Below are 47,900 nucleotides of genomic sequence, written 5' to 3'. Positions count from 1 at the left end.
ATGGTACTGCACTCGACAGGGTGTGGGAGAGTAGGTCACCGCCGGAACATCATTCGGGAAGACCCCCAGCGAAAGCTGGGGGTCTTTCTCGTTTCCGGACACGAAAGCTAGAGCAGGGTCAGCTGATCCGGGCTGACACTCGCCGGCATCCGCGGATGCCAGGTCCCCAGCACTTCGAACTGTCTGCGTCGCCCCGCGTGATTCCCGATGAAGAAGTAGAGATCCCTTCCGGGATCACACATCTCGCGCTCCCACTTCGCGCGCAGCCGGCGCCCGGCCTCCTCGGCCCCGTAGTCGCGTATCAACGCCCTGCCGTCCTGGCCGAGCTCCCAGTCCAGGCACAGCTGTTCATGCCCGCGGCACGCACCGTCGGTACATCGATACCGGTAGCTGAGCCGGAAGGGCATCGGCTCCATCAACGCGATCTCGTCCCCGAAAAGGCTCGGCGTACTGACCGCCTCGATCTTCGCCAGATGTCGTGAAGCCCAAGGTGATCCGTGCTCGACCACCACCCTGTCGACATACGGTTTGACGAGTCCCATCGACGGCGCGGCCTCCCCGCCCGTCCGCCCCAGCGAGTTCGGCCGCAGCAGCTGACAGGCACTGGTGGCCCCGATCAACGGCCCGATGATCTCCCGCCGCTTGCTCCATTGCCGCCCATCCGCTTTCACGGACCCGGCAACGGTCAACGACAGCGCGTCCGGCCGATACGACTCCGGCCGCGGATCCCGCTCGCTGTCCCTGCGAATATCGACGTCGACGATGTCGTACTTCTGGAACCGCGAGTACTCCTCGGCCGTCCGAAACCGCATGGGATACAGCCGAATCCACGATGGCGCCCCCCGATCCAGCCGAACCCCCGCGACGGCGGTGACCTCCCCGTCCGCCTCCGAAGTAGCCGGATACGTCTTGACGGTGATCAACACCCGCGCCCGCTCCACCCCTGACGCCATCACCTTCACCTCCCCACGGTCGAGCCCCGCGTCCGCGGTCCGAATTTCCGTTCCCCGAACCATTCACGCTGGGCATTGCCCAAGTAATACCCCACCGGTACGACACCACCCGCGCCCCGAATACCTGAGAATCTGCCCACCAACCTGCGACCGCCCCACTCACGGATCCCGTTCTCTTGACATGATGTCGGTGTGCGCATTCTTCTCGCGGTCCTCATAGTCTTCGCCGGGCTCGCCGTGGCAGCCGATTTCGGCGCCGCCGCCTACGCCGAGAAGGCCGCCGCCGAGACGATGCGCAACACCGCGAACCTCGGCTCCGACCCCCACGTGGACATCCAGGGCTTCCCCGTCCTCCTCCACGCGGCCACCGGCAAATACAGCAAGATCGTCGTCAAGGCGGATCAGGTGGGCAACGAGAAGTTCGGCTTGGTCGACGTAGAGGCCACCCTGGAAGGCGTGGAGATCCCGCTCTCCGACCTCGCCGACCGCGTCCTCCACAAACTCCCCGTTGACCACCTCGAAACAACGGCCCGCTTCAGTGCCCTCCGCCCCCTGGCCCTGGTGGACGTAGCCGGCCTCCTCCCCTTCGGCGTGATACCGACCAGCGTCCGGATGGACGGCACGACGATCGTCGTGACCGGCAGCGGCGACAATGTCCTCGTGGACATCGACGCGCTGAAGGGTAAGAAGTGACGGTCCTCTCGACGTGAGGGTCCAGCTCGCATGACAGTCAGCGTCCGGACGGGCACGGCCACTTCTGCCGTGCGATCGGGCTCTACGGTGCGATCGAAGCGCGCAGTACGCGCGAGGGCGTCGGGCCGAAAGCCTCGCCGATCCGCGTGAGGTCGATCGGGGGTGCGACGAGATCCGCCCACGGATAACGTTCGCGGGTGCGTTCGAGAAATTCGACGGCCCGCACCAGGTGTCGCGACTCGTAGTTGTGCACCCCGGTGATGGTGAGCCACTGTCGCACAATCGATTCGGGATCCACGGCCACCATCGGACCGGGTTTGACCGTCCCGGCGAGCACGAAGACGCCGCCGATCGCGAGCCGGGGCAGGGTTTCGCTCACCGCGTCGGTGGATCCGGTGAAGTCCAACGCGATGTCGACCTCACCCCCGTCGTCCGGCCGCGCGCCGAAGAGGGCGGCGTGGCGCAGGCGGTTCGGATCGATATCGATGATCCGCACTGCGGCCCCTGCCTCGTGGCACGCGGCTGCGGCACTGATTCCGAGCATTCCCGCCCCACACACCAGTACTCGGCGGCCGGCGAGCGGACCGGCGGCCTCCAGCGTCGCCATGACGGTGGCGGTCGCGCAGGCGGCCGGGGCGGCGACGGCGTCCGGCATCGCGTCCGGGACGCGAGCGAGAGTCGTGCCGACCGGGAGCACGATGTGTTCGGCGTAGGAACCCGACAGCGGCCAATCCCCGTCGAAGGGTTCGTGACCCACCTTGCGGACCAACTCGCACTTCGCGCTGAGCCCGGATTCGCAGCGGGGACAATGACCGCAGGTGACGGTGACCGACCACACGACTCGGTCGCCGACGGTCCACGGGGAATCGTGGCCGACCCCGACGATCTCGCCGACGGCCTCGTGTCCGAGTATCGACGGGCAGGGCCCGGGGCGTCGCCCGGCGACCGTGTGCAGGTCACTGCCGCAGACCGTGGCGAGCCGGACGCGCACCAGGCATTCGCCCGGTCGCAGCTCGGGGATGGGGACCTGCCGCACTCGGATCCCGTCCACGCTCCAGACGGCCGCGCGGGTCACACGAGTTGGGAGCGAATCCATCCCGAGAGCCTTTCGATGGCGTAGACGATGACGAAGATGACGAGCACGATCGCGCCGGCGACCTCGAAGTTCAGGGTCCGGATGGACTCGAACAGCAGGAAGCCGATGCCGCCCGCGCCCACGATGCCCAGGACGGTCGAGGTGCGTACATTGACATCGAGGAGATAGAGACTCGCTCCCACCGCGGCGGGCAGTGCCTGCGGAATCACCGCGGCGAACAGGGTTTTCCACCAACCGCCACCGACCGACCGGATCGCTTCCAACGGTCCCGGATCGATTTCCTCGACCGCGTCCGCGACCAGTTTCGCCAGGAATCCGATCGAGCCGATGGCCAGCGCACACGCACCCGCGATGGGCCCGAGTCCCAGCGCGGCCACGAACACCACGGCCAGAATCAGTTCCGGCACCGAGCGCACCACCAGAATCCAGGTGCGAGACACCCAGTACACGACCGTGTTCGGTGCGATATTGCGAGCCGCGAGCACTCCGACGGGTATCGAGAGCACCACGCCGATCGCGGTGGCCACCACCGCTATGGCGACGGTTTCCGCGGCGGCAGTGAACAATTCGGTGCCGAGCGCGTCGAAATCGGGTGGCACGAGCCTGGTGAAGACCTCGAGCGACGGTCCGACCCAGGTGAACAATCCGCGGGGGTCGATCTCGAGCACGATCAATGCTGTGCCGCAGGTCGCGAGCAGGAGCAGCGCGAACCCCGTCCGGATCATCCGATCCCGCCGTGGCACCGAGCGCGCGGGGTGCAGCAGTACTCGCCGAATCGCGATGGCCAGCAGCTCCATCGCCGTGATGAGGACCAGAATGACGCCGACGATGCCCAGGGCATCGGGGTAGAGGAGCCCGCGCAGCGCGTCCTGCAGAGCGAATCCGATGCCGCCGGCGCCGACGAACCCGAGTACCACCGACATCCGCAGGTTGATGTCGATTCGATACACGAATGTCCCTATCCAGGAGGGAACGACTTGTGGCACAACCGCATTGAGCATTTCGCGGAAGTAGCCCGCGCCCGTGGCCCGCACCGCCTCTCGGGGTCCCTCGTCGGTCTGCTCGATCGCGTCGGCGAACAGCTTGCCCAGCATCCCGATCGAATGCAGTGCGAGCGCGAGGATTCCGGGCAGTACGCCGATTCCGAGCGCACGCACGAACAGCACCGCGAACAGCAAATCCGGCATGGCGCGGCAGAAGGTGATGAATCCACGCGCCACCGCGTACACCGCCGGATGGGGCGAGGTGTTGCGGGCCGCCAGAAATGCCAGCGGTGCAGAGGCGATGGCTGCCAGCACCGTGCCGAGCACCGCCATCAACAGTGTCTCCAGCCCCAATGTCGCGATGCGGGCCGGCTCGTCCAGTCGCGGGGGCAGCATTCGATTCAGCAGCGCCCCAACCTCGTCGGCGCCTTCGATCAGGGCGGCCGGGGCGAAGTCGATGAACGATGCGGAGGCGACGGTGGCGAGCACGGCCCCGACCGCGAGCACCGGCAGCCGGTACCGCGCCACACCCCGGCGGCGACCGGGGGTGGCGGTCGCCGCGGGCGGGCCGGTGAGCAGGGCTTTCACGACGGTTCCGCGGGCACAGCCGCGGCGGGATCCACCCGCTGATAGATGGCCATCACGTCGTCGCGGCTCATTCCCACTGCGGCCCGGTCCAGGACTTTGCGGCCGTTGCGCAGCCCGACCAGCCGGTGCGCCCAGCCCAGCGCCACGTCGACCTGATGCAGTGTGCACACCACGGTCAGCTTCTCCTCGATGCAGACCCGGAACAGCAATTCCATGACGATCCCGGCGTTCTCCGGGTCGAGGGAGGCAACCGGTTCGTCGGCCAGGACCAGCGTCGGCTTCTGCATGAGGGTGCGGGCGATCGCGACCCGCTGCTGCTGACCGCCCGAGAGCGTGTCCGCGCGGCGCTCGGCCAGGTCGGCCAACCCCACCCGGTCCAGATGCGTGAGGGCTTCGGCACGCATGCGCCTGGGATAGGTCAGTGCCCCGTAGCGCGGCAGGGTCAGCTGCCCGAGACCGCCGATCAGGACGTTCTCCAGGCAGCTGAGCCTGCCGACGAGATTGAAGTGCTGGAAGACGAACCCGATATCGCGGCGCATCTCGCGCAACCGGCGCGGTGTCGCGGTGTCGACCCGGACTCCGCCCACCTCGATCGCTCCCGAGGTGACGGGATGCAGCCCGTTTACACAACGCAGCAGCGTCGACTTCCCGGAACCGGAAAGTCCGAGCAGCACGAGCAATTCGCTCTGGCGCACGTCCAGTGAGACGCCATCGAGCGCGACGGTGTCGCCGAATCGTTTGGTGACATCGCGGATGGAGACGGCCACTTGGTCGCCCGCCACGGCCGGATGTTTGAGATCGCGCTGGGACATGGCTCAGCCCTTGCACTTCTTGGAGCCGGTGACCTGGCAGACATGGCGCACGCCGTTGTAGGCGGAATCGTCGATGGAGACCACGCCCCAGGCGCGCTCGTCGGTGATCCGGCAGTCCTTGCCCGTGCAGTATCCGGCGGCCTGCAGCTTGTCGGCATCGACCTTAGTGGTGAAGATTTCGGTGAGCTTCGCGATGGTCTCGGCGCCGAGGGCGTCGTTGGCGGCGAAGAGCGATCCGGCGATCATCTCCGACTTCCAGACGGTCTTGAGCTGACCGGGCTGCAGGTCACCCTTTTCGATCATCGTCTTTTCGACCATGGTGTCGAAGGCGAACCCGGCGTCGCAGTCACCCTTGGCGATGGCCAGGGCGGAGGCATCGTGACCGCCGGCATAGATGGGTGTCATCGCGGCCGAGATATCGCTCTCCGCACCGGATTTGATGACTCCGGCCTCCATCAGCCCGGCGGTCGGGTAAAGGAATCCGGAGGTGGAGCTGGGATCGACGAAGCACACCTTCTTGCCGGCGAAGTCCTTCAGCCCGTTGATGTTCGCCGCATCCGAGCGAGCCAGTCCGTAGGACTGGTAACCGGGCGGCGTGCCCTGGTTCTTGATCACCGCACCGAGCGGGGTGATGGCGGCGCCGTTGGTGCGGGCCACGACGTAGGCGAACGGGCCGAAGAAGGCCAGATCGACGTTCTTCGCGATCATGCCCTCCACCACGCCCGCGTAGTCCGAGGCCTGTTTGAACTCGACCTTCGCGCCGGTTTCCCGTTCGAGCAGCTTGATCAGCGGCTCGTAGCTGGCGCGCATGTCGGTCGAGTTCTCGGCCGGAACCGCTGCCAGCGTGATGGTTTCGGGGAAGCCCTGCGCGGTGCGAGCGTTCTCGGAGTTCGAGGTCGAACACGCGGACATGAGCAGCGTGAGTGAGGCGGCGAGCCCGACGACGGTGAGGGCGCGGCGGCGGAGTGTGGTCTTCATGGCGGGGTCGTTCCTTTGTTCCGAGCTGAATCGCGTACCGGGGAGGCGGTGCCTAGAACGATGAGCCTTGGTATAGACCAAGGCGTGCCCTGTGGTTGATCGGCAGGTGAACAGCGGTTTACCTCTTGGTCTATACCACTGGTATGTACCACCAAGTGATAGCCTTGGTTCATGACCGCGACCGAAGCTCCTCGCGTCCTCAAGCATCAGGTGATCCGTGCTCGCCTGGACGAATTGCTCGACGGCATGACCCCCGGCGAATCGTTTCCCGCAGAGCGTGAGATCGCCGAACGCTTCGACGCCGCCCGGGAGACCGTGCGCCAGGCCATGCGAGAACTGTTGGTGGCCGGTCGAATCGAGCGCCGAGGCCGCACCACGATCGTCGCGCGCCCCAAGGTCTCGCTGCCGTTGGCCATGGGCTCCTACACCGAGGCGGCAAAGGCGAACGGGCTCAGCACCTATCGGCTGCTCGTCGCCTGGACCCCGCTCGAGGCCGACGCCCACTTGGCGGAGCGGCTCGAGATCCCCGAGGGCGGGCCGGTGATCCAGTTGGAGCGCGTGTTCATCACCGACGGCGTCCGCGTCGGCCTGGAGACCACGAAACTCCCTGCCCACCGCTATCCCGGTCTGGTGGAGACCTTCGATACCGAAACCTCGCTGTACGCCGAAATCCGCAGTCGCGGAATCGAATTCGAGAAGACCGTGGACAGCATCGAGACCACCAACCCCGACGCCCGCGAATCAGCCCTGCTCGTGGTCGATGCCCGCACGCCGATGTTTCTGCTCAACCGTGTGTCCTATGACCAGCACGGTGTGCCCATCGAACAGCGCCGCTCGCTGTACCGCGGCGACCGCATGACGTTCACGGCGGTCATGCACGCGAATTGAGGGGTTGGCGGAGGATGTTCGACGGGCTTCCTTTCGCTCTCCTGCCTGGGGATTGCGTGGCCGTCGGCGCCCGTCTGCAATCATTCAGGCTGTTCGCTGGCTTTTGAGTGGTTCACGGGGAGGTTGTGTCAGTGGTTGATGGCTTGGGCAGAGTGCGGGGGGCCATCGCTGTCGCGATGCTCGCGGTAGCGGTCGTCTCCTGTGGGACAGGCGAAACCGACTCCCCGGCCGCGCCGGTCGACGAACGAATGGCCGTGTACAACGACCCGTGCACAATGCCGAGCGCGGCGCTGACACCCGCGGGCCTGCTCGACGCGGACAAGCGGCCGGGAACCACGGGCGTCGAGTTCAACGGGTGGAAGGGCTGCGCCTGGCAGTCCACCACCGAGGGGCGCACCTTCTCGATGTATACCGGACCGCGCAAACTCGGCGATTTCCAATCGGATCCGATGTTCGCGCAGTCGTACACCCCCGCCGAGGACACCACGCTCGGTGGCCGTCCGGCCAAGCTGTTCACCATGTCGTTCGATCCGGACCGGCGCGCGGTGTGCGCGGTCGGCGCCGAGACGTCGACGGGCATGGCGGTGTTCCAGACGTTCGGCCTCCCGGCCACGGGCGATGAGCCGTCGGGGGACATGTGCGCCGAAGTTGTCAGGGTCGGCACGGCGCTCATCGATCAACTGCCCGACGCCGATTCGGCCCCGGCGCCCGTGGAAACGACCGCGGCGGTCCGCTCCGAGTCCGATGTCCTCGCGATCTTCGGCAACGTGGACCCGTGCACCCTGGTGACCCCGGCCGAGGTGGAACAGATGACCGGCACCCCCGGCCTGTCCACGAATCGCACCTTCGACATCCCGAGCAAGACCGTCAGCTGCGACTGGGGCGGCGAACGTCCCGTGCTCCAGATCGACTTCCACGGCCTGATCAAAGACGACTACACCATCACCCCGCCGAACGACCGCAGTAGGGAAGTGGGTGCGAGGATCGGCCGCGCCGTCGACCTCTCCGGCTACGACGCGACCGATTGCATGGCGATGACCCTGTACCAGGACCCCCGCCGGATGGTGTTCATCCTCATCGACCCGCTGGGCGACGAGAAGGTGGAGGGCGGCGTCTGCGGGCGCGCCCTGCCGACGATAGAAAGCGTTCTCGGCGAACGTATTTCCTGGCCGTAGCGGCCGGATCGGTCCCAGCGTGCGGCGGTGTGCCGGGCTCCCCGGATCGACCGAACTCACTCGGCGATTGACCTGACGATGATGCATTGAGAAGCTTCAGGTTCCATTTGCTCAATCCGAGGGAGATCGACAATGACCATCGACGACGGCAACCCGGGTGATCCGGCCACCTACTCCACGATCACCTACGCCGTCGCGGATGCGATCGCGACGATTACCCTGAACCGCCCGCACGCCCGCAACGGCTTCACCCTGACCATGGCCGACGAGCTCGGCGCCGCCCTGACCGCGGCCGACTTGGACGACTCCGTCCGGGTCATCCTGCTCGCCGCCGCCGGCGACTACTTCTGCGTGGGAATGGATTTCGCGGAGCCCTCGCTCGGCGATGTCACCGACCCGGACTGGGACGAGCCCTCGACCCGCGTCGCCCGCCCGATGGTGAACTCGAACAAGCCGGTGATCGTGGCGATCCAGGGCGCGGCGGTCGGCGTCGGCATCTCGATGACCCTGGCCGCCGACTTCCGCCTCGCGAGCGAGGACGCCCGCTTCGGCTTCGTGTTCGCCCGCCGCGGCCTGTACCCGGAAGGCGGCTCGACCTGGTTCCTGCCCCAATTGGTCGGCCTGGCGAAGGCGAAGGAGTGGATGCTGACCGGCCGCCTCTTCGATGCCAGGGAGGCGTTGTCGGCGGGCCTGATCACCAGCACCCACCCCACCGCCGATCTCCTTCCCGCGGCCTACGCCCTGGCCCGCGATCTGGCGGTGAACGTCGCCCCGACGTCCGCGGCCCTGATCCGCCGTGCGCTGGTGGCCATGACCGCGGACGGCGATCCGGAGGCGGCGTTCGCCCTCGATAAGAAGTCGATCCCGCACGCGACGACCAGCCCCGATCTGGCGGAAGGCATCTCGTCGTTCCTGGAGAAGCGCCCGCCGCGGTTCACGGGCGTGGCGCGCCTTGATCTGCCGCAGCTGGGCGACTGGTTGGGGGAGTAGCTCGGGGCAATGTGTGCGCTGGATCGGCATCACGACGGTTCCGGTTGCCGCCGTGGTCGACATCCCCTGGCCGTGGTGAGATGCCCGTTCGACTACTTACCCGGCACCGGGCTGGGTGGCTGCTGTACGAAGGGCTCAGGCATGAACGGCAGGCAGGTTTCGTCGTCGTTGGGCTGCGGTCGTGGACGTGGAGAGCCGTTGTGGTTCGCAGATACGACCAGTAGGCGCGGAGTGTCGGCGGTCTCGCCGGTACCTGACTTTTCTTGTGTCAGTGCGACATTCGACTGGCGTGCGGAGTACCGCCGTTCCGGTGTGCTCAGTTCCAAAGCGCCGTCGGCGCCCCGGCTGTACGCGCCGGGGGTGTCGTAGTCGCAGTAGGTGACGACCCAGTGATTTCCGCCGAGGTCATCGACTGCGACCGCGCGAGTCAGAGTGCCACCGGTTTCGGGTAGCGGCGGCGAGGAAGGAGGGAACGGCCGGTTGTCGTAGGAGACTCGGGGCAGCACCTGTGGCAGCAACGAGTCGTACTCGCCGATGAGCATCCTGCTTTCGAGGACTTCGGTCTCGAGTACGAATCGTGCCGCGGCGGTTTCAGCCTCGTCCAGCGGTACCGCGATGTCCCACCTGAATTGCAGGCCTGGGTAAGGGAACGAGGCAACTGTCGCCGCGGTGGTCGGGGCAGGCGCACCGTTATCGTTCTCGATGCCTGACGAGCACCCCGCAACCGTAGGGAAAGCGGCCGCGATGAAGATCGCGGCGAGGGCAGTCGGAGCCAGGCGTTTTTGCGTCATCATTTGACGCGCCTTTGTTGTCGATCAGGTCGTCTTCGTGAGCCAAGGCTACTGACGGTTTGTGCTCCAACCGCGCAGGTTTCGTTCGGCACGGCTACTTGCTCGTTGGTACGGCAGCGGGCGGCTGCTGGATGAACGGTTCGGGCATGAACGGTCGACAGGTGGCGTCGTCGTCCGGCTCTGTGCGTGAACGCGGAAAGTCCGCACGGGCCGCATCCACGACGAGCAGACGCGGGGTGTCCGATGTCTCGCCGGATCCCGACTTCTCCTTCGTGAGAGCGACATTCGACTGATACGTCGAGTAGCGCAGGTCCGGATTGCTCAAAGTCAGCGAACCGTCATCGCCCTCGGTGTAGGCGCCGGGCGTGTTGTAGTTGCAGTACGTGACCACCCATCGGTCGTCCGCGACCTTGTCGACGGCGACCGCCCGGGTCAATGTCCCACCCGTTTCGGGCAACGGAGGCATCGAGTAGGGCGGTAGTGGCCGGTTGTCGTAGGAGACCCGAGCATTCATCTCGTTCAGCAGTGCGTCGTACTCGCCCAGGTTCATCCTGCGCTCCAGCATGAGCGTTTCGAGTGCGAACCGTGCTGCGGCAGTGGACTGTTCGTCCAAAGATTGTGCGATATCCCAACGCGACTGCAGTGCGGGGTAGGGAAGAGCAAACCGTCCCGTGGGTGTGGTAGCGGGCGTTGCCGACGCACCGTCGGGTCCGGATCGCGAGCACGATAGGACGGAAGCTGAAACGACTGCGACGCAGATCGTGGTCGCCAGCGCTGGAGATAGCCTGCGGAGTCTCACTTTCTTGTCCTGCTCCTTTTCTTGTCCTACTTGCCGGCGAGGATCGGTGCCGGCGGCTGCTGGATGAACGGCTCGGGCATGAACGGTTGGCAGGTCTCGCGATCGTCCAGGCGAGTCAAGGGCGACGGGAAGCCATCGCGGGTTTTGCTGACCACGAGCAGTCGTGGGGTTGCCGAGGTTTCGCCGGACCCGGACTTCTCTTCTGTCAGTGCGACATTCGATCGATAGGCGGAATAGAGCCAGTCCGGGAGGCTGAGTTTCAGCGAACCGGCATCGTCTTTCGTGTAAGCGCCCGGCGTGTTGTAAACGCAGTAGGTGACAACCCACCGGCCGTCGCCAACGCCGTCGACAGCCACCGCTCGGGTCAGCGAACCGCCGGTCTCCGGCAACACCCTGAGCCCGTCCGGGAATGGCCGGTTGTCCCACGAAACGCGGGCATTCATCTGAGGCAGCAGCGAGTTGTAGTCCCCAACTCGCATCCTGCTCTCGAGCGCTTCGGTTTCCAGTGCGAATGTAGCTGCCGCACTTGCATTTTCGTCCAGCGGCACCGCGATGTCCCACCTGAATTGCAGGCCGGGGTAGGGGAACGAGGCATCCGTCGCTGCAGTGGTCGGGGCAGGCGCACCGTTGTCGTTCTCGGTGCCCGACGAGCACCCCGCGACCGAGGCGGAAGTGACGATGCAGGTTGCGGCAATAACGGCCCGAGTCAAACCACGTTGCTTCATTACTTGATTCGCCCCTTGTCGTCGATCATGTCCTCTCGGCCGGCCAGGATGACCGACAGGCTTGTGCCGTCCCTGCCCACGCCCTGCAGAACCTCGATGCCATATGTCTGGTTGTAGTCGGTGGCGGTCTGGGTGAACCCTTGATCGTCGAGATAAGCCCGTAGTGCATCACGTCGTGCATCCGGCTGGGATTCGTTCAAGTTCAGCGGTCGGCCGGTATCGCTGTCTATCAGTGCAGGATCGAGCTTTCCGGAGGCGAATGCCGAATTGATGATTTCCTGCTGGAAGTTCCGGTATCCCTGTGCGTTGATCTCGGTCACGTTCGGATATAGCGGTGTCCCCAACGTATCGGGTTCGGGTATGAATCGCTCGATCAACCCGCCTGCGACGCGCTCCGCGAGCATCTCGGCGGCCACACCGCCCGCGTCTCCGCCGGGAACCGGCGCGAGCTCGATAGAACCGACTGTGACCTCCGAGATGAGTTCCGCGGCGGCCATTTTCTTTTCGAAGATCTCCCGCAGGTTCGCGTTATAGTCGTGGATCTTGTTCCCGTCCTGGTAGGTCAGGGCATTCTGCGCCGCGTTGGTGACTCGGGCACCCAGACTCGCCAACTGCTGCATACTGTCGCTCGCGTAGTCGCCGGGAAGCTTGCCGCTTTGGCTGAACGCTTGTGTCAGAACTTCGGATTCGTAGGCTTGCCGCGCGACTTCGAGGGTCAAACGCCCTTGTTCCGACTGGCTGGATAGGAAGAGCAAGCGATTCGCGTCTGTTACTTGAAGTTGTGCTTCGCCTGCGGCGGCGAGATACGCAGTGTTGGGTACCGTGCCGTCGATATAGGAATCGATGTTCGATCCCATGACGTGCGCGAGCGAGCGGGCCAACTCGGGGTTGCGCGAGAATCCCTTCGCGGTGGCGTCGAAGGCGTCGACGTCCAGTCCGCCGCTGCGGTGGAGTTCCGGCTTCCCGCCGAGCTTCGCGGGATCCTGTGCGTCCTCGGACGACGCGAAGAAGTCGGGTAGTCGAGTCAGGGCCTCGCGTGCGTGCAGGGCCTGAACCGTCGGCTTCCCGTCGGAGTCGACATCGTGCGATGTGCTGCCGATCCACTCCAGCGTCGACCCGGCCGCCTTCCCGCCGTCTTTCCAATCATGTTGGAACACAGAGGAATAGAGCTTCGGATCGTACTTCTCATAGCTTTGCCCGGGAACGTCCTTGCCGAACAATTCCTCGGACCCGTTGCCGGTCAGCAGCGCGTAACTGGACTCGGTGTTCCGCGCGCCGACGCCGAGCAGGTCCTGTGCGCTGCGCTCGGTATCGCGCAGCCAGTCCGGCTCGTTGATCCCGATCGACCCGTACCCGGCATACCCGCCGTGATCGAGAATCCAGGCCTGGTGCGCGGCCTGACGCTGCAGCTCGACGCCGAATCGCTCTCCGGGCGCGTAGGCGGGGTCCGCACCGTTGATGAAGCCGGCGAACGTGGCCATGTCCCGGGTGTAGTCGAACAGCCCGTGCCGGTCGTCGATCGGCGCGCCGAACAGCTTGCCGCGGTAGTCATCCGGGACCAGGCGGGTGTTGGCGTCGGGCGCGTCGGCGATGTTCGGGCGGGTGCCGATGAACTCGCGGACCTCCGGGTCGAGTCTGTCCCAGCCGCCGCGGCCGTCGACCTGTCCGTCGGAGCCCCGGGTGACAACCTTCTCCGTCGACAGCGTCAGCAGCCCCTGAGCCAGTTCCCGGCGGAGCTGCAGCGCCTCGGGGGACCCGTTCGCCTGTAGTCCGCTCGCGAGTTGGATGAGGCCGTCACGCCCGGCCCTGTCGTAGAGGCCCGACAGGTAGTCCATGGTCGACTGCGGGACGGTGATCTCCCCGCCGTCCGCGAGCGCCGACAGCTGTTCGGGGGTGAGTCCGGCCTGTTCGAGCCGACCGGAGATCCGGGCGATCTCCGCGCGCGAGAGCTTGCCGTCGGCGACGGTGTCACCGTCCTGGCGGCCCAGTGCGGCCGGGTCGACGGGGGTGGGCCCGGGCGCGTCGATGCCGTCGCCGAGTTGGTTGCCGCGCACCCGGACCTCGTCCACGGCGGCATTGATCCCCGTGACCAGCTCACCGACAGCGGTGACCAGCCCGGTGTGAGCGGCGTTGATCAGGCCACGGTGGTGATCGATCCGGTCCTGGATCTTCCGCTCGTCCGCCGCCGAGAATTCCCCGGCGGCGAACGGCCGGGCCCGCACCGTCCAGTCGTCACCGACCGTCAGTCCGACGGGACACTCGGGGTCGTGTTCGGTGTCGGCCACCCGCGTGAGCAGCACCCGTCGTTCGTTGGCGAGTCGGTTATCGGCGGCACGCAGCGCGGTCGCGACGTCTCGGATCTCCTGCGAGAGCTTGCGACCCTGCTCGTGCTCCTCGGTGAAACGGTCGTATGCCGCCAGGTACGCGTTTCCCGACCACGTGGTTCCCCGGAAATGAGTGAGCGTCGAGCCGAGCTGTCCCTCGTAGGCGGTCGTATCGTCCTCGAGCTCCTGCGCCCACGCCGACAGCTTCTCCGGTTTCCAAGCCTCGACATCCCCGCGACCCGGCACTACGCGCCATCCCCGGTGCGAAAGAAGTCCATGGCGTCGAGCCTGTTCTTGAACTGCGCGTCGGTCACCCGCACGTCATCGGCGCACTGATCGACGATGCCGGCCAGCCTGCGCAGTCGTTCGGCCACCCGCAACCACGCGCCTTCGGTGTACTCGCCCGCCCGCGCGCACGCGGCCCCGATCTCGATGCCGGGAAGAGCCGCTCCGATCAGGTCCCCGTTCGTGCGCACGTCGATCTTGTCGATCTCGTCGCCCACGGAGGTGACCGTCGTCGCGAGCGCTTTCAGCTCGTCGATGTCGACTTGGAACATGCGGGTCCCCCGAGGTGTATCTCGCCCGGCAAACTGCGAGCGCTGGTAATCGTGGTTCAGGTTTAGCCTGGTAGCGCGATTATGTCAGAGCATTAGGTAGGCGAAATGTCTGGGTATCAGTGCCTAGAATGCGTGCCGGTATCCGATTGGCTATCTGCTGACATCGTTCTCTGGGCGGATGAACCTCCGCGGATGCCTCCGGTGCCGTCTGGTTCCGGGTGAATGCGGACATGGTGAATCGTCGGGTCGTTCACCGTGTCGGTGGCTCGAGATACCTTGCGATGCATGGTGTTCAGCGCGCAAGACCATGTCGCGGTAGACACGCTCGCGGGGAGCGACGCGCCCGATGGGGTCGTGATCCGGTCCGATCTGCTACCTCCCCACACCCATGGTTCGAACATTCGCGGAATCGTCGACCGTGAGATCTGGGACGCGCTCCGGATCCCGATATGCACGGCGGCGGGTGACCGCTGCGAGATCTGTGGCGACCAGGCGGTGCGTTACGGGCGTGCGAGTCGCCCTGACTGCCATGAGAAATGGGTGTTCGAGTTCGGTTCGGGTCGGCCGGTCCAACGGCTACAACGGCTGGTCGCGGTCTGCCCCGGCTGCCATCAGGTGCAGCATTCCGGCCTCGCCCGGGTGAAGGGCCTCGAACACGAGGTGGTCGAGCGCCTGTGCCGACTGAACCGATGGACCCGAGCCCGCGCCGAGGAAGACCTCGACCGCTCCAGCGAACGGTGCGGGTACCTGAACCAGTTCGATTGGGATCTCGACCTTTCGGCGCTTCGTGGCCGCCTGGTCCTACGCGAGTATCCGGACCTGTACGTCCCCGCGGGCGATCGGGCGCGCCTGGGCAACTCGTTCTTCGAGCTGCCGCCACGGGGGAGTGCTCGGCTACGCTGACGCCGGTTCTGATCGGCGTCGACTGAGCGGGCGCGGTCGTTGCGGTGGTACCCGCCTCGCGAACTACCACTGCTGGCGCGATTGCCGACCGAGGCAGACTCCGGTCGATGTTCCTCTTTCCGTGCCTCTTTATCCGCTGTTGTAGCTCGGCCCCCCCGTGCGTGTGGGGCGCGTTCCAGAGGAATCAGCCGAAAGCACCCGGTCGAACGTTCAACCCCGCGCGTGCGGGGAGCATGGCTTCTTCGACCGTTCCACGATGAAGACCTGGGGCTCATCCCCGCGCGTGCGGGGAGCATCAGCGTTTGACGCCGTTCCACGAGTAGTAGTAGGGCTCATCCCCGCGCGTGCGGGGAGCATGAGGTGTTGAACGCCTGCTCTCCGCCGTGGTAGGGCTCATCCCCGCGCGTGCGGGGAGCATATCGGGGCCGTCTCGCGGATTCCGGCCAGAATGGGCTCATCCCCGCGCGTGCGGGGAGCATTGACCTCAGGTCAGTGCCACGGTGAGGAGCGGGGGCTCATCCCCGCGCGTGCGGGGAGCATACTTTTTGACCTGCATGTTTCCGCGCCATCCGGTCGTTTTTCATTCACTTTCGTTGTGCCTCGGCGCTTCTCTCCCGAAACGCTAAATCGGGTCCACGAACGCACGATTCAGCCTATCGCCCGCAGCCGCGCCTCAACGTACCCCGGCTCGAACCGGCGTCCGGTGCCCCAAACCTCATGGGCCATATCCAGCTTCGTCGTCAGGTTCGAGACCAGCGCCCGCTCCTGTTCTGCCGTCCGGCTACCTTCGGAGAGGAGCTTCGAGTACCGCACCGAATCCACGATCACGGACTTGACCCGTTCGTGGTCGAGGTACGTCTGGAGATCGTCCTCCCAGCGGCCGATCGCTGCTTCCGGCTCGGCGGCTGCCCACTGCGCCAGCAGAGACGCACGCTCGTTCGGTTGGTAGCCCATCTTGTGGAGGTGCGAGGCGACGTCGTACAGCGGATCGCCGTACAGAGCCAGTTCCCAGTCCAGGAACATCACCCTGTTCCGGTTCTGCACGATCATATTTCTGCGGTGCACGTCGGCGTGGACCAGGCGGAACGGGCGGGGTTCGAGCGTGCGCCACGCGGAAACCACTGCGGCGAGCGGAGTTTCGGGTACACCCAGGCTGCGGTAGAGCGCGCCGAAGCGCGAGTGGTTCTCGTCGTAGACGCGCCGGGTCACATCCGACAGCTGGTGTGCGAAACGCGCGGCGTCATCACTGAGAGTGGCGGGCGCCGCCGGGAGCAGTTCGGTCGGAATTCGGCGGAGGCCCGCGAACAGCGCTGCCACGTCCCGAGGTACGCAATCGGGGACGGCGTGCCCGCGTGGTGCGAGGTCGTTGAGCAGTTCGCCTTCGATGAAATCCTGAATCTGATAGGCGGGCCGGGCCGATTCCCAGCGCAGTCGAGGCGCCGCGGCGACGTAGGGCTCGATCGCCCGCAGCACCTGGACCTCGGGCCACAGACGCAGATCCATGACATCGGCGCCATGAACCGGAATGCGAACATTGACCACCCCGGCATCGGTCACCACGCGCACATTGTGGTTGTAATACCCTGCGGCGGCGTCGGTTCGGCCTATCGCCTCACGGTAGTAGGCATCCGGATCGAGCCCGAGCACGCGCGCAATCAACCGTTGGGCATCGAGACCGAGGTCTCGGTCCGGTGCGGGAACCTGGATGCGGCGGTGCGCCCGCGCGGCAGCCACCGACACTTCGGGATCCGCCCAGCCGTATGCCGCCAGCACCGCACGTGCGACGAGAACGAGACCCGGATAGACATTCGCGGATTCGAGCTCGCGAACCGCCCACCGGGCTCCGTCGACAGCCTCCGTGCGCCGCCCCCGTCGCGCGTGCAACCCGGCTCGGAACAGCTCCGCCCGCGCTCGGCCCGATCGGTACCCGGCGCGTTCCAGGGTTTCGCAGGCGTCGGCGAATGCCCGCTCGGCCGCGTCGAGATTTCCGAGCGCCAGCTGTGCGATACCGAGCGCGGTGTGGACCTTGCCGAGCTCGTGCAATGCCCCGAGCTCGCGCTGAACGACCATGGCCGCGGATGCCGCCGCGATGGCCCGGGATGGGTCGACGAGCGCGAGCAATTCCGCTCTATTGGTCGCGATATTCGCCTGTCCGACAATGCTTCCCGCAGTCGAATAACTGCGCTCGGCTTCGTCGAGGTAGCGGGCTGCCCCGTCGGTGTCGAAGGACGTCCGGCACGCGAGATACCGCAGTCGCGCGATGTCGCCGAGCAACTCGTGATCCCCGGCGTCGGTGAGCTCGACCAGTCGATCGCACAGGGCGAAAGCCTCTGCGAATCGGCCCTGGCACATGTGCAGGTCCGCGGCCCACAGGCCTGCGCTGAGCCGCACCCGTCCGAGCGCGTTCGCCCAGAGTGACCGGTAGATCACCAGCGCTGCATCGGTAGCCCCGAGGATGCGCCGGGCGTTGGCGGCAGCCAAGGCGAGTCGCTGGGGTACCGGCCCGGTTCGGCTCTCGTCGATAGACCGGGTCAGCAGATCGGCTTGTTTCGCGTCCCCGAGCAGCAGCGCGGCTTCGACCTCCAAACACACTGTCAGCTCGCGCAATTCGGCGACATCGGCCCGCGTCACGCCATCCTCGGCGAGATATCGGTTCAGATCGATCAGTAGCGCGTCGAGCCCCTGTTTGCCGCCCGCCGCGGCGAGTCGATCGGCGTACTCGAGCAGTCCGGCCGCGGTGAGGGTGCCGGCCCGCAGTCCGTGATAGCTCGCCTCGCGCAGCGCCACGACGCGACCCGTCACGGACTCCCCACGCGAACGCCACAGTCGGTGCAGCACATCGTGCAGCGTAGCCGCGACCTCGGCGTCCAGCCGCTGACGCAACGCCGCAACCATGAGCTGATGCAACTGGTACCGTCCGCTGCCGCCCTCCTCGTCCGCCGAGTAGACGAACGAGTAGGCGATCAGCGATTTCCACGCGATCAGATGAACGGGCAGGCCGAACGCGTTCCCCACGGCCTGAAATATCTCGAAGTCGAAAGTTCTGGGCAGGCCGAGCAATTCGAGCGTTCGCACTTCATCGGGCCGCACATGCAGGAGAAATCGTTCGAGGATCCGGCCCGGGGAGACCAGGTCGCCGGGAGCGACCACACCGCCGCGCAGCCGGGCGTCGATGGCCAGATGCAGATAGAACGGCACCCCCGCGCTCGCCGTGGAGATGGCGTCGCGCTCCACGGGATCGCTGACACCGGAGGCGTCGAGCAGCCGATGTCGATCCACCGTGTGCAGGTCGTCGATCCGGATCGTCTCGATGCGCTCCCGCCATTCCGGATCGTGCCGCTCCCACCCCAGCGGCTCCCGGCTGGCGATGACCACCAGCCCCCTGTCCAGCTGCGCCACCAGGTCTCGCAGCCAGGCGTCGGAGTTGGCCGCCCGGCCGATTCGATCGACGCCGCCGACCAGAGCCTCATAGGCGTCGAGGAAGACCGCGTAGGGCTTCCCCTCGGCGCCGGCGGCAAGGTCCGCCGCGAACAGATACGACACCGCGCTCTCCAGCTGCGACAGCGTCAACTGATCGAGTTCCCGCAGCACCGGGTCGTGCCGGATCCGGTAGGCCCGCGTCGTCCGCCGCGCCCCGATTTCGATGAGCCGGGCCGCCGTCCCGAATACCGGGATCCCGGTCGCCTCACTAAGAATCTCGGTCAGCACCTCACTGTTCTCCGCGAACGCGAAGGACTCGACACTGACCGGCAGATGCGGGTGCAACCGCTGCCACAACACGGTGTAAGCGATGTCGAACCGGTGAAACTTGATCTTCCGCGCCCCGAACTGCGCCCGCAGCACGGCCAGGGCCTCGATCGACTGCCGCTGGCTGGGGATCTGAAAGTCGACCATCGCGGTCGGGTGCCGCTTCCCGGCCCGATCCCGCAGTTCTGCCAGCAGCCGCGACTTCCCGATCCCGCCGACTCCGGTGAGCAGCAACACTTTCGGGTCGGTCGCGGCCCCGGCAAGGAGTTCGTCGAACCGCCGAATCACCCCGTCCCGGTTGACGAACGGACGCCGTGTCGCGCCCGGCTGATAACGCGCCGCCAGCACCATCGAGATCCCCCTCACGACTGGTTCGGGGTCGATTCTCCCATGATCGGTTGGACGCGGGGGTGCTTCGGCGGGCGATATTTGGTGAGAAGGCCGCACGGTTGAGACTGACGGCGGAGCGAAAAATACTTAAGGGCAGCATATTTCGCATCCGCGATGTGGTCTCGCGAAGCGACACCTGGTCGCCTGCTCACCCATCCCCGCGCATGTAGGGAGCATAGAAGCACCTCGCCCCAAGCCAGCTCGATACGGGGCTCATCCCCGCGCGTGCGGGGAGCATCTCGGGGGTCGCGTCCATCTGGGCGGCGAGCACGGGCTCATCCCCGCGCGTGCGGGGAGCATCCTCGACCATTCTCCCTGGTGACAGTGTGACTGGGCTCATCCCCGCGCGTGCGGGGAGCATACTTTTTGACCTGCACGTTTCCTCGCCGACCGGTCGATTTTCATTCACTTTCGATCGGTCGGAAGCCATGGTTCGCGCCGACCTCCATAGCTTCCTGAGGTGACCGTACGGGAGGGATGGGACGCCCTCAACAACGAGTCTTCCATCCGGTCGCGAGTGGTGCCACCGTCTGGCGCGGACGCGATGAGCTCGGTGCCGCGTGGCAGCCTGTGGATCGGGGGAGTGGACGCAACCGCCTGCCGTTTCACCACGCGGCTTCACCTGTCTGTCGGAATCGGCGTGCGGACAGAGACTTTCAGTCGGGCGCGCGAGGGAGCGGTGACATATCGCACCGATCGGGACCGCACCTCCGGTCAGGGGTCCGGACGCTCCGGAAAGCGCAGTATGGTCGCGGGTTTCGGGCCGAAGTCGTCGTTCAATCGTTCGGCTGCGGCGCGCGCCCGTGCGCAGGGCGGGTCGCAGTCACGGTGGTACACCCTGGCTTCGATCGCCTCGGTTTGGGTCATTCGGCTCTCTGTTGCGCCGACGGCGTGTTCTTCCAACATCTTCAGGCGTGGGCCGTAGCGTTCGGGGGTGTCCCCGCCCGGCTGGGTGGAGGCGATCATCGCTGTCGCCCAACGCCATCCGTTGCGTTCTGCGATCTCGAGCAGTTGGCGCAGCCGGCCGCAGCTGGTGGCGCTGTGTCCGGGGCCGGGGGTGCAGTGGCGATGTGGGTGCAGTAGGGCCCGAACGCCGTGTGGGTAGCGGAGATCGACCCGGTACGCCGGTACGGGGTGATGATCGAGTCGTGAGGAAGTGCCGGTCACGGGCGTCGCCTCCGATCGGAGCGGACCGCGCGGTGCTTCCCGCACGGATCGCGCGAGACCATGGGATAGCTGCTGCCGGTGGACAATTCGAGAACGAGTGCGGCTGATTGTTCATGACGAGCTTGGCTGTGGCGTAGGTCGGCCACCATCGCTGCGATCACGGTGAGCAGGCCGCCGAGCAGCAGAACGAGCAAAACCCAGCTGTCCCAAAGCATTTGAGAGTCTCCTTTGCCGGTATTCGCTTTGGTTGTCGAACGACGACGTGGCCGGGGTCGCCGTGGGTGTATGGGTCAAGTAAACATCTGGATTTGCGTTCTGGACCATACAATTCGGTCCAGCGATAGAATTTGCTGGAGGTCCAGTCCGGGCCGGTCCAATTTGTGTCAACCCGGATAGCGAGGCTAACGAAATGAGTACCGTTTCCCGCAGGGCATTTGGCAAGTACCTTCGTGAGATCCGTGAGAGTGCGAAGGTGAGTGGACTGTCGGCCGGGCTGCATATCGAGACCTCGAAGCAGTCTCTGCTGCGTCTCGAGGACGGGATTCCTACCAAGATCGTAACGTCGCAGATAGCTCAGCTGCTAGATCTGTACCGCGCTGCACCCGAGGTGCGGGATGAGGCGCTCAGATTGTGGAGCGAGGTCAAGGAACAGGCGAAACGCGATAAGCTGCAGGGTAATTCGAAGGGCTTTTGGCAGCCGTACGCGGATCAACTCGATGCCCATTTCCCGCATTATCTGAGGCTGGAGGCGACGGCGTCCAGCATCTTCTCGCATCAGCTCGTATTGGTCCCTGGACTGCTTCAAACACCCGACTACAAGCGGGCGGTCATCCGAATCAACGAGCCGGATTTATCTGCTGTGAATCTGGAGCGGCGGGTGGAACTCATGGAGCGTCGTCAGGCAAGGTTGGCGGAGCCTGGTTTTCAGATGAGCGCGATGATTTCGGAGGCTGTCTTGCGGCACAGGACGGGCACCCCTGCGGTCATGGCAGGGCAGTTGCGCTGGCTGGCCGAAGTGGGAGCGAGGGGCAACGTCGGCATTCGTCTGATCCCCTTCGAGTCAATGCCGCATCGGGGGTTGACGATTCAGTCCTTCACGTTGCTCGAGTTCTCGCACCCGAGTCACGGCCTGGTCGAGCCGCCCGTCGTATATCTCGAAGGTGCTATTGGAGCGCTGTATCACGAGCGCCCGGATGTTCTCGAGACGTATCGTCAAGCGATCTCGGCGTTGGAAGTTGTAGCGTTGCCCGAAGACGACACTCGAGACGCAGTGTTGCGAATCGCGAAGGAGCTCGCGGCGTGAACAGTCAACCGCCACACCGACAGTGGTTCAAGTCCTCCAGATCCGAGGGAGCGAAGGCATGCGTTGAGATCAGTCTGGGAATCCATGCGGTCGGCGTGCGAGACTCCAAGAACCCCGGCGGCCCCGAACTGTGGTTCCCTGCCGATGCATGGGATGCCTTCCTGGAGAGCGAGATCTGGCAAGCGTGACTTGAGAGCTGAGCGCCGCCGGCTGCGACCCATCTCGTGAGAGCGCTCGTCCGTCGCTCGCCGGTCACGACGGCGAGTTGATCGCCGAGCCGAGCAACCGCGATTTCGCCCCGCGCCGGCTGGGTATGGACCCCGAGAACTCCATGACCTGGATCGTGCATGGTGAGTACCTGGCCAAGCCGGGGCTGGTGGAATGCCGATGAGTGTTGAAGGGGCACACCGTGGTACGTCCTGGCGTCACAAGCCTAGCGGCCCCGGGTCAGCGGAGCAGAGCGAGTAGATATCGAAAGGCGGTCCGTAGTCACGCGAGGAATGTTGCGAATGAAAGTGAATGAAAACCAGCCCATGCTCGCGAATACCTGCTGGTCAGGAAGTGTGCTCCCCGCACGCGCGGGGATGAGCCCCCGGTGTCGAGCCACTGCGAATGCGTGGGGCCGTGCTCCCCGCACGCGCGGGGATGAGCCCTCGACGAAGTCGGCGAGCCGGACGAACGCGGAGTGCTCCCCGCACACGCGGGGATGAGCCCGGTCGAATCGGTCGTGTTGCCGGTCACCAGCGGTGCTCTCCGCACGTGCGGGGATTCGTATCGACATCGGTGAGATGGCCGGACCGCGGTTCGTGGCGGGTGATGGTCCGCCGCGGTAACGCGGCCCGGTCAGCCGTGATCCCGGTAATGTTCCCCAGCGAAGCATCAGGTGAGGGTGAGGGTGGAATGAAGGCGTCGGAGACCACGCTGGCGGCATTGGTCCAGGGGGAGAAGCAGTTTCAGATCCCGCTGTATCAGCGGACGTATTCGTGGACCGACAAGCAGTTGGCGCAGCTGTGGAGTGACATCTGTGAGCAGGCGGATTTGCTTGCGGCGGGGGAAGAGGGGACCACGCATTTCTGCGGGTCGGTCGTGCTGGCTCCTTCGCCGTTGAACGACGCGAGTTTCGCGCGGTGGCTGGTCGTCGACGGCCAGCAGCGGCTGACGACATTGAGTTTGGCGCTCGCGGCGATCCGGGATCACTACACCGATCCGCGGCAGCGCGAGCGGATCAACGAGCAATACCTGATCAACAAGTTCCAGGAGGACGACGGCTACTTTCGGATTCTGCCGACGCAGGCCGACCGGCCCGCCTACAGCGAGCACGTCCGAAATACGCACGCCGGCACCGGCGGTGACCGGATCGGGTCGGCGTACCGGTACTTCCGGCAGGTGTTGATCGCCCTGGACGATCCCGCTGAGCCGCGCGAGGTCTCGCACATCGAGAAGGCGATCACCACGCGGCTGACGCTGGTCCAGGTCGTCGCCGATAGGGACGACAACGTCCACCGAATCTTCGAGTCGCTCAACAACACCGGGCTCAAGCTCTCGCAGGCGGACCTGGTGCGCAACTACCTGTTCATGCGCCTGCCCAAGCGCGGCGAGCAGGTTTACCAGACTTATTGGCTGCCTATGCAACGCAGCCTGAGCAACGAGCAGCTCGAACAGCTGATGTGGTTGCAGTTGGTGCTCGACGGCGGGGTACGGGTCCGCCGGCAGGACATGTACTCGGCGCAGCAGCGCAGATTCCTCCGCGACGGTGAATCCGAGGAGGATATCGAGGCATACGTGCGCGAATTGCACCGCAAGGCAATGCATTTCCGGCGCATCATCGATCCGGAGCACGAGGCGAACCTCGAGGTGCGGCGGTACCTGCGGCGGATCGACCAGTGGCAGGCCGCGACGACGCATCCGGTTCTGATGATGCTGCTCGACAAGCGGGACACCGGCGTCATCTCGTCGGACGAGCTGGTCATGGCCCTGTCCTACATCGAATCGTTCCTGGTGCGCCGCATGATCTGCCAGCGCCCGACCCAGAGCCTGAGCGGCATCTTCCAGGAGCTGCCCGGTCAGCTGCCCGACGGGATGACGGTGGTCGAAGGCCTGCGCCACGTCTTGTCCGCCCCGCGACGCTACTGGGCCACCGATGACGAGCTGCGCGAGGCTATCGCGACGAAACCCTTCTACTGGTACGGGAAGTGGGAACAGCGCCGACTGGTGCTGCAACGGCTCGAGGAGAGCTACGAGCATCCCGAGCCGGTCGATTTCGTCAACGCCAAGTTGACCATCGAACACGTGCTGCCGCAGGAACCGGGTCCGGAGTGGCTGGCGGCTTTGGAAGTCGGTGCGGCGGACGGCGAATCGCCCCGCGACCGGCACGGGAGGCTCGTGCACACGCTGGGCAACCTGACCCTCACCGCTGAGAACTCACGCCTGTCGAATCACCCGTTCGAGCGCAAGCAGGACCTGCTGGCGAACAGCCATCTGGAGATGAACCGCCGCATCGCCGCCACCGCAACCTGGGGCGCCGCCGAAATCGCCGCGCGGGCAGCCGAACTCGCCGACCGTGCGATCACCCTGTGGCCGAGCCCGATCGGCGGTGTGGAACGCGTGGAGAAGACCCGCGACTGGAGTCTGCTCCGCCGCGCGCTGTCGGTCCTGCCGCCGGGCACCTGGACCTCCTACGGTGACCTGGCCGCGCTGGTCGGCTCGAGCCCCATCGCGATCGGCCAGCAGATGACCCGCGTGTACCCGAACGCCCACCGGGTACTCGACCACGCGGGCCGCGTCGCGGAGGGCTTCAACTGGGGCGACGGACCGGACCGCGGTGATGTGGTGGATGTGCTTCGCACAGAAGGCATTACGGTCAACGACCGCAACGTGGCCGCGCCCGGCCAGCGGTTGAACGTCCGCGACCTCGCGGACCTGCTCGGCATGACCGAAGCCGACGCGAGCGCTGCCGTGCGGCCCGGCACGGCGAGCGAGGTCGACCGCCGCGCCCGCTTCTTCGCCCAGTTCGCCGACAAGAACCCGGCTCCGGTTGCCGAGGCGGTGACCAAGGTTCTGGCCTTCTGGGAATCCCAGGGCGGACACCTCGAATACGGCACGGGCGCGAAGTCCACCAGCTGCATCCTGATGCTCAATCGCGATTCGGCAGGCCCGATCTGGCCCGGCGCCTTCTATCCGGGAGACGGTGGTCCCGGCAAGCTGGAGATCGTCTTTCAGCACCTTGTCGTACGAGAACCCTTCACCGGCAACGAACTTCGGAACGAGTTCCGCCTGCGCCTCAACGAGATCGCCGGCGTGGACATCCCGGAGGGCAAACTCGCCCTGCGCCCGACCTTCTCGATCAAATCGCTCAAGGATCCCGCCGAGTACCGGCGGCTGTGTGACGCGCTGCTGTGGTTCCGGAACACGGCACTGGGTGGCGAGACCGCCGGGGGCGGGGGCTGGGATGCCGAGACCCAGCCCGTCTCGCCCGCGGTGCGCGCGCTGCTGGCCGCGCTGAGCGAACACGGCGCCCCCGAACCGGAGATGTGCGTCGAACTCGGCAGGCACAACTGGCCGGTCGAGGCAGTGTGGCCGGAATGGCGGCTGGCGCTGGTCGAGGGTGAGGACGACGACCGGGACAGCGGGTTGGCCGAGGGTGGATACCGGGTTGTCGGGGTCGAGAACACGAAGCCGGACGACTTGGCGGCCTTGCTGATCGGACCCCGAAGTGCCTGATTCGGACGTCGAACTCCGTCGGCGACATTGCCGCGGTTCCGCGCCGCGGGGTCGGGTGTACGGGGTATCTGCCGGTAGCAAGGGACCGGCGCCGGCGATTGGTCCTCGGTCAGACCGGCCGGTCAGACCGTGAGCCGGTAGAACCGCCAGAAGCCGAAGTCCTCGATCGGTAGTACATCCACGGCGCTGAAACCGGCCTTCTCGGCGTACTCGCGCAGCTTCGCGGCCCGCATGACCGTGCCGGTGCCGGCCGAGTCCGGATGCGCCATGCCGTCGGGCAGGCAGACCAGCAGGCTGAACCCGTACATCAGGCGGTCGACCTCGCCGCCGGGTCCGGTGAACTCCGGCTCGACCGCCTCGTCCATCACGATCACCGCGCCGCCCGGGAGCAGGGCCTTGCGCATGCCGGTGAGGACGTCGACGGGGTGCGGCATGTCGTGGACGCATTCGAACGCGAACAGCGCGTCGTACGTGGCTTCGGGCAGATCGACGGTCGCGTCCGCGTGCCGGAAGCTGACGCGGCCGGCCAGGTCCGCGGCGTTCTCGGTAGCCATCGCGACCGAGGGCTCGTCGATGTCGTATCCGTCGACCGTCAGCTCCGGGTATGCCCGTGCGAGCGTGATCGACGACCAGCCGCCGCCGGACCCGATATCGGCGACCCTGGCGCCGGGCCGCGCGAGGAGAGCGTGCAGATCTTCGACGCCCGCGAGGTCGGCGGCCAGGCGCCGCTCGAACCAGGGCCGGTTCATATCGGACTGTGATTCGCGCATGTCGACGCCGAATTCGGACCAGCCGACCCCGCCGCCTTCGCTGTACGCGCGTACCAGTCCGGGCATCTGAACGCCGGCTCCCGCGATCATCCGGGCAAGGGGTGCAAGGTAATTGAGGCTGGTGCGATCGGTGAGCACCTCGGCCGCACCGCTCGGCAAGGCGAACCGCCCGTCCGAATCGACCGTCAGGACCCCGGTGCACGCCTGCTGCTCGAGCCACTCCCGCGCGTACCGGCGATCCCCGCCTGCCCGTGCGGTCAACTCCGCCGCATCCGCGGGCCCGCCCTCGGCCAGCGCCCGATACCAGCCGAGCCGATCGCCGAGGTGCGCCGCCAGGATGTCGATGGCCCCGAGCGCGGCCCCGAACATGCGCTCGGCGAACTGCTCGGCCGTCTGCTCAACGTGGCTCACTGCGCCCTCCGATGTGATCGTTTCCGCGGTCGTTCGCGACCCTCTCGGAAGGGGATACGGGACGTCGTGCGCGGGGGTTCTCGCTGCCAACGATTAGGTCTCTGTTTGCTCCGTTGCTGTCCGATAGCTGGAGAATGATCTAGATCAGTTTCGAATGATCGGAAGTAATCATGAAGGCACTGTCATACCTCGGCTCGGCCGCCGGTGCGGTCGCTGCCATCGCAATCATCTGGCCGGCGCAAGCCGGCGCTGCTCCGCTCGGCGCGGTGGAAAGCTCGACGTCCGAGGCGGTATTCGCCCAGCCCAGTAACAACTGCCACCCTTCCTACGACCCGTGCGTGCCGAACACCGGCGACGTCGACTGCGCGGACCTCCGTGGCCCGGTGCGCGTGCACGGATCGGATGTGTATCGCCTGGACAGGGATGGAAACGGAATCGGATGTGAAGAATCCTGACCCGTCCGCGAAATAGCCGGAATTGATCGAGGGGATCTCGAAGATCGGAAGCAGCGATGAGCTCGGCTTCATTCCTCGGATCAGCGGCGTGCGCGGCGGTGGCCTTCGCCATCGTCTGGCCGATCCAGGCCGCCGCTGATCCGCTCACCGACTTTCTGTGCAACAGCGGGTCGACCCAGTTCTGCCCGCCACCGCCTCCACTGGCCGGCAACTGTCACCCGTCCTACGACCCGTGCGTGGAGAGGAACAGCGACGTCGACTGCCTCGGTGGCGGCGGTAATGGACCCGGCTTCACGGGCCCGGTCCGCGTGATCGGACCGGACGAGTACGACCTGGACAGGGACAGCGACGGAAGAGGATGCGAAAACAGCTGATACGTAGCCTATTTCGGATCGCGCCCGTACCCGAACTGCCTCACCAGTCCATAGTTGATCTCTTCGATGACGAACGGCGTGGGCTCCGAGTCCTCGGTCTGCGTCGTGATGTCTTCCGGCGTGAGGTAGTTGAAGGCCGCGAAGCCGTTCTCGTCGTGGGGATTGGCGCGGGCGGACCAATACTCGTACCGCTGTATTCCGCCCGGCACATCGGCCGGACAGTCTCGCCGTCCGTCGGTGCAGACGGCACGGGGAGTCTTGGCGGTGCGGGGCTCGAAGCCGTCGAGGATCAGGTGATGGGGCCAGAGGTCGGTGAAGTCGTACAGGTAGTAGAGGGAATCGCCCGGGGTGCGCAGGATCTCGTCGAGGCGGACTCCCGATTCGGGGATTGCGGCGTCACCCCGGGCGACCGCCGCGGCTGAGACATAGCGCTCCGCGTCGGCGGCGTCGAAGGTTGTGCCGCAACGAAATTCGTGGTCGGCGCGCCCGACCCAGCCGAAGCACCACCCCAGGACCTCGTGTAGGTCGTTGAGGAATAGCTCGGACGAGACTTCGAGCGCCCGCGTCAGCGCCGGCTCGGTGCCGATGACCGTCGCGCGCACGCGGAGGGTGGTGGCCCGCTTGCGGCGCGGTCCACGATGGGAAGGGGAGGGCGGCTGTATCTCGGCCACGGTTGGACATTAACCGACATGAAGGCGAGATCCGTGGCGGTTTCAGGGATTCGCACCGCAAAGTCACGCGGTTTGTACGGTATGACCGGCTGCCGCGGGGTGTTGCAGGCGTCCGGGCGGGGCGACCCTGCCCCGAGGACTTCATCGGTTCCGGCGCACGGCACCAATATTCTTCGCTGCCGACCACGCTGGAATGCCGATAGCCGATAGCGCAATCGACCGGGTTCTCGTCGCCGCGGGGTCGAGATGGACTAGATTCCCGCCGATGACCGTCCCATGGACCGAAAGCCCGCTCGCCGGAATAGATCTCGAGACGACCTCGCCGGATCCGATGACCGCGCGCATCGTCACCGCCGCCCTGGTGTTCCCGGATGCGGCGCTCGATCGAGGCTGGCTACTCGATCCCGGGGTGTCGATTCCGGCCGAGGCGACCGCGGTGCACCACATCACGACGGAACGGGCACGCGCGGAGGGTGTGGACTACGCGCTCGGCTACGCGGAGTTACGTGCGGAACTCGAAAGGGTCTGGGCGCTCGGCTATGTCGTGGTGGCGTTCAACGCCAGCTACGACTTCACCGTGCTGGACAGGCAGGGACAGCGGCTCGGCTACCCGCCGTTGGTCCACGGGCCGATCGCGGATCCGTTCGTGATGGATCGGGAACTGGATCGCTACCGCCCGGGAAAGCGGACGCTGTCCGCGCTGTGCGAACACTACGGAGCCGTCCTCGGTTCCGCACACGACGCCGGCAATGACGCGAAAGCCGCTGTGGCACTGGTGGAGATCCTCGCCGCCCGCTACGTCGTTGATCTCGGCACCCTGACGCCGACGGAGTTGACGGCCGTGCAGACCGGTTGGCACCACGATCGGCAGGAGGACTTCGCGGCGTGGCTGCGGCGGAAGGGGCGGGACGCGGGGGATATCGACGGGCAGTGGCCGATTCGAACGGCGTGACGGCTCGGGCGTCCGATATCGCGGTGGGCGCGGTCGCAGGTTTTCCGATGCTGGCGTGCGCTGCCGCCTGAGGCCGGCGCTGTCGAACTCGGCGGCGCTGCCGGTCGATGGGCTGGACCTGGCCGATCCAGGCGCTGGGACGATGGTTCGTCGCAGTGCTCCCCGCGCGTGCGGGGAGCATTTCGTCAGTACGGCCTCAGCCGCGCCCGACATGGGCTCATCCCCGCGCGTGCGGGGAGCATTCGTTGAAAAGTGCTACGCTGCCTGCGATTTGGGGCTCATCCCCGCGCGTGCGGGGAGCATGGCCAAGGGATTTCGATGGGCTGGAGCCAGGCGGGCTCATCCCCGCGCGTGCGGGGAGCATACCCAGTGGCTCGAAAACCACACCTTGCCCGCAGGCTCATCCCCGCGCGTGCGGGGAGCATCGGGTGTTGTTGGTGGCGGGCGGAACCTCTGTGGGCTCATCCCCGCGCGTGCGGGGAGCATACTTTTTGACCTGCGCGTTGTCTCGCCGATCGGTCGTTTTCATTCACTTTCGATCGGCTGGACGTCAGGGTTCGTGCCAACTCCAAACCTTCCTGGCGCGACCGGTACGGGTGCTGCGGGACGCCCCACGAGAGCAAGTCTTCCATCCGGCCGCAGGTGTTGCCACCGCTCTGGAGCCCGCGTGAACAGCGCACGTTCGGGACTGGCTAAACTGTCTCTGCTCGGCCCGATGCCGGAGTGGCTCGGGGCCAACACCCCGACTACTTCGCCGCACTGGCACACACCGGTCACGGGCACTGGGCTCCGCGAGGTGACGCGCTCCTGTGGCTGTCGTTCAACCTGCGAGCTCACCATATGCAGGCGCAGAGCGTGGCTCGGCGATTCGTAGACGCGAATGCCATTTGGGTGGGCTTGGATCGGCTCGTCGCGGATCACTCTTTGCCGGAGCGGGCGATTAGCGCGATTTTCGACGCTGTGATCGGCTACCGAATGCGTCGTGCCGTCTATATGAAACGTGCTGGGGTTGAGGGACATACGGCCAGTCGGGATTTGACGCAGTTGGTCGATACGGGCGTTTTGCAGGCGCATGGCACCGGCCGTGGCCGATTCTACACCGCCGGTGGGCCGTTGGCTGATCTGTGGGCCGAGGTTCGCTCGAAGCGGGAGCCGCTCACTGATCCGCATCCCTGGATGCGCTCGCAACTTGCCGCGCCTGACCGGTAGGGCGAACCGATGCTCCGCGCTTGCAGTGGGTCTCAGACCTTGTCAACGGACCACGATCGGGTTATCACGCGCTGCCGTTCCCGTCGTCTGCCCTCAGGTCGCCCGGATCGCGCTCAGCGTGATCCCCTTGCCGCGCAACATGACTCTCGAGAGGTGGCAGACCCGTACTGGATGCAAGACTCGTCCCTGCCACCGCACCCGCAAGGAGCACGAAAGCCGCCATCCTCTGAACAAGGGAGCAGCATCAACCATGGCCTCAACCGCGATCGAAAGTGAATGAAAAACGCCCAACTGTCGAGAAAACACGCAGGTCAAAAAGTGCGCTCCCCGCACGCGCGGGGATGAGCCCGGCTAGAGCAGGGCCCGGACGGGGTCGCAGGCGATGCTCCCCGCACGCGCGGGGATGAGCCCGCGTGGCCTACCTGTACGACCTCGACAAATCGATGCTCCCCACACGCGCGGGGATGAGCCCGCGTGGACCATCGCGTGGTCGACGGCCAGCAGGTGCTCCCCGCACGTGGCGGACTCCTGGGCCAGGTTCAAGTGGGTAGGAATGATCATGAGGGACTCCGTGCCTGCTGACGATGACTATCGGTGGCAGGGGTGGGGCATTCGTTGTTGCTTTGGATGTCGGGGCCAGTCGAATCGGCCGAGGTACGCGCAGCTACACCACTCTGCTGGACGCGACAGCTCCAGCTTTGCTTGCGTCGAGTGCGCGTAGCCCGAAGGTGTCACCGGGCCTCGGTCGGCTGCTGATCGCGACTGGCGTAGGGCGAGACGCCGGATTGATCCGCATTTCTGGCTGATGTCGATGGGAAGTCGTACGCTGCAAGCGATTTGATGAGAAGCTGGTCGCGTCAGGGGGTGCTTGTGCTCGGGATCGAGCCGGTTGGGTTTGGTGTTGTTCGTTCGGGCGGGGCGGCCATCGGGTGTCACTACCCTCGCAACTGCGAGCGGCGGTCCGGTGCTTTCGACTTTCTTCTGCGACGTGGTCGGACCGAGAGGATCACGGGTGTCTCTGGCCGAAAATGACTGTGGTGTGGTCAGCTACGACCTGCTGTCACAACCCTGCCTACCTGTTCTCACGACCGGTGAGCTCCGCCGAGATGACGACATCGCCCGCGATTCGCATGTCGAGCGCGGTCGCTCTGGGCCTAGCCTGGCCTGGCGCAGTCTGCGGGAGGTATTCGCCTCGGCGGACGAGGACGCGCTTGCGATCACGCACCCGTCTCCCGGTACCGAGATAGCCTGCTACGAACTTCTTCTTGCCGTTTGTCATGCCGCAGGATTCACTCCGCGGTCGCCCGATGAGTGGTCCGAGTGGGTCGACGACGAGCGGCCACTCGACGACGTTGTGGACTGGTTGTCCAGCAGTGACAGTGCGGGGCGTTTCGACCTCTTCGACCCCATCCGCCCGTTCGGGCAGAACCCGCTGCTGGCGGGGGTCCTCGGGACGTGCGGCTACAGCCCTGTCCAGTTGATGCTCGAACGTGCCAAGAACTACAACCAGTTCGCCGATCATGTGCATCTGTGCGATCCCGAGCCCGTCAGCGCGCGAGACGCATTCCTGGCGATGGTCACCCAGCATTGCTACGGACTCGGTGGTCGCGTGAAGACCGAAGGGGTGGTGAAGGAACTCGCGAGCACGGTCGGCTACGGGGACTCCTTCACCCGTGGCGCCGTGGGTCGGCTCGGGACCCGTGTCAGAGTCCTGGCTGTCGGCGAGACGCTCGGGGACACGCTCCGACTCAACCTCAGCATCGGTCCTTCCGGTGGAACCTTCAACGCGACCTGGTCCGACCGGCCACGACGGTTGTTCAAATCCCTCAGGGAAGTCCGGACTTTGGACGGTCCCGCCGACTGGCACAGCACCGTCGGCCGGGGAGTTCTCCTGCGCGGAGTGCCAGCGGGCGAAGGTGGGCCGGTGGTGGATCGTGTGCTCCTGGGTATGGGTGAAACGGTCACCGCCGAACACGACAGCGACGGTTACACCGCGTACGACACGGTGTTCGTGAAGGGAAAGCCCTTACAGGCCAGCGTGGATCGCGCTCTGTGGCGCGACGTGCACGCCATCTATTCGGCCAGTCTCGCGCCCGGCCGCGGGGACGGTCTTTTCAACCTGCTCGGGAGCGAGCTACGCCGGCCCGTTCGACTGCTCGTCGTCGGATTGGATGCGAAGAACAACGATGTCCGTGGCTGGGTCAGGGACACCTTCCCCTTCGACCCCGAGCCTGATCGGAAGAGCGCGATGAAGCTCGTGTCCGAGGTGGGCGTGCAGATCACCGAGGACGCGGTCAAGGCGTTGAAAGACGCCGCGTCCGCGGCATTCGTCCACGCCTATCCGTCCTGCCCACCGAAGCAACGCAAGAACCTCATGGAGCGGTTCGATGCCACCACGTACCTGTGGGCGAGGGCCGACGCTTCGTTCCATCGCGCGTTGGAGGGTGCTGCTGTCGGACATGACCCGCAGTCCGAGCTCCACAGCCACGCCGACGCCATCCGGGCCATCGCGATCGACGCGCTCGACGAAAAGCTGAGGTCATTGACACCGAACGCACAGGGCTGGCAGGCAAGGGTCCGGGCCCGCGACAAGCTGCAGAGCGGGCTACGGGCCCGCTCCTTCAAGGAGTGGGGATCACGATGACCGAGACTGACAGCCCGCCGAAACGGACGATCGGCGAGCAAGCAGCCGCGTCCCTGTCCGGATGGCTCGGTGGCCTGATGGAAGCGCGAAACACCGGGTACCTGGCCGAGCTGCGGCGGCCCCGGGCCGAAACGGTGGCGCGGCTACTCGCGGGAAACTTCGCCGCTCCCAGGGGCACTCCGCTCAGCTCGAATGCGGTCGAGGTGTTCGAGACGGTCGCATTCTTGTTCGCGCGATTCCACGCGGGGGAGTCGCAGCTTCATCGCGGCTCGGGGTCTGTGGCATTCGCGCTGACGAAGGTTGGCGCGCAAGGGCACCGAGGCACCGATAATCCCGGATGCGTTCGGTTGATAAGTCAGATCCTGGTATCCAGGGAAGCCCCGTTTCGCCGCGTCCAGCACGGAATCGACCTCATTCGCGCGGACGCCGCCACGCCTCCGAACTGGTATCAGCTCACCATCGATCTACTCCGCTGGACGGATCCGGCGCGCACTGTTCAGCACAGCTGGGCCCGCGACTTCTACCTTCCTCAGTCCAACTCGAGAAAGCTGCGCTGACCGTGGACAACCAATACCTCTCGCTCCACTCGATCATCACGTTCTCGGGTGTTCTCCTGAATCGCGATGAGAACAACTTGCCCAAATCGCTTGTCTACGGGGAAGTTACGCGCACCAGGGTATCGGCGCAGAGTTGGCGGCGTGCTGAGCGGATGTACATGCGGACGCAGGCCAACAACGGCCGAGGCCCACTCGCGAACCACAGCTTCGGGATCAGGACACGCGAGTGGGCGATCGCGACCTCCGAGGAGCTGGTGAAGCTGGGCTGGACCAAGGACAGGGCCAATTCGATTGCACGGCTGGCACTGTCGCACTTGAAGCTCAATTTCGAGGAGGACACGCGGAAGGATTTGATGAAGACCAAGGTGGCCGTCTTCGCTCCCGCGGATTCCGGTGCTGCGTTGGCGGCTATCCTGCACAGTCCTCCTGCCCCGCTCGAAGAGTGGTTCGACGCGGAAATGACCCGCTTGCGGGTGGAAGCCGAACGCCTGGAAGTCGAGAAGAAGAATGGGAAGAAGCGGACCGCCAAGTCCGCGGAGTCGGACGAGGACGACGCGCAGAAGCCGGCGGTGACTCCCCTTCCGGGAGAAGTACGCAGGGCGCTCGTGGCGGCCCTTGCTCCAGCCGATGCGATCGACATCGCGCTCTTCGGCCGGATGCTCGCGGAGATCGCCGAAGCGGACGGTGTCGACGGCGCCATCCAGTCGATGCACTCCTTCACGGTGGACGCGGCACAGGTCGACGACGACTTCTTCACGGCGGTGGACGACCGGAAGAACGACCGGAGGAACGCGGAAATCAGAACTGGATTCGACGCGATCGAGGGGTGGTCGGGTGACGACAGCGGCGCGGCGATGACCGGCTACCAAAGCCTGACCTCAGGCACCTTCTATCGCAACGCCGTCCTCGATCGGGCGCAGCTTCGTCGAAATCTTCAGCGCGCCGGCGTACCGGCGGAGCGGCTCGCGGAGCTGGCGGACGCTGCCGAACACGCCTTCGTCGACGCGTTCTGTCACGCGGTGCCGATGGCGAAGAAGAACAACACCGGAGCCCAAGGAACGCTGCCGAAAATTATTCTGGCAGTGAGTGGTTCGCGTCCGGTCAACTACGCGTCAACCTTCGAGCGGCCGCTGGTCGCGAATGGTCAGGCGGTGAGTACGCAAGCCGTGGCGCGACTCCTGACCCAGCATCGGTTCGCCGCCGCGAAACTTCCCGGCCTGTCCGCGGGCAAGGCACTGACCTACGACATCGACATCGACGGATTCCGGACCGATGATCAGGCCGGAGCTTCCGCGGGCGAGTTCGATGGCGCGTCCATAGCTTTCGTCGACTCCTTCGAGGGCCTGGCGCACGGGGAAATTCGGTGATATCGACGCTGCTGATCCGCTTGGCGGGTCCGTTGCAGGCGTGGGGGAGGCTCTCCAAGTTTCAGCACCGCGACACGGATCCGGATCGGCCCACCAAGAGCGGGGTGATCGGGTTGCTGGCGGCGGCGGATGGGCACGAGCGCGACGAGAGTGGTCGAGACTATTCGGATGCGTTGCCGCTCGAGCGGCTCGCGGGCCTGCGATTCGGGGTTCGGGCTGATCGGCCCGGTGTACTGATCAGCGACTACCACACGGTCGGTGGCGGCACATTTCCGATCCGGCCGCGTGATCTGCTGCTGGATGAGCGGCGTATCCCGCCGGCTCGACTTCCGGGCGAGTCCGATCAACCGGCTCCATTCGGGTCATTCGATGTCGCGGACTGGTACGGCGCCCCGAAGGAGATCGCAGCCACCCCGACCGGCACGCTCAGGGCCAAATCGGCCCTGGGTCGTTCCGGGCTCATCACCACGCGGTGGTACCTCTCCGATGCCGCGTTCGTGGCGGCGGTCTCGTGCGAGGACCGGGAGTTGCTGGTCCGGCTCGGCGACCGGCTGGATCATCCGCGGCGAATGCTCTGGTTGGGGCGAAAGAACTGTCCACCCGCCGAGCGGCTCAACCATGGCGTCCACGCCGGTGACATCGCCGCGGTCTTGCAGCGCACCGCACTGCTACCCAACGCCACCGTCTCCCAGCCGTACGCGTGGTTGGAGGTTGGTCCCAACGAGCCGAATTCGACCGCGACGCAGGACCAGCCGATGAGTTTCTCCTCCCGCGGCCGGGTCCACACGCAGCGGTGGGAACGCAGACAGTCCATGGTCATCACTGAACCGGCGATCACCTGGGAGGCTTCGTGAGCACCCCGTTGGTCACCTGCCACAGCATCCTTCAGCTGAATGCGCGACATCCGGAATCCCAGCGGGCACTGCTCGACGCGCAGGCGATGCATCGACTCGTGATGGTGGGGTTCCTCGGGTGGGTCGAGGAAGGAGAGCGGGACGCTCGTGCCCAGATGGGCGTCCTGCACACGTCGAACATCGATCTCAGAAGGCACATCCTCACCGTTGTCGTGCAGTCGCGGGTTCCGCCGGACTGGTCCCGCCTCGACACACGGCAGCTGATCGATAAACCGGCGATCCTCAACATCGACCAGAAGGTGGAAACAGGCCAGCGATACCGCTTCCGCGTGGTGGTCAACCCGGTGCGGATGAGCGGCCGGCATGTTCCGCGTGGCGAGTCCGCCGCACCCCGCGGCGAACTGAAGAGGTTGGCCGACAACACACCTGCCCACGCTCGGCGGTGGTTCGTGGACCGTCTCCAGCCCGTGGGCGAGTCCCCGGTCGATGAGCGTGGAGTTCGTCGAATCGGTGCGATCGCCGTCCCCGACCGCCTCGATGTCCGGATTCTCCCCAAGCTGAGTCATGTTGGGGGCAAGCCCGGCTTGCGGATCGGTAGGGCGGAGGTGCGGGGTGAACTGGAAGTCACCGATCCGGAGGTTCTCGTCGACGCCATCATCGGCGGGATCGGTCGTGCCAAAGCCTATGGGTGCGGGCTGTTGCTGATGAAACCGATCGGCGCGGACGAGAGCTGATCGTGGCTTCGGACTCCGCGGGATCAGTCGTGACTCGGCGTCGGGCCATGAAGTGACAGGATGGCCAGCCGCCCCGATCTGTCGCCGTAGGCCACTGTGCTGGAATCGCTCGGGTGGGTGGCGCATGCGGTGATCGCCGCCGTGTCGGTAATCCAGCGCGCCAGTTCACTTCCGGTCGCGATACTCCAGAGCCGCAGGGTGCGGTCGTCGCCGCCGGAGAGGATGTACCGGTTGTCTGCGGTGACCGCTACCGTGCGGATGCGATCCGTGTGGCCGACGAGGGGACGTGGGGTTTTCGGTTCTTCGCGATCCCACACCCACACCCTGTGGTCTTTGCCGCCGGCCACGATGAACCGTCCGTCGGAGGTAACCGCCAGCGTTGTCACCTCCTCATCGGGGCCGTGCAGGAGGCAGAGCTCCCGGCCGCTGTCCAGGTCCGAGACGAGGACGAAGCGGTCGAAGCCGGCGGAGATGATCTGCCGGCTGTCAGGTGTGACCACGACCGCGTAGACCTCATGGCGGTGAGCGGTCAGGGTGCGTTCGAGTTGGCCGCCGGGTAGACCCCAGACCTTCACCGTTCGGTCGCTGCTCGCGGTGACGAAATGCCGGCCATCGGCGGTTGGGTGCACTGCTGTGATCCGTTGTGTATGAGCGTCTGTCGTGGGTATCAGTCGCTTTTCCACTAGATCCCAAACCTGCACCTTCCCGTCGCTGCCGCCGAGGATGAGGTGCCGTTCGGTGGAGCCGACGACCGTCGCTGCACTGTCGCCGAGCTGCTCGTGCAGCGGATGGTCGATGCCGGCGCTCTGCCAATCCCACACGCTGAAAGTGCTTCCGCGGCCGGAGAAATGCGCACGGTGGCCGTCGCCTGTGAAAGCGATCATCTCGATTTCTCGGGAGTGATCGAGCGTCGAGGTTCCGGGGCGTTGATCCTGCGAAAATCTCCACACGCAAACAGAATTGTCTCTGTCGCCGGAGACAATGTGCTGCTCACTCGGAGAGATAGCGACGGCCTGAACGGAGTCGGTGTGACCTGGCATCTCGCGCACGCGCAGACTTTGCCGATCCCATACCCGGACGATCTTGTCGCGCCCCGCGGTGACTATGTGTGCGCCATCCGCGCTGATGGCTACGGAATGCACTCCGCGGCCGGGCAATTCGAGCTCGGATGTGGCGCCGCCGTGCGTATCCCAGACCATGGTTCGATCGCGACTACAGGACACGACGTATCGGCCGTCGGCCGAGATTGCCACAGCCTCGATCTCGCGCTTGTCCCAGCCCAGCTCACGTCCGCTGCGACTGTCCGTACTCCACACTCGGACTGTCTTGTCGTAACTGCCGGACACGATGATCCGGCCGTCGGAGGACACCGCCACGGCGGTCACACGCCCGTTATGGCCCGGCAGGTCGTACTCCATGCGTTGGTCGGCCACGTTCCACACCTGCACGTTCCGATCGCTGCACCCGACCACGACGTACTTGCTGTCGGGAGTGACCGCCACCGCGAAGACCTGCTCCGATACCGGTAGAACGGTTTCCTGGCGTCCCGTGGCCAGGGCCGACACTCGAACCGTTCCGTCCAGACTGCCCGACACGATCTGATGACCGTCCGACGTCGCGGCCAGAGCGGTCACGTGCTGCCGATGGTGATCGATCGTGTCGATGAATCGGCCGGTCGCCGCTTCCCATACGCGTACGGTGTTGCCGTCGCCGGACACGATGAATCGGCCGTCGGGCGTGAACGTCACGGCTTTGGCGGGCGATCCCTGACCGGGCAGGCGACGTTCGAGCGGCCCGCCATGTTGGGTGAGACTGCCGGGAGTCCGGGGCCGCATCCACCACTGTCCGTTCGGTGGGCGCGCGGAGTCCACGAGTGCGCGAAGCCCCGGATCCTCGTCGCCGAGCAGTCGACCGATGAGCTGACCCGGGAGCAGACCAGGTTCGGTGGCCAGTACATGTGATGAGAGCTGGAGTACTTCGTGAACGATCGCCACCGGCGCCAGCAAGGGCTTTTGATGTGAGTAGTCGGTCAGCAGTAGAGCGATGTCCGTGTCCGTGAGCTTGCGTGTCATCCAGGCATAACTGGTCAGCAGCTCGGAGAGCAGCTCAAAGTGGTTCGCGTTGGTCAGGTGAAACGCGAGGTTCTGGAGCAGGTAGCCGTCATTGGGCCCGGCAGCCCACTGTTTCGCGAGTGCGCCGCCGGTGACTTCGACTCGCTCGTCCCGCTGTATCCACGAGTAGTAGCCGCCGATGAGGCGGCGATGCGCGGACTCGACATCGCGGGCCTTGGTCAACTCATGGTGGACCACCTTGAATTCGAGGTCGTGCAAGGTGAACGAAACGTCGTCGGAAGCATCGGTTCCTTCTCGCTGTACGAGGCATCTGTTGACGAGGCGGGTGAGCAGCAAATCAGCGTCTGCGGCACCAATGTCCGAGGAAGCCCACAGCGCGTTGATAGCTGAGCGTGGAACCAGGCCGCGGTCGCGGAAGACGGCAAGTTCCTGATATCGGTTCCGGTCGTCATCGGGCAACTCGTCGATGCTCAGTGCGATACAGGCCAGAACGTTGGAATGGTCGTACTCGTCGGGGTTGACTTCGTTCGCGATCGCCTGAACATCGGTAGATCGCAGCACATCCCAGACGCCTTGCCAGTCCCGTATGTGACCCCCTCTCGCGGTGATCATTCCGCCGATGAGGGCGACTCCGAACGCCAGCTGCCCGACCCACCTGCACAACTCGTCCGCGACGGGCGGGCGTCGTCTGTTGCCCAGTCCGGCTCGCTTGTCCAGGAGAGCGAGAGCCTCGTCGAGACCCAATTCGGCCACCTCGTGCTCGGCGGCGCCGATGGCCTGCGCGATGCCGCGATCGCGCGTGGTGAACAGCAGCACTCCATGATCACGAACGACGCCCAGCGCCGGTATCGTGTCGATGCTCCACACGTTGTCGACAACCAACAGCACGGCTCGGGCACCGAGCAAACGTGCCAGATGATGTTTGCCTTCTTCGGTGCTGGAGAACAGCTCGGCCGACCCCAGTTGTTTGGCGAATTGTTGCTGTAGGTCGACTGCAGTCATGCCCTGCTCGGCTTTGAGCCAGTAGACGTCATTGGCGAAGGCGGGTTTGCAATCCCGCGCGATCGCGGCTGCGAGAGTCGACTTTCCAGCGCCACCCATACCGACCAGCGCCACGGCCGAGGTGGACGTCGTCTTGGCTCTCGCGTCCTCGATCGCCGTGCGTACCTCGTCGATTATGCGATCACGGGTCACATACCCATGAGGGTTGGAGGGGAGGTAGCCGCCAGTCGGCGGTGCGATGGGATCGGCGACGCTCGGGGGGTAAAAATGGTTGTGTTGGGCGTTGTTATTGCCGATTTGCGAGACGTGATTCGATCGTGCGTAGTGGGTCGCTGCCTGGTCGGGCTTTTTGGCCAAACGCTGTTCGGCACCGTGCGCCGCCATCTCGAGATCCGTTCTGGTTCAGGGCGATCAATGCGAACACGCCGTCCCGCACGTCAGCCTGAGGCGATGCGGGTTCGCGATCCGCTCGGTGGGCCCGACCAGCTACCCAAAGTTGTTGTGCTGGACGTTGTTGTCGCCGATCTGGACGCCTTGTGCTCGTCGGAGATCGATCTGTGCTCGTGCCTGCTCGACGTGACTGGATGGCAGTTGTGCCAGTAGGGCTTTCGCCGCCGCCTCCGCCTCGGAATCCGGGGTGTTGTTGCGACGATCGAGCAGGGCTGCGATCTCGTCCACGTTGCTGCCGGGCGCTTTCTCGTTGGCCTCGATTGCCGCAACGGCCTCGGGATCGCCGCCACGGTTGATGCGGTTGCGAAGCGCGGTGTACAGGTCGCGGACGACCGCTGAAGCGGCATCCTGGCCGCCCGCTGCGGCGCCTGCGATGAGAGCTGTGACGATGATAGTGATCGGGTCCATGCCCATCCTTCCCTGGCGCGCGCTGACTACGCGGTAATCAGGCTACACATGTGGCGGTGGTAGGTTCTCGGATCGGTTGGAACGTGGTGGTGGCGAGAGTTGATGAATTGTCCGGTACGCCAACGCTATCCGGTTCGTAGTTCTCGCTGATCTCGTGCAGTCCGTCTTGTGGTGCGGTCGGGGCCGGCGGAGTCTGTCGGCATCGTCCGGATGGGTGGCGATGAGTTGCTGTAAAGACGTCCACGAACTGCTGATGCCTGGCGATCCGGGCGCGGGTCAGGAGTGGGACACCGACATCGTCGAACTATGGGACAGGACCGGCAATGTCGCCGGCGGCGTAGCCTACGACGATGAGGAAGTCCCGTGGTAGTCCTTGTCCTCAGTGCCTGCCCAGCAGGTCTGCGTGGGCATCTGACCCGCTGGCTACTCGAGGTCAGTCGCTGAGTTTTCGTCGGAATCATCGGTGCGCGGGTGCGGGACCTGATGTGGGAGCGCGTTACGGAACTGTCCAAGGACGGCCGCGCGATCATGATCTACTCCACGCGCTCTGAACAACGCCTGGCTTTCAAGGTCCATCGACATGAATGGGAGCCGGTCGACGTCGACGGCGTCTTCCTGATGCGTCGTCCACATCCGGGCGATCACAAGCCCAGCAGGCCCCGGGCAGGGTGGAGCAAGGCCAGCAGATATCGAAAGGCGGTCCGTAGTCGTACGAAGAAGGCCACGAATGAAAGTGAATGAAAATCGGCCTGTTGGCGCGAAGACCTGCTGGTCAGGAAGTGTGCTCCCCGCACGCGTGGGGATGAGCCCCGATGAACAGCGCCGCGGCGCCAGAGATAGAGGTGCTCCCCGCACGCGTGGGGATGAGCCGGTGATGACCGTGGAGAACACGGCACTGGCGAAGTGCTCCCCGCACGCGTGGGGATGAGCCCTCGGGGCTCAGTTCCGTCCGCCACATCTTCTCGTGCTCCCCGCACGCGTGGGGATGAGCCCTGGATGGGCACCAAACCCGAAGTGCCGTGGGTGTGCTCCCCGCACGCGTGGGGATGAGCCCTGGGCGTCGACCACGACACCGGAGTCGTCGAGGTGCTCCCTGCCGCGCGGGGATGAGCCTTGGTTCCGCGCCACGCGCGGGCTGGGCGAGTTCGCGGTCGCGTGGGATCGTCGGGGGAAGGAATGGCCCAGCCATCCGGACAACAAGGTCGGCTTCCTGGTGCCGGTGCTCCATGCCTTCCAGGCGTGGCGTAGCGGGCGGTCGTCGCGGGACGTTGCTCCCGAGGTGGTCGAGGAGATCATTCTGGAGTGGTACCTGGATGCCATCCCCAGAACCGGGGGACCGCGTTTCACCGCATCGAGCGGGCTATCACAGGGCGTTGATCGGTGACTGGCGGCCTGGCGCCGTCCGTGAGCAAGCGTTGGTGCTGCTGCCGGAGTGGGTGCGATTCCTGAGGGAGCGTGGCGGGCTGGCGACGCCGCTGCTCGAGTTGTCGGTGAGCGCTGCGGGAGAACCCGCCCCGGACAATCCGAGATGTCCGGTGCTGTAAGTCGAACACGCCAGACCATCGTGGCAGCGGGGCGAATGTCACTGTTCCACTGCTGGGTTCGACGCCGGGGGTGGTGTGTTGAACGTGATCCATTTGGCGACAACGGGTAACGGCGTAGCCCCCTACGTCAGTCACACGGCTCGGGTGACGGCGAGCGCTGGCTCGGTCTGGCACCGAGCCCCGCACGCCGGACCCTGCGTCGACGGGCGAACCGTTTCGGCCACGGTTGTCGTGGGCTTATCCCCCGCGCGTGCGGGGAGCATGCCACCGACGACACCAGCGCGCCGACCGATCCCGGCTCATCCCCGCGCGTGCGGGGAGCATGACGTCATGACCTTCACGCTCATCGCCGCGTAGGGTTCATCCCCGCGCGTGCGGGGAGCATCCGGATTCGCCAGTCGGCGTAGAAGGGAGTCAGGGTTCATCCCCGCGCGTGCGGGGAGCATACTTTTTGACCTGCATGTTTTCTCGATGGTTGGGCAGTTTTCATTCACTTTCGATCGGGGACCCGGGGCCATCATCGGTGTTGCTCCTCTGTTCAGAGGGTGGACTGCGTGCTTCGGCCGGCACGGTGGTGATAGCAAGTCTTACGCTTACAGTATCGGTCTCTGTCATGTCGTGTGCGTCATGTAGTGCGGCAAGGAGATTCGGCATGGAGGTGTGATCTTTGGGCTTCCGCCATCCATCACGATTGACTTGCGACGCGTAGTGTCTTCAGGCCGGGAACACGAAGGATTGGTCGAATCTCGGACCGTTCGGGTTCTGTGCCTTTGATCAAAGGTCCAGGCGATGCGGAAAGCGCAGTACGGTCGCGGGTTTCGGGCCGAAGTCGTCGTTCAATCGTTCGGCTGCGGCGCGAGCCCGGGCGCAGGGTGGATCGCAGTCGCGGTGGTAGACCCTGGCTTCGATCGCTTCGGTTTGGGTCATTCGGCTCTCTGACGTGCCGACCGTGTGTTCTTCCAGCATTTTCAGGCGTGGGCCGTAGCGTTCGGTGGTGTCCCTGACCGGCTTGATCGGGGTGAGCATCGCTGTTGCCCAATGCCATTCGTTGCGTTCTGCGATCTCGAGCAGTTGGCGCAGCCGGCCGCAGTTGGTGGTGCTTTGACCGGGGCCGGGGGTGCAGTGGCGATGTGGGTGCAGTAGGGCCCGGACACCGTGGGGATAGCGGAGGTCGACCCGGTACGCCGATACAGGGTGGTGATCGAGTCGCGAGGAGACGCCGGTCATGGGTGCCGCCTTCGATCGGGGCCGGCTGCGCGGTGCTTCCCGTGCAAGCAGCGCGAGATCATGGGATAGCTGCTGCCGGTGGACAACTCGAGGGGGAGCACGGCCGGTCGATCATGGTGGCCGTCGTTTTCGCGTAGGTCGGCCACCAGTGCTGCGATCACGGTGAGCAGGCCGCCGAGAAACAGGACTAGCAAAACCCAGGATTCCCAAAGCATTTGAATGTCTCCTTGGTCGGTGATCGCTTTGGTCGTCGAACGGCGACTTGGCCGAGGCCGCCGGTTGTGCTGTGGGTCAAGTAGACATCGGATTGAGTCAATGCACCGCGAGAATTGGAATGGCCGTGAAATTATGGTGGGCGGGCCAGATTGGTACGGTCCAGAAAGTGTCAACCCGGATAGCGAGGCTAATGAAATGAGCACCGTTTCCCGTAGGGCATTTGGAAAGTTCCTTCGTCAGATTCGTGAAGAAGCGAAGGTCAGCAGCCTGTCGGCGGGACTGCATATCGAAACGTCCAAGCAGACCCTGCTGCGTATGGAGGACGGGATCCCAACCAAGATCGCGACATCGCAGATCGCTCAGCTGCTCGACTTGTACAAGGTTAGACCGGACGTCCGATCCGAGGCGCTTCGGCTGTGGGGCGAAGTCAGGGAGCAAGCGAAACAGCAGAAAATGCAAGGGAATTCGAAGGGATTCTGGCAGCCGTACGCGGATCAGATCGCACCGCACTTTCCCCATTTTCTGCGATTGGAAGCGGCTGCCGATCGCGCCATCGCGCACCAACTCGTCTTGGTCCCAGGGTTGCTGCAAACGGCCGACTACCGGCGGGCGCTCGCTCGCCTGGAGGTTCCTGGGCTGTCGGCCGTCAATGTCGAGCGCAGGATCGAGTTGGTCGAACGCAGGCAGGCCAGGTTGAGCGAGGGCAAGTTCGCGATGGACGTGCTCCTGTCAGAGGCCGCCCTGCGGCACCAGCCGGCCACATCCGCCGTGATGGCAGCGCAGATGCGATGGCTGGTGGAGGTCAGCAACCGCGACAACATCAGTGTTCGCGTCGTTCCGTTCAGTACCAGCCCGCACCGCGGATTGGTGATTCAGTCGTTCCACATGCTCGAATTCCCGCGTTCGGAAGGGGGTTTGGTCGAACCGACCGTTGTCTACCTCGAGGGTGCGGTCGGCGCGCTCTACCACGAGCAACCTGACGTTGTGGGTCGGTATCAGGAAGCGATCTCGGCCTTGCGAGCGGTAGCGTTGTCTGAAGCAGGCACCCGAGATCTGGTGTTACGAGTTGCGAAGGAGTACGAGGCGTGAACAGTCAACCGCCCGTTCGGCAGTGGTACAAATCCAGTCGATCTTCGAATGCTAACGATTGTGTCGAGGTGTACCAGGACGTCGCCCGCGTCGGCGTGCGGGACTCCAAGCACCCCGGCGGGCCCGAGTTGTGGTTCTCCGCCGATGCGTGGGATGCCTTCCTGGAGAGCGGGATCTGGCAGGCTTGACGTGACAGCCGAGTGCCTTCGCTCGCAACGCATCGCGCGGAGGCATTCGTCCATCTCTCGCCGGTCGCGATGGCGACGTCGAGTCAATCGTCAGCCGATCAACTGCGATTTCGTCCCGTGCCAGGTGACCACGAGCTCGTCACGAGCCCGGCTCGCCGCGACATAGAGCAGTGAGCGTTCCCTCAGCATGGCCTCGTCGCGTTCCTCCTCGAGGACAGCGCGCATTCCGCCCGCCGCGGTCATGTGTGCTTCGCCAACCCCGGCGAGGATGACCCGCGAGAACTCCATGCCTTTGGATCGGTGCATGGTGAGCACCTGCACTACGCCTGGAGCGGCTGGATTGCTCTCGAGCGCTCGAGCTTCGATGTCTCGGGTCACCAGGGCGGTCACGAACTCGTCGCGGTCGTGCTGTCCCCGCGTGAGTACAGCGATGGTTCCCGGATCGACTCCGTCGGTGATCCATTGCCACACCAGATCGGTGATGCGATCGAATTGATCTGTGGCCGTGTGGCACTCGATGAGCTGGGGGTTGGGTCCCAGTCGCACCGACCGGTAGCCGTGCGTGGACTCCTCGCCCTGTTCCAGGTCGTGATAGTCACCGCCGGCCAGTATGTTGACCGCGAAATGCAGGTTTTGCGCCGTGGTCCGGTAGTTGAGCGTCAGTCGGCGAGCCCGTCCGACAATCTTGATTCCGAAGCGGGACAGCACAACCGGTTGTCCGTAGATCCGTTGATGCGAGTCCTCCGCGATGAACAGATCGTTGGGTCCGTCGCCCACCAGGGCACGCAACAGTGCCCAGTGGGTCGCGTGCAGGTCCTGAGCCTCGTCCACCAGAACATGGTCGGCGACATGGGGTTCGCCCGCGCTCACTCGCTGCTGGAGATGCTCCGCTGCCACCGCCAGCACCTCGGGAAAGCTGAGGCTCTTCTCGGTGCGGCTGCGCTTCCGGAACTCCTCGGTCAACATCCACACCGAGAGTCGCTGCGCCCGGCTCAACCGCACGCCCCGCCCGGCCCGGGCCACCTTCACGTATTGATCAGCTGTCGACACCTTGTTCGCGAGAATGACCGACACGTACTCGTTTTCGAGAAACCCGGGGTTGGCTAGCCGTGCTTCGAGCCCACTCTGCACCGACTTCGCGGCGGTACGCCAGACCTGATCGGTTCTTGTTCGCTTCGGGGAGTAGCCGCGGCCGCTGGGTCCGAACAGCGCGTCGAGCGCCCCGGTGAGGCTGGTGGCGTGATGTGCGATGGCACCGGCGAGCTTGTCGATACCCGCGACGTATACGCCCGGTTCCCCGGGGCGGTCCGCGATCCGCACGTCCGGATCGAGCACGCGCAGATCCGCTTCCAGGCCCATCGCGAGGGCTTTGTTGTACGTGGTCAAGATGATGCGCGCGTTGGGATCTCGCTTGGCGAGCATTCGCGCACGATGAATCGCCACCACCGTCTTGCCGGTGCCGGCGCCGCCCGAAAGCCGGAACGGGCCGCTGAAATCCCGCGCGACATAGTCTCGCTGCTCCGGATGCAGAAAGGTCCGCCAGGCTGCGAAGTCTCCACCTTCGAGCACCCGCCGCAGCTCGTCATTGTTGTCGATCAGCGTGAACTGCATTTGCGACGCCGGGGTCTCCAGCGCCTCGATGATCTGATCACTCTCGCCCCGGCTACGGTCGATCGACGACGTGGTGAACCCGAGCTTGTCCCGAATCTCGTCAATCCCCGTGCCGCAAGCGAGTTCGAGCAGTGCGTTCCCCTGCCACCCGCCGACCTCGGCCGCCAGCTCGTTGATCACATAGTCATCGGCAGCCGCGAGCGCCCGCGCCGCCACTTCCTCGGCAAGTCCGAGCTGATCGGTGAGTGCGGTCAATGTGAACCCAACTTTGACAAGGAACGGCAACTCGCCGGTCCCGGCCAACCCCACATCGCCGGCGGGAACGGGCACTACGGTCGGCGTACGCCGACCCGACTTCCCTTCTGTGCCTCCGAGTATGGCCTCCAACACGTTGTTCACCGGGTTGACCCGCAACACCGACTTGGCCGCCATAGCGATGGCGTCATCGTGCGGCCACGTCCCCAGATAGATGTAGTAGGTACTCCCCGCGGACCCGTCCACCCGAAACAACACCGCCCGAAACTTCAGATCCACCCGCCCGGTCCGAACCCGCGAGTCCACCGAGTTCTTGATCGGCTCGATGTGCAAACCCGGTGTGGTGTCATTGATCTGGATCTTCTGCAGGAAGTCGAACACCTTCCCCTTGAGCGACCCGTCAAGCTTCGGCATCGCCTTGACCTGCGTGCCCATCACCACGTATGCCATGGCAGCCCTCTCCGCTCACCGCGTCGAAACCCCAACTCTGCCGCGCACGGTGCTGTCGGTTTTCGGATGCCCTGTGCGGCGGCGTCGACCTGTGGGTGGAATTGTCTCACCCGTGAGGTGTGGCCAACGGGGAGTCGGCCTGCGTATCCCCGCGCGTGCGGGGAGCATTCTGGGTGCGCAGCTCTGCCGCGATCGTCTGAGGGCTCATCCCCGCGCGTGCGGGGAGCATTGCCGGCGGCGCGCCTCGGCGACCGGCCACCACGGCTCATCCCCGCGCGTGCGGGGAGCATGAGGATCGGCAGCATGACCACCGAGAACGACCGGGCTCATCCCCGCGCGTGCGGGGAGCATGTCAAGACCGGCATCGGCGCCGTGGGTACCGCGGGCTCATCCGCGCGCGTGCGGGGAGCATCACCGCATGTTGTGGACCGTCGATGATCTCCTGGGCTCAACCCCGCGCGTGCGGGGAGCATAAGAATTCCCAGTAGTGCGACCAGCCAAGGTTGGGCTCATCCCCGCGCGTGCGGGGAGCATTTGCCCGGATTCAATTTCAGGGTCGCGAGGGAGGGCTCATCCCCGCGCGTGCGGGGAGCATCACCGCAAGCTCTCGATGCACTCGCACGCCGAGGGCTCATCCCCGCGCGTGCGGGGAGCATCTCCGCGGACCTTCGCTCGACGAGGTGAGCCCGGGCTCATCCCCGCGCGTGCGGGGAGCATTATGAGGCGGTGATCGTGGAGAACGTCCCCGAGGGCTATTCACGTCTCCTCATCTGAGCCTGCCGACGAGCTGTCCTTGGTATAGCTCGCG

40 protein-coding genes, 1 pseudogene and 4 CRISPR repeat arrays are annotated in these 47,900 nt (G+C 65.4%); of the genes and pseudogenes, 21 read left to right on the top strand and 20 right to left on the bottom strand.

Annotated elements, in window-relative coordinates; genetic code table 11:
* Positions 1-107: 107 nt before the first annotated feature.
* Complete coding sequence (locus ACWIGI_RS39590) at positions 108-953, bottom strand: hypothetical protein (RefSeq protein WP_454208787.1); 846 nt, start codon at positions 951-953, stop codon at positions 108-110.
* Positions 954-1,145: 192 nt separating this feature from the next.
* On the opposite strand from ACWIGI_RS39590, the gene ACWIGI_RS39585 reads away from it, so the two are divergent.
* Positions 1,146-1,646, top strand: a complete 501-nt coding sequence (locus ACWIGI_RS39585) for an LmeA family phospholipid-binding protein (RefSeq protein ID WP_454208786.1) — start codon at positions 1,146-1,148, stop codon at positions 1,644-1,646.
* Between the two features lie 82 nt (positions 1,647-1,728).
* Here ACWIGI_RS39585 and ACWIGI_RS39580 read toward each other — a convergent pair whose 3' ends face one another.
* The 4 genes from ACWIGI_RS39580 to ACWIGI_RS39565 are packed head-to-tail and all read right to left on the bottom strand — an operon-like array spanning position 1,729 to position 6,103.
* Positions 1,729-2,742, bottom strand: a complete 1,014-nt coding sequence (locus ACWIGI_RS39580; protein ID WP_454208785.1) for a zinc-binding dehydrogenase — start codon at positions 2,740-2,742, stop codon at positions 1,729-1,731.
* Positions 2,718-4,304 (bottom strand): phosphonate ABC transporter, permease protein PhnE, encoded by a 1,587-nt coding sequence (phnE, locus tag ACWIGI_RS39575; protein ID WP_454208789.1) that lies wholly within the window; start codon positions 4,302-4,304, stop codon positions 2,718-2,720. Before phnE ends, ACWIGI_RS39580 begins: the two co-directional genes overlap by 25 nt.
* A 5-nt stretch (positions 4,305-4,309) precedes the next feature.
* Entirely contained in the window at positions 4,310-5,125 is an 816-nt protein-coding gene (phnC, locus tag ACWIGI_RS39570) for a phosphonate ABC transporter ATP-binding protein (protein WP_454208783.1), read from the bottom strand.
* Between the two features lie 3 nt (positions 5,126-5,128).
* Complete coding sequence (locus ACWIGI_RS39565; protein WP_454208782.1) at positions 5,129-6,103, bottom strand: phosphate/phosphite/phosphonate ABC transporter substrate-binding protein; 975 nt, start codon at positions 6,101-6,103, stop codon at positions 5,129-5,131.
* Between the two features lie 171 nt (positions 6,104-6,274).
* Between ACWIGI_RS39565 and ACWIGI_RS39560 the strand changes: the two genes are divergently transcribed.
* From ACWIGI_RS39560 to ACWIGI_RS39550, 3 genes are all read left to right on the top strand, one after another.
* On the top strand, positions 6,275-6,991 hold the full coding sequence (locus ACWIGI_RS39560) for a GntR family transcriptional regulator (RefSeq protein ID WP_454208781.1): 717 nt from the start codon (positions 6,275-6,277) through the stop codon (positions 6,989-6,991).
* Between the two features lie 152 nt (positions 6,992-7,143).
* On the top strand, positions 7,144-8,166 hold the full coding sequence (locus ACWIGI_RS39555; RefSeq protein WP_454208788.1) for a DUF3558 family protein: 1,023 nt from the start codon (positions 7,144-7,146) through the stop codon (positions 8,164-8,166).
* Between the two features lie 132 nt (positions 8,167-8,298).
* The gene (locus tag ACWIGI_RS39550) at positions 8,299-9,156 is read left to right on the top strand and encodes an enoyl-CoA hydratase-related protein (RefSeq protein ID WP_454208780.1); all 858 of its coding nucleotides are present in this window, start codon (positions 8,299-8,301) and stop codon (positions 9,154-9,156) included.
* Between the two features lie 92 nt (positions 9,157-9,248).
* Here the strand turns inward: ACWIGI_RS39550 and ACWIGI_RS39545 are convergent, their stop codons facing one another.
* The 5 genes from ACWIGI_RS39545 to ACWIGI_RS39525 all read right to left on the bottom strand — a co-directional run bounded on the left by ACWIGI_RS39545 (position 9,249) and on the right by ACWIGI_RS39525 (position 14,352).
* The gene (locus tag ACWIGI_RS39545) at positions 9,249-9,950 is read right to left on the bottom strand and encodes a hypothetical protein (RefSeq protein WP_454208779.1); all 702 of its coding nucleotides are present in this window, start codon (positions 9,948-9,950) and stop codon (positions 9,249-9,251) included.
* 91 nt (positions 9,951-10,041) lie between these two features.
* On the bottom strand, positions 10,042-10,497 hold the full coding sequence (locus tag ACWIGI_RS39540; RefSeq protein ID WP_454208778.1) for a hypothetical protein: 456 nt from the start codon (positions 10,495-10,497) through the stop codon (positions 10,042-10,044).
* Between the two features lie 275 nt (positions 10,498-10,772).
* Complete coding sequence (locus tag ACWIGI_RS39535) at positions 10,773-11,471, bottom strand: hypothetical protein (protein ID WP_454208777.1); 699 nt, start codon at positions 11,469-11,471, stop codon at positions 10,773-10,775.
* Positions 11,471-13,756, bottom strand: a complete 2,286-nt coding sequence (locus ACWIGI_RS39530; protein WP_454208775.1) for a TPR repeat region-containing protein — start codon at positions 13,754-13,756, stop codon at positions 11,471-11,473. Before ACWIGI_RS39530 ends, ACWIGI_RS39535 begins: the two co-directional genes overlap by 1 nt.
* Before the next feature lie 284 nt (positions 13,757-14,040).
* Positions 14,041-14,352 (bottom strand): hypothetical protein, encoded by a 312-nt coding sequence (locus ACWIGI_RS39525; RefSeq protein WP_454208774.1) that lies wholly within the window; start codon positions 14,350-14,352, stop codon positions 14,041-14,043.
* Between the two features lie 540 nt (positions 14,353-14,892).
* Here ACWIGI_RS39525 and ACWIGI_RS39520 point away from each other — a divergent pair.
* The gene (locus ACWIGI_RS39520; protein WP_454208773.1) at positions 14,893-15,255 is read left to right on the top strand and encodes a hypothetical protein; all 363 of its coding nucleotides are present in this window, start codon (positions 14,893-14,895) and stop codon (positions 15,253-15,255) included.
* Between the two features lie 206 nt (positions 15,256-15,461).
* Positions 15,462-15,795: a CRISPR direct-repeat array (repeat unit 29 nt; unit sequence GGGCTCATCCCCGCGCGTGCGGGGAGCAT).
* 108 nt (positions 15,796-15,903) lie between these two features.
* On the opposite strand, the gene ACWIGI_RS39515 is transcribed toward ACWIGI_RS39520, so the two are convergent.
* The 3 genes from ACWIGI_RS39515 to ACWIGI_RS39505 all read right to left on the bottom strand — a co-directional run bounded on the left by ACWIGI_RS39515 (position 15,904) and on the right by ACWIGI_RS39505 (position 20,774).
* On the bottom strand, positions 15,904-19,353 hold the full coding sequence (locus ACWIGI_RS39515) for a phosphotransferase (protein ID WP_454208772.1): 3,450 nt from the start codon (positions 19,351-19,353) through the stop codon (positions 15,904-15,906).
* Between the two features lie 753 nt (positions 19,354-20,106).
* Positions 20,107-20,358 (bottom strand): hypothetical protein, encoded by a 252-nt coding sequence (locus ACWIGI_RS39510; RefSeq protein ID WP_454208771.1) that lies wholly within the window; start codon positions 20,356-20,358, stop codon positions 20,107-20,109.
* Between the two features lie 197 nt (positions 20,359-20,555).
* On the bottom strand, positions 20,556-20,774 hold the full coding sequence (locus ACWIGI_RS39505) for a hypothetical protein (RefSeq protein ID WP_454208770.1): 219 nt from the start codon (positions 20,772-20,774) through the stop codon (positions 20,556-20,558).
* Between the two features lie 194 nt (positions 20,775-20,968).
* Here ACWIGI_RS39505 and ACWIGI_RS39500 point away from each other — a divergent pair, with 194 nt between their 5' ends.
* The 4 genes from ACWIGI_RS39500 (at position 20,969) to ACWIGI_RS39485 (ending at position 25,582) form a co-directional block, all read left to right on the top strand.
* Positions 20,969-21,862, top strand: coding sequence for a helix-turn-helix domain-containing protein (locus ACWIGI_RS39500; protein ID WP_454208769.1), 894 nt, complete (start codon positions 20,969-20,971; stop codon positions 21,860-21,862).
* Positions 21,859-22,050, top strand: a complete 192-nt coding sequence (locus ACWIGI_RS39495) for a DUF397 domain-containing protein (RefSeq protein WP_454208768.1) — start codon at positions 21,859-21,861, stop codon at positions 22,048-22,050. Before ACWIGI_RS39500 ends, ACWIGI_RS39495 begins: the two co-directional genes overlap by 4 nt.
* 77 nt (positions 22,051-22,127) lie before the next feature.
* A complete protein-coding gene (locus tag ACWIGI_RS39490) occupies positions 22,128-22,253 on the top strand; it encodes a hypothetical protein (protein ID WP_454208767.1) in 126 nt (41 codons plus the stop codon).
* A 509-nt stretch (positions 22,254-22,762) separates the two neighbouring features.
* Entirely contained in the window at positions 22,763-25,582 is a 2,820-nt protein-coding gene (locus ACWIGI_RS39485; RefSeq protein WP_454208766.1) for a GmrSD restriction endonuclease domain-containing protein, read from the top strand.
* 122 nt (positions 25,583-25,704) lie between these two features.
* Here the strand turns inward: ACWIGI_RS39485 and ACWIGI_RS39480 are convergent, their stop codons facing one another.
* Positions 25,705-26,763 carry a class I SAM-dependent methyltransferase gene (locus tag ACWIGI_RS39480; protein ID WP_454208765.1) on the bottom strand — a complete coding sequence of 353 codons (1,059 nt, stop codon included), beginning with the start codon at positions 26,761-26,763 and terminating at the stop codon, positions 25,705-25,707.
* Between the two features lie 170 nt (positions 26,764-26,933).
* Between ACWIGI_RS39480 and ACWIGI_RS39475 the strand changes: the two genes are divergently transcribed.
* Both ACWIGI_RS39475 and ACWIGI_RS39470 read left to right on the top strand, forming a co-directional pair.
* Positions 26,934-27,218: a hypothetical protein gene (locus ACWIGI_RS39475; protein ID WP_379009734.1), complete on the top strand. Its 285-nt coding sequence runs from the start codon at positions 26,934-26,936 to the stop codon at positions 27,216-27,218.
* A 56-nt stretch (positions 27,219-27,274) separates the two neighbouring features.
* Complete coding sequence (locus ACWIGI_RS39470) at positions 27,275-27,592, top strand: hypothetical protein (protein WP_454208764.1); 318 nt, start codon at positions 27,275-27,277, stop codon at positions 27,590-27,592.
* An 8-nt stretch (positions 27,593-27,600) separates the two neighbouring features.
* Here ACWIGI_RS39470 and ACWIGI_RS39465 read toward each other — a convergent pair whose 3' ends face one another.
* Positions 27,601-28,263: a plasmid pRiA4b ORF-3 family protein gene (locus ACWIGI_RS39465; RefSeq protein ID WP_454208763.1), complete on the bottom strand. Its 663-nt coding sequence runs from the start codon at positions 28,261-28,263 to the stop codon at positions 27,601-27,603.
* A 265-nt stretch (positions 28,264-28,528) separates the two neighbouring features.
* On the opposite strand from ACWIGI_RS39465, the gene ACWIGI_RS39460 reads away from it, so the two are divergent.
* The 6 genes from ACWIGI_RS39460 (at position 28,529) to cas6e (ending at position 36,580) form a co-directional block, all read left to right on the top strand.
* The gene (locus ACWIGI_RS39460; RefSeq protein ID WP_454208762.1) at positions 28,529-29,215 is read left to right on the top strand and encodes an exonuclease domain-containing protein; all 687 of its coding nucleotides are present in this window, start codon (positions 28,529-28,531) and stop codon (positions 29,213-29,215) included.
* A gap of 152 nt (positions 29,216-29,367) precedes the next feature.
* Positions 29,368-29,701: direct repeats of the CRISPR family, unit length 29 nt; unit sequence GGGCTCATCCCCGCGCGTGCGGGGAGCAT.
* A 1,735-nt stretch (positions 29,702-31,436) separates the two neighbouring features.
* Entirely contained in the window at positions 31,437-33,068 is a 1,632-nt protein-coding gene (locus tag ACWIGI_RS39455; RefSeq protein ID WP_454208761.1) for a type I-E CRISPR-associated protein Cse1/CasA, read from the top strand.
* The gene (casB, locus tag ACWIGI_RS39450; protein WP_454208760.1) at positions 33,065-33,625 is read left to right on the top strand and encodes a type I-E CRISPR-associated protein Cse2/CasB; all 561 of its coding nucleotides are present in this window, start codon (positions 33,065-33,067) and stop codon (positions 33,623-33,625) included. The genes ACWIGI_RS39455 and casB overlap by 4 nt, the downstream gene beginning before the upstream one ends.
* A gap of 2 nt (positions 33,626-33,627) precedes the next feature.
* Positions 33,628-34,992, top strand: coding sequence for a type I-E CRISPR-associated protein Cas7/Cse4/CasC (locus ACWIGI_RS39445; RefSeq protein WP_454208759.1), 1,365 nt, complete (start codon positions 33,628-33,630; stop codon positions 34,990-34,992).
* Positions 34,989-35,846 (top strand): type I-E CRISPR-associated protein Cas5/CasD, encoded by an 858-nt coding sequence (gene cas5e, locus ACWIGI_RS39440; RefSeq protein ID WP_454208758.1) that lies wholly within the window; start codon positions 34,989-34,991, stop codon positions 35,844-35,846. Before ACWIGI_RS39445 ends, cas5e begins: the two co-directional genes overlap by 4 nt.
* A complete protein-coding gene (gene cas6e, locus ACWIGI_RS39435) occupies positions 35,843-36,580 on the top strand; it encodes a type I-E CRISPR-associated protein Cas6/Cse3/CasE (protein WP_454208757.1) in 738 nt (245 codons plus the stop codon). The genes cas5e and cas6e overlap by 4 nt, the downstream gene beginning before the upstream one ends.
* A gap of 23 nt (positions 36,581-36,603) precedes the next feature.
* Here the strand turns inward: cas6e and ACWIGI_RS39430 are convergent, their stop codons facing one another.
* Complete coding sequence (locus ACWIGI_RS39430) at positions 36,604-40,038, bottom strand: NB-ARC domain-containing protein (RefSeq protein ID WP_454208756.1); 3,435 nt, start codon at positions 40,036-40,038, stop codon at positions 36,604-36,606.
* Positions 40,039-40,140: 102 nt separating this feature from the next.
* Positions 40,141-40,512 (bottom strand): hypothetical protein, encoded by a 372-nt coding sequence (locus ACWIGI_RS39425; RefSeq protein ID WP_454208755.1) that lies wholly within the window; start codon positions 40,510-40,512, stop codon positions 40,141-40,143.
* A gap of 220 nt (positions 40,513-40,732) precedes the next feature.
* On the opposite strand from ACWIGI_RS39425, the gene ACWIGI_RS39420 reads away from it, so the two are divergent.
* A complete protein-coding gene (locus ACWIGI_RS39420; RefSeq protein ID WP_454208754.1) occupies positions 40,733-40,882 on the top strand; it encodes a hypothetical protein in 150 nt (49 codons plus the stop codon).
* A pseudogene (gene cas2e, locus ACWIGI_RS39415) lies at positions 40,876-41,253 on the top strand (type I-E CRISPR-associated endoribonuclease Cas2e). Before ACWIGI_RS39420 ends, cas2e begins: the two are co-directional and overlap by 7 nt.
* 40 nt (positions 41,254-41,293) lie before the next feature.
* Positions 41,294-41,565: a CRISPR direct-repeat array (repeat unit 28 nt; unit sequence GTGCTCCCCGCACGCGTGGGGATGAGCC).
* 1,265 nt (positions 41,566-42,830) lie between these two features.
* Here cas2e and ACWIGI_RS39410 read toward each other — a convergent pair.
* Entirely contained in the window at positions 42,831-43,283 is a 453-nt protein-coding gene (locus ACWIGI_RS39410) for a hypothetical protein (RefSeq protein WP_454208753.1), read from the bottom strand.
* Complete coding sequence (locus ACWIGI_RS39405; RefSeq protein WP_454208752.1) at positions 43,280-43,498, bottom strand: hypothetical protein; 219 nt, start codon at positions 43,496-43,498, stop codon at positions 43,280-43,282. The genes ACWIGI_RS39410 and ACWIGI_RS39405 overlap by 4 nt, the downstream gene beginning before the upstream one ends.
* 196 nt (positions 43,499-43,694) lie before the next feature.
* Here ACWIGI_RS39405 and ACWIGI_RS39400 point away from each other — a divergent pair, with 196 nt between their 5' ends.
* Positions 43,695-44,588 (top strand): DUF5753 domain-containing protein, encoded by an 894-nt coding sequence (locus ACWIGI_RS39400; RefSeq protein WP_454208751.1) that lies wholly within the window; start codon positions 43,695-43,697, stop codon positions 44,586-44,588.
* Positions 44,585-44,776 carry a DUF397 domain-containing protein gene (locus ACWIGI_RS39395; protein ID WP_454208750.1) on the top strand — a complete coding sequence of 64 codons (192 nt, stop codon included), beginning with the start codon at positions 44,585-44,587 and terminating at the stop codon, positions 44,774-44,776. Before ACWIGI_RS39400 ends, ACWIGI_RS39395 begins: the two co-directional genes overlap by 4 nt.
* Positions 44,777-44,866: 90 nt before the next feature.
* Here ACWIGI_RS39395 and ACWIGI_RS39390 read toward each other — a convergent pair whose 3' ends face one another.
* Complete coding sequence (locus ACWIGI_RS39390; RefSeq protein WP_454208749.1) at positions 44,867-47,092, bottom strand: 3'-5' exonuclease; 2,226 nt, start codon at positions 47,090-47,092, stop codon at positions 44,867-44,869.
* A gap of 139 nt (positions 47,093-47,231) precedes the next feature.
* Positions 47,232-47,809: a CRISPR direct-repeat array (repeat unit 29 nt; unit sequence GGGCTCATCCCCGCGCGTGCGGGGAGCAT).
* Positions 47,810-47,900: the final 91 nt, after the last annotated feature.

The organism is Nocardia sp. NPDC055321, assembly GCF_053645575.1.
This window is presented reverse-complemented; position numbering and strand designations above follow the sequence as displayed.

Bases quoted from the DNA above. Each gene is read 5' to 3' on its own strand.
- ACWIGI_RS39590 (WP_454208787.1), bottom strand. From the start codon at position 953: ATGGCGTCAGGGGTGGAGCGGGCGCGGGTGTTGATCACCGTCAAGACG.
- ACWIGI_RS39580 (WP_454208785.1), bottom strand. From the start codon at position 2,742: ATGGATTCGCTCCCAACTCGTGTGACCCGCGCGGCCGTCTGGAGCGTG.
- phnC (WP_454208783.1), bottom strand. From the start codon at position 5,125: ATGTCCCAGCGCGATCTCAAACATCCGGCCGTGGCGGGCGACCAAGTG.
- ACWIGI_RS39565 (WP_454208782.1), bottom strand. From the start codon at position 6,103: ATGAAGACCACACTCCGCCGCCGCGCCCTCACCGTCGTCGGGCTCGCC.
- ACWIGI_RS39560 (WP_454208781.1), top strand. From the start codon at position 6,275: ATGACCGCGACCGAAGCTCCTCGCGTCCTCAAGCATCAGGTGATCCGT.
- ACWIGI_RS39550 (WP_454208780.1), top strand. From the start codon at position 8,299: ATGACCATCGACGACGGCAACCCGGGTGATCCGGCCACCTACTCCACG.
- ACWIGI_RS39545 (WP_454208779.1), bottom strand. From the start codon at position 9,950: ATGATGACGCAAAAACGCCTGGCTCCGACTGCCCTCGCCGCGATCTTC.
- ACWIGI_RS39540 (WP_454208778.1), bottom strand. From the start codon at position 10,497: ATGAACCTGGGCGAGTACGACGCACTGCTGAACGAGATGAATGCTCGG.
- ACWIGI_RS39535 (WP_454208777.1), bottom strand. From the start codon at position 11,471: ATGAAGCAACGTGGTTTGACTCGGGCCGTTATTGCCGCAACCTGCATC.
- ACWIGI_RS39525 (WP_454208774.1), bottom strand. From the start codon at position 14,352: ATGTTCCAAGTCGACATCGACGAGCTGAAAGCGCTCGCGACGACGGTC.
- ACWIGI_RS39515 (WP_454208772.1), bottom strand. From the start codon at position 19,353: ATGGTGCTGGCGGCGCGTTATCAGCCGGGCGCGACACGGCGTCCGTTC.
- ACWIGI_RS39510 (WP_454208771.1), bottom strand. From the start codon at position 20,358: ATGATCGCCTCCACCCAGCCGGGCGGGGACACCCCCGAACGCTACGGC.
- ACWIGI_RS39505 (WP_454208770.1), bottom strand. From the start codon at position 20,774: ATGCTTTGGGACAGCTGGGTTTTGCTCGTTCTGCTGCTCGGCGGCCTG.
- ACWIGI_RS39500 (WP_454208769.1), top strand. From the start codon at position 20,969: ATGAGTACCGTTTCCCGCAGGGCATTTGGCAAGTACCTTCGTGAGATC.
- ACWIGI_RS39485 (WP_454208766.1), top strand. From the start codon at position 22,763: ATGAAGGCGTCGGAGACCACGCTGGCGGCATTGGTCCAGGGGGAGAAG.
- ACWIGI_RS39475 (WP_379009734.1), top strand. From the start codon at position 26,934: ATGAAGGCACTGTCATACCTCGGCTCGGCCGCCGGTGCGGTCGCTGCC.
- ACWIGI_RS39470 (WP_454208764.1), top strand. From the start codon at position 27,275: ATGAGCTCGGCTTCATTCCTCGGATCAGCGGCGTGCGCGGCGGTGGCC.
- ACWIGI_RS39460 (WP_454208762.1), top strand. From the start codon at position 28,529: ATGACCGTCCCATGGACCGAAAGCCCGCTCGCCGGAATAGATCTCGAG.
- casB (WP_454208760.1), top strand. From the start codon at position 33,065: ATGACCGAGACTGACAGCCCGCCGAAACGGACGATCGGCGAGCAAGCA.
- ACWIGI_RS39430 (WP_454208756.1), bottom strand. From the start codon at position 40,038: ATGGCGGCGCACGGTGCCGAACAGCGTTTGGCCAAAAAGCCCGACCAG.
- ACWIGI_RS39425 (WP_454208755.1), bottom strand. From the start codon at position 40,512: ATGGACCCGATCACTATCATCGTCACAGCTCTCATCGCAGGCGCCGCA.
- ACWIGI_RS39420 (WP_454208754.1), top strand. From the start codon at position 40,733: ATGAGTTGCTGTAAAGACGTCCACGAACTGCTGATGCCTGGCGATCCG.
- ACWIGI_RS39410 (WP_454208753.1), bottom strand. From the start codon at position 43,283: ATGACCGGCGTCTCCTCGCGACTCGATCACCACCCTGTATCGGCGTAC.
- ACWIGI_RS39405 (WP_454208752.1), bottom strand. From the start codon at position 43,498: ATGCTTTGGGAATCCTGGGTTTTGCTAGTCCTGTTTCTCGGCGGCCTG.
- ACWIGI_RS39400 (WP_454208751.1), top strand. From the start codon at position 43,695: ATGAGCACCGTTTCCCGTAGGGCATTTGGAAAGTTCCTTCGTCAGATT.
- ACWIGI_RS39390 (WP_454208749.1), bottom strand. From the start codon at position 47,092: ATGGCATACGTGGTGATGGGCACGCAGGTCAAGGCGATGCCGAAGCTT.